Genomic DNA, 57,671 nt, shown 5'->3' with positions numbered 1-57,671 from the left:
ACAACAACGACAGCCGCCAGCGGGTCGACCCCGGCCCGGACGGGGAGCACCGTCCGGTGACGAACAAGCAGCGCTACACCGTCATCGGCCGTGACCGGCACGGCCAGCTGCTCGCCCAGGACGAGCACGGCGCGATCGCGCACCTGACGGACGACTACGTTGACGAGCACGTGACGTTGGCCTACGCGCTGACGAACTACGCGGCGCAGGGTGTGACCGTCGACGTCGGTCGCGCGGTCACCGGCCGGGATAGCACCCGTGAGTCGCTGTATCCGGCTATCACCCGCGGCCGGTTGATGAACCTGATCTACCTGGTGACCCAGCAGGCCCCGGACGAGCACGACCAGCGCCGCATCGAGGACACCCCCGCGCAGCGCCTGGCCGACCTGCTCACCCACAGCGAGGTGGCCGAGGCCGCCCTGACCGTGCGCGACAGCGCCGAGCACGACCTGCGCTCGTTCGCCACGATCGGTGCGCTGATGAACCAGGTCAGCATGCGCGCCGCCGGCGACCGCAACGACGACATCCTCGCCGGGCTGCTCACCCCGGAGCAGCACGAGCGGCTGCGCAACGAGTCCGTCTACGGGCGCATGCTCAACAAGGTCTACGCCGCCGAGCTCGACGGGCACGACCCCCGCGCCCTGTTGGTCGAGGCGGTCGGGATGCGCAGCTTCACCGACGCCGATGCGCTGTCGAAGGTGCTGCACTGGCGCCTCGGCCAGCTGCTCGAGGACCGCGAACCCGAACGGGCCGAAGGTACTGCGGAGGCCGGGGCGGACTGGACCACCGTGGCCGACACGCTCGCACCCGGGGAAGTCCGGGACTACCTTCACGCGCTCGGCGACGTCGCGCAGGAGCGCCAGCAGAACCTCGGCCAGGAGATCGCGGCCCAGCCCCCGCAGTGGGCCCTCGACCGGCTGCCCGAGGTCCCCGACCCAGTCGAAGCGCCGCAGGAGCGCGCTGACTGGGAGCGGCGTGCCGGGCTGGTGGCCGCCTACCGCGAGTACCGCGGCATCCCTGACCACCAGGCGTCCCTCGGCCAGGCGCCCCCGCCCGAGCAGCCCTTCGCCTACAGCCTGTGGCGTCAAGCCACCGAGGCCCTCGACCCGGACCCGACCGCGCTGGCCTGGCAGCAGAAGGACACCACCGAGCTCTACCGGGCCCGGGAAGCCTGGGCGCTGGAGCTGTACCGGGCCGACGAGTACGGGCCCCGGGCTGTGGGCGAGGACCTGGCCGCGACCCGGCGTCTCGCCGCGGAGATCCGCGACGACGCCCTGCTGACCCGCGCCGAAGCCGACGCACCCGAGCCCACCGGTGACCGCGATGACCTACTGGCCACCGCCCAGCGCCACCAGGAGCTCGCCGCGACCTACACCGAACAGGCCGACGCCCTCGCACAGGAGTACGAAGCCCGCCAGCAGTGGTGGGAACAGACCGCCCCGCTGCGTGAAGCCGACCAGGCCGCCGCCGTCGAACTCGACCGCCGTAACCTGCCCGCCTGGCGCGATACCACCTTGCCCGCCGAGCAGCGCGGCGAGCAGCTCGAACTACCCGACACCACCGAACCCGCCACCACCCCGGCCGCGGCGGAGCACACAGCCGAGCCGATCACCGCTGACCAGCACAACGACCAGGACCAGGCCGCGGCGCCGGCTCCGGTCGACACCGAGATCGCAGCCGATACCGGCGACTCGACGAGCAGGGCGAAGGAGGCCGTCGAGACGTTGCGGGAGACCGCCCGTGAGAGCGAGCTGAAGCGGGTCCGCTCTGCGCCCGTGCAGGCCCGTGAGCAGCAGCAGCGCGCCGTCCACGGCGCCTACAGCGTCCGGGCACAGCGGGACCAGCTCGACATCGAAGCCGAACGCAACATCCCCGGGCAGCAGCACCACGCGCAGCACGCCCGCGGCCTCGACCACGGCTACGACATCGACTACGGCCACGACGACTACGGCTACGACATCGACGACGACTACTAGCCCGCCCAGACAGGGCCCCCGGCACGGGGCAGGGATCGCCGACGCGCGCACGACGGCGCAGGAGTGGGTGGGGCGTTAACCCGTCACCATGCGGGCCCAGTAGGCCGCGCCGGCCGCACGTAGCTCGTCCTGGTCGGGAACGAGCCCAGCCTCCCGCTGAGCGCGACGCCGCGCCTCCTGCTCGGCAGCCAGCCGCAACGCCCGTGCGTCGGCCAGCACCCGGGTGCCGGTGACGTGCCACGGCCCCGGGCACACACCGCGATCGTTCTCCCCGATGTACTCATGCCACGGCGGGTCGACGATCTCGTAGATCGAGGAGGTGTCGCGCGGGAAGCCCCAGGACACCTCCAACTCCTGCTCCGCCAAGGCCCGCAGCTGGTTCATGTGGAAGCCCTGCGCGGAGGAGTACACGCCTTCGCACAAGTACTCGGGCGAGACCGGGGCCCGCTCCCCCGTCGCCAGAATGGTTGCCGTGGCGCCGACGTAGACGTGGCAGTGCCAACGGGCCTGCTCGAAACCCGGCGTGACAGCCTCGACCACCCCGGCCAGCTCCAACCGAGCAGGCGACAGGATCGAGGTCCGCTCCGGATCCCCGGCCCAACCGCACGACTCCTGGACCTCGCGCAGCAACCGGTTCAGCAGCCCGCTGTAGGCCCGACCCCAGGCGTCGACCTCGTCACCCAGTTCGGCCTCGGCCATGCCGTCGAGCATCACCGACAACGACACCGGCGCTCGAAACAGCACCTCGTGCGCATCCAGCGGCGGGGCCGCGCCCGGGTCGGTGACATCGAACAGCGGGGCCGGCTCGACCCGGGTGGACCCGTACCGGCCAACACGTGCCATCCCGGCCACGACACCCACCTCCTACGCTGGTCACCGGCGCTGCTGCACCCGTCAGTGTAGAGGCCGGTGCCGACAGAGCAGCCGCATTGCGGGGCAGCATTCAGCGCTTGCGGCGTGTCCCTCGACCGAAGGTCGCCGCGACAGCAGCCGCGACGAGGGAGCTGCGTGAGCTCGCGTTAGTTTCCTCCACCAGCCGATCGATGACGGCGAGCTCGTCGGCCGTCGCCCGGAAGGAAAACGGCACCGTGCGCTCCGATGGCGTCGTCGCACGCTGGCGTGTTCGGCTCGGCCGCGCGGAGAACAGACTGTTCGGCGGGCGATCCAGGCGCTGTTGGCGCCGGATCAACTCCGGGAGCTGATGTTGAGCGCGGTCGATCGCATCGAAGACCAGGTCGGCGTTGGTACGGCGGTCGCGCTTGCGCGCCGCGTCGAGCGCATCCCGCAGACCTGGCGCGAGATACACGATCGACTGCGAAGTCGCGGGGGCCGGTCCCTGCTCGTGGGGGGCCTGGTCGCCCTGTTCTTCCTCGCGTGCGGGCTCGGGTTCGGCCTGCACCGACGGCTCTTCAGCGGCGGGTGCAGGTGGCAGGGACTCTGGGGGCGTCTGGGCGGCCGCGCTCGGCCCGCCCTGGGGCTCCTCCGCCGGGTCGGCGGTTGGTGGTTGGGGCTGTCGATGTGGGCGCTGGCCCGGACGGACGAGCCCCCGCGCGGACGCCCCGAAGGCGTCGGTCAGGTTCTGGCTCACTACTGCGCCCCCTTCGCGGCCTCGGGCTCGGCCGTCTCCTGCTCCTCGGTCTCGCGCAAGACCGCCAGTACCTCAAGTGCCAGGTCGCGGTAGTCGCCAGCCACCGAGGCTGCGGTCGCTGAAATGCGCGGGCCGTGGCGCTTGCCTTCCCGCAGCGCCTTCCACCACGCCGGCTGGGCTGCGAGATCCTCCTCCAGCTCGTGCGCGAGGCGCCCCAACCGCCGACCGTTCTGTGCGGTCTTCTCGCTGAATCTGATGAAGGCTGAGAACAGCGGGGACTGTCCGCCGAAGGCTTGGGCGATGTGCTCGCGTACCTCGTCGTGAATGCTCGTGGACCGAACGCCCGTGCCGAACAGCACGGCGCCCAGCAGGCTCAGGCTGGGGTTGTACTGCTTGGCGACTGCGAATCGCCGCGCCACGTTCGCCATACCGTCGAGTCCGGCTTCGTCGCTGCGGGTCGGGATGAGGATCCAGCGCGCGGCGTAGAGGCACAGGTCGACAAGGGTGGTGGCCTCGGGCGGCGAGTCGACGATGACGAAGTCGTAGCTGGGAGCGAGTGGCGCCAGCGCGTTCCCCAGCGCGAGGTTGGCATCGAGCCCCTCACGGCCCATCCGGCCGACCATGTGCGAGACGAGGTCGTCGAGCTCGATGCCGCCGGGCGCGACGTCGAGACCCGCCCGGATACCGGGCACAGGCTCTAGGACACCGCGGCCAGTGATTGCATCGAAGAGGTTGCGGCCATGGTCGTCGCTGGCAGTGTCGCGGTAGCCCAGATCGCGGGCGACGTTCGCCTGCCGGTTCAGGTCCACCAGCAGACAAGCGAACCCGGCCGCGGCCAGCTGGCCGGCGAGGTTAACGGCCAAGGTGGTCTTACCGACTCCACCCTTGTCGTTGACAAGGGCGATCGTTCGAGACAGCGCGGCTGTCCGCTCCACTTCCTCAGCGTGCTTGGCCATTGACTCCCCCGAGCTCACTACGGATCTTTCCACCTCTGCGGTCTCACCCTCCTCCCGCCGCCCGTCATGTGAACGGAGGGAAGCCCCTCCCCCCAGGCAGTTGGTGCGGCGTCATGTCATCCCTGCTGGATTACGCTGACGCTCCATCTCCTCCACGGTGGCTGCCTGGCGGCGTAGCGGGAGGCCATCTTCACGAGCAATGTAGCGGTCTCGCAAGCACCGACACGCTCGCCCTGCGGTCCAGCCGAGAAAACGCAGGTGGCTGCGCTCCCCTGCCCATGCCGGCACGCAGCCAGAGACACGATCGCTTGAAGCGTCGTTGCGACGTGGACATGATCATGCACACGGCCGCCCAGGCCTGCATGCCTCCGCGCGCGACAGCTGTGGTAGCGGCGACGTTGTCATCGTCCCTGCGGGGTAGGCGTCGCCCTCCACATCGGTCTCCCCTGCTTGCAGGCGCGCTCGCGTACAAGCGCACCCACATGAATGTTGAGGAACGAACAGTCATGATCACTGCTTGTGCGGCTATGACTGTCGCAGTTGCCAGCGCGTCCGCCATCACGATTAGTCATACAGCATGGATGTCATAGTTAAGTACTGTGATCAATGCTGTCGCTCCCGCTATCACAATTACTATCAGTTTAAGTGGTGCTGACCTGCTCATACTCTGACTTCACATGGTCATAGTGAGGCTTCACGGCACAAGAAGGCTGTCGCTACAGAGCTTGTTTGTTGGTCCTAGCTTGGCGCGGGTGCAGGTAAGGGAAGCAAGTGTCGTCTACGAGCCGCGGAGGACGTGGACTTGGACCGACGCAGGAGAGGGTCGTGGCTTGTCACTCCGTTCGACGACGCTCCAACTCCGCGAGCCGAGTAGCGGCATCGGTGGTCGGCCGTCGTGCCCGAGCGGGGTGCCGGCGTCGATCTCAGCCTGCTTCACCAACAACCTCGCAGCGTCCGGGTTGCTCTCAACTGCTTGCCGGTGCGAGCGCGACCGGTCGGGTTGCCGAACAGCGAGCTCGCGGAACCGCGTCCGGACATCCAGATCCGGGCGTCGCCCGTGTGTCACCACCTCCGGCACCTGCGCGGGACCGGTGCGGCGCTCGACCCGGCTGACCTGCGGTGTGCCGGGGCCCGGCGGCAGAAGCTACTTCATCATCGGCCGGCCGGTGGAGTTCCGGACGGACCCACGAAGACGGCAGGGCTGACGCGGGTACGGGGCCGCCGCGCGCGCCCAGATCCACAGTTCTGATGACCGTAGTGCTAGCCCGTAACGAGTAGTGCGCTACGGCGACTGGCAGGGCATGACGTATACCTCTGCCAAGTCTGTTCCCGCGCTGGGCATTGCCGCCTGGACCGTGGGTCTGCTCGCGATCCTCACCACCCTCTACTGGCGGACCGGACTCGGGATCGTCCCGGTCGTGGCGCTGGTGCTCTCGATCGGTCTGACCGTGGCCGCCCGCTCGGGCGCCCCGAGCAGCCACCGCACCGCGGCCACGATCACGACCAGCATCGCCGCGGTGCTCAACGCCGGGTTCATCGTGCTGTCGATCGTCGCCCCGGTCGGCGGCTGAATCTATCCCACCGTCGGTCCTGCTCCCGCTCACTCAACTCGGGTGCACGCGTCGGGCGCCTACGCTGAAAGGAGTACGTCTCGTGCAGCCGATCAAACCGGCCGCGATCACCCTGTGGGTCCTCGGTGGCCTGCTCGTGCTCGGCGGACTGATTCGGGGCTTGGCCCCGATCTCGCTAGACGACTACACCAGCTGCGGCCGCGGGTTCACCCCCGGACCGGGGAACACCCTGTTCGACGTGACCGAGGACTGTGCCGCGATCAGCACGGGGCCGCTGCTGGCGACCTGGGCCTTGCTCAGCCTCGGCCTACTGATCATCGCGCTGGCCCTGCACGCTGCGGCGGGGGCCGGGCGGACCTTTTCTGGGTAAGCGAGCTCCGCCCGACGGGCAGGGCCGAGGCCACCAGCAGCATCGGCCCCGCCGCCGGCGTGGTGCTCGACGACGAACCCGTCGATCCGTTCGTGCATCGCCGCGGCCCGCGACGTTGATCCCAAATGCCCGAGTAGCGCACCGTGGTGCCCCAGGTGCCTTGCACGGCTGGCCGAGGGGTGGCTCCAGCACGTCTGGGGCACCGCGGCGGCCCGCGGCACGGCCCGCCGCGGCCCCGCCGGGATGTCTCGGTGAAATCTCAACGCGACCAGCACCGTCGAGCGGGCACGTTGCGCCGAGCACCCCGCACGACCCCGGTTGCCGAGCCCGAGCGCGCCACCGCGGCGGCCGCGACCACGGCCCGAGCCGGCCGCGAGCAGCGGCGCCCCGATCAGCTCGTCCCGAGACCGGCGAGTCTCAAGGGAACGGTCGAGAAGACCTCGCGGTGGTGATGTCGTGATGGTCATCGGGCGGTGGCCTCGGCGGTGTGGGTCTGGATGCGGTAGCCACGGTCGTCGATGGGGATCGACCCGTGTCTGCGGAGGACCTCCACGTCGTGGCTGATCTCGGGGCTGTCCGGGCGTCGGGATACGTCGAGTACGTCGGCGATGAAGCAGGGCAGGCCGCGATGCAGGACCAAGACCTTGCCGGGGGCGAGCTTGCGGATGTCTCCGACCCGCATCACCGGGCTGGTTTCGGTGCTGATGCTCTGTCGGTCGGGGGCGAACAGCCCTTCGAGTTGGACTTGGCGGCGTTGCCGCTCGTGGGTCGCGCACAGCTCGGAGATCCACCCCAGGGTGCGGTCGTCCTTGATACCCCCCCACACGCTGAGGCTGGTGGTGTTGTCGAGAACCTCGCGGTATCCGACGGAGCCGAAGATGCGCTCGAGCTGGGCCAATGATTGGGCCGCCCAGTGGATGACCACGCCGCGGCCAGCGGCGTCGCTGATCACCTGGGCGAGGCCGGGGACGGGAGTGCCGTTGGCGAGCTCGTCGAACACGATGGTCACCGGCGGGTCGACCCGCCGTGTCGGGAAGTCCAGCGCCATCTCCTGCGCCGTGCGCATCCAGTGCTCGGCCAGCGCTGTGAGCACCGGGACGGCCTCGGCCGCCTGCTGCTGGTCGGCGATCAGGAACAGCGACCCGCCTTGGCCGATGAACCGGCGCACATCCAGGCCGCGACCGCGCGGCGGGCTGAGCATCTCCCGCAGCCGCGGGTCGGTCCAGGCCCCGACCACGCGGCGCACCGACATCCACACCGCCGAGGCGGTGCGCGGGTCGAGAGCCATCTCCGCGGCGAGGTTCGCGGCGAGTTCCTTGCGTCCAGCGTCGTGGAGGATCTTCACCGGGCGCGGGTCGGCCGGTAGCCGCCGAGCAGGGCGCGCGCCGTCGGTGCTCGGAGTGGGGGGTTCGGTGGACCAGGCGCGGATGTCGTCAACGTTCCCGCCGGACACGGCGGCCGCGACCAGGTAGGCGGTCAGCACGACGACGGCGCGTTCACGGAACACGCGATCGTTGCCGACGCCGCCGGAGCCGCCGGCCTCGACCCGCACGGCGGCCGCCTCGACCAGGGTGAACGCGCGCCGGTTGGCTTCCTGCTGGTCTTCACAGCCCTCGATCAGCGACCAGCGCAGCGGAGACGGCCACGGCAGCCGCCCGGTGGCGTCGTAGACGACCACCGGGCCGGCGGTGGGTCGCCGCGAGCGGGCCAGCGCCGCGAACTCGACGAGGTCGAGCTTCGTGGTCGAGCACAGCAGCGCGCCGGGGGCATCGAGGACCTTGTGCACCAGATCCATGCGCGACTTACCGGACTGGGTCGGGGCCAGGGTGCCGGTCAGGTTGGTAAACGACAGGCACAGCGAGGTGTCGCGATACCGGTAGAACGGGATCCCGACCTCGGTACCGGCTGCGCTGCGGCGCTCGGACGAACTCAGGCTCGGCCGCGTCCGCTCGGCGCTGCGCCGTGCCGCAGGCAGCGACAGCTCACGGGCCAGCTGCGCTCGGGTGGCGTGCCCGGCCGGGGCCGGGCGCCACCTGCGCCACCACCACCGCGCGACCAGCGCCCCGACCACGATCAGCGTCACCACGACCACGATCAGGCAGCCCACGAACACCGCGGACTGCTCAGTGAGCTGCGCGGCGGCCGACCCGGCCGGGAGCGGGGCACCGAGCCACGAGCGGGCCAGCAGCACGGCGTCGCCGACGCCGAGCACTGTCACCGACCCGGTCGTGAGCAGCCCCGTCAGCACCGCGGCAGCCTCGATCACCACGCCCGTGCCCACTACCAGCCCCAGAGCGGTCAGCGGCAGCGCCAGATCCGCGGATATCGAGCGGGCATCACGGGGGCGGGTCACCGGGTGCTCCTCGTCTCGCGCGTCGCCGCCGCGGCCGACGAGATGTCCTGCTGCCAGGGACCAGTGATGGCGAACAGGACACCCGGTTTCTGGATCCCGGCGAACAGCACCGTCCCGTCGGGGGAGAAGGTGGGGCCGGTGAACTCCGAGCCCATCTGGCTGCGCGCGAGCGGGTAGGCGTCGCCGTCTGCGGTGACGCCGGCCAGGTGGTTGTCGCCGTCGCCGTCGGTGGACACGATCAGGCCGCCATAGGGGGCGGCGACGATGTTGTCCGGGGCCTCGACGGTTTCGCCGTCGGCCTCGGTCGCGAACGTGGTGGTCAACCGCAGCGTGAACTCGGCGGGGTCGTAGAACCAGATCTGGCCGCGGTGCGAGTCGGCGTAGCTGCTGACCAGGTAGGCGCCACCGTCGCTCCACCAAGCGCCCTCCAATTTCTGGGCGCGAGTGATGCCCTCGGCCGAGCGCAGGGGCCCGTTCTCGGCGGCGCGGTCCTCGACCGGCACCCACTCGACCGTGTAGACGGTGTCGACCTGCTCGGCTTGCTCGAGATCATCGACCAGTGATCCATCGTCGTCGGTACACGACATCGCGGCGAGCTCACCGTCGGTGTCGTCGAGCTGTTTCAGTTCCCCGCTACGGCCACGGAACGCCGAGGGCGGCAGCCACCGGTACACCGTGCCGTTCGGTCCTTCGGCGTCCTCGGTGAGGTAAATGACCAGGGTGTCGGGGTCGATGCAGAGGGCTTCGTGGCGGAACCGGCCCAGTGTGGTGATCGGTTGCGGGTCCTGGTTGGCATCGAGATCGTGCGGGTCGACCTCGAACACCCAGCCCTGGTTGTCGTCCTCGGTCTCCTCGCAGGTCAGCCAGGTTTCCCAGGGAGTGATGCCGCCGGCGCAGTTGGTGGAGGTTCCGGCGATCCCGACGGTCTCCCAGAGCAGCTCGCCCTCGCGGGTGGTTTTGATGATTGTGGCTCCGCCGCCGGCGTCGTCGCGGTAGACGAGTCCCTTCGCGTGGGGGACGGCGCCGTCGTCGTCGGGGCCGCCACGGACCTCGTGATTGAGCACGATCAGGACGTCGCCGTCGTCGGCGGCGAAGGCTGCGGCGCCGTCGTGGATGCCGGGGCTCGGGTCGCCTTCGTAAGTGCTGGTCTGGCCGGCTTCGGTGACCACCCGGTAGGAGAAGCCCTCGGGCAGGGCGAGCATCCCGTCCAGATCGTCGAGCAACGGCCCGTAACCGGTGACATCCTGCGTGGGCGCCGCGACCGCGACCGGGGCGGACAGCAGGCCCTGCATCGACCCGAACAGGCTCACCCCGAGTCCGAGCTGCCCGGAGCGGCGTAGCAGCGTCCGACGGTTGATACCCACGGCGATATCCCTCCCTGAACGTGGTTCTACGTTGATCGCGCGGCGACGCGCGGTCACATGGCCAGCGTCGACTCCGACGGCGCCCCGACCTGCGGGCGGTAGGTGGTGATATGCCAGTCGGCGGCGTCGATCGCGGTGTCCGGGTCGGGGTATGCCCCGCACTCCCGCACCGCGGCGAGGACCAGCAGTTCGGTGGGCGCCACGCGCCGGTAGGCGTAGACGCGGTCGTAGTAGCCCCCGTGCGGGGGGTAGCTGCGGATCCCGCCTTGGCCGGTGGGTCGCCCGATCTCGTCCTGCACCGCGCGGGGCAGGATCTCGATCGCGGCGTCGGTCAACCGCACCTCGCCGTGCCCGCACACCGGATCAGTGCTCTGTGGGCGGCGCCAGCGTTGCCCGGTCGGGGGCGGCCCGCTGAGCGGGTGGGCCGCCACGCGCACTCGTCCGCCACCACCGGGCTGCACACCCAGCCGCGGGCGGGCATCGGCGCCCATGCCAAGAGGGATGAGGGCTTCGCGGGCGCGGACGGTGAGCAGCGTGGCCTGGTCGATCCACCAGGCGTCGGTGTCGCGCCAGAAGCGACCGCCCGCATCACGTCGGGTGGTCGGGGCGTAGGCATACGCCGCCATCGGCGCGGTGTCGGCCCACCCGGCCGCGGCGAGTGCTCGGCGGGCTGGTTCGGGCAGCGCCGTCCAGCCAACGGGCCGATCGTGCTGCCAATTGATCCGCGACGGCGTGGGCGAGACGGTCGCCGGCGGGGTGGCCGGGGTGGCGGGTGCGGGCGGGGTCGAGGTGCGGCGGGCGAGGAATCCCATCAGCGCGTCTCCTTCACAGCACGGCGGGCACGGGTGTGCAGCACGGCCCAGACCACGGCGCGCACGCTCCAGCAGGCCAGTCCGACCGTCGCCAGCGCGCCGACCACGGTCGCCTCGACCGGCATGGTCTGCCGCGAGGCGGCAGCGATGTAGGCGACGGCGACGGTGGCCAGCACCGTCACCACAAGACCGACACGGCTGGCCGGCAGCGGCGCGAGCCGCCACACCGTGAGCAGCAACCGACCAACCCGGCGGCGGTGGTCGACCCGCCCGGCCGGCCACCCCGCCGGAAACGGCGCACGCGGCGGCCGGACATACCGGCCGGCCGCCCACGACGGCGAGGCCGCAGGACGCGGCGGCGCCGGCGATGGTGGCGCGGGTGGCTGCGGCGGAAGGTCGGTCGCGTCGTCGGTGACCGGCGTGTAGTCGTCGTAGGGCATCGGTTCGCCGACCGGGGCGTAGTCGTCATACGCCCCAGCTGCGGGCGCGGCCGCGGCCGCAGCGCTGCGGTCCTCGCCAGGCGCGGCGTCGGCACGGGCCGCGTCATAGTCGGCCCGGAGGTCCGGGTCGGCCAGCACCGCATACGCCGCTGCGACCTGGGCAAACCGGTGGCTCGCGTCGGGCGCGGGATTGAGGTCGGGGTGCAGCCGCCGGGCCAGCACCCGATAGGCCCGCCGCAGCTGCTCGGGGGTGGCGCCGCGGCCGACACCGAGGTCGGCATAGAGGTCGCGCTCGGGTACGAGCATGGTCACCGGTTAGCACCTCCCCCCGACAAAGTGGGCGGCCGTCGGTGTCGTGGTGGTCACGGCGCGGCCTGGGCGAGCGCGGCGTCCGGTGCGGGCTGCCCGGCGGGCCCGGCGATGTGGCGGACGTGGGTGATCTCGTCGGTCCAGTCCGCCAGGGGCTGCAGGACGACACCGGTGGACGAGTCGTAGGCGTTGACGACCAGGCCTTGGCCGACGTACATGCCGACGTGGCGCGGGTTGCTCGGGGAGCCGAGGGAGCCGGGGATGAACACCAGATCGCCGGGGGCGATGTTCGCCGGGCTGGCCGGGGTCCCGGCGTTCTTCTGGTTCACCGTCCCGGCGGGAATCGGGACACCGGCGGAGGCCCAGGCGGCGAGCATGAGCCCGGAGCAGTCGAACCCGTCCGGGCCCTTCGCGCCCCAGACATACGGCTTCCCGAGCTGGGCCAGGGCGTAGGTGACCGCGGCCCGCTGAGCGGGGTCCGCGGGCGGGGTGAACCCCGGCGGCAGCTGCTTGGGGTCGATGCCCGACGGGGCCAGCGGGACCCCGGCGCCGCCCTGGTCGGGGCAGGCATACACCGAGGACGCGAGCTGGACGTTCGCGCCGCCGGTGGGGGCCGGGACGGGGTTGTCCGGGCCGACCCAGAACTGGTCGACCAGCGCCGCGGCGGGTTCTTCCTGGGGGGCGTAGCGGTCGGGGAACGCGGAGCGCTGCACGGCCTGGGCGGCCTGGCCCGGTGCCATGGTGGCCCAGCCCGGCAGCTCGACGAGCCGGTCGAGGAAGGTGTCGGTGGCCGCGACGGGGTTGAGGATCTGGGCTGGTGATCCCCAGCCCTGGGAGGGGCGCTGCTGGTAGAGGCCGAGTGAGTCGCGGTCGCCGTGACCGACGTTGACCAGCTGCGCTTCGACGATCGTGGTGGAGATCGCGATGACCGCGGCCCGGCGGGGCAGGCTGCGCTGCACGACGCGGTTGACGATGGTGGCGGCGTTCTCGGTCTGCTCGGCGTTCCAGTCGGCTCCACCGATCGACTGCGATCCGCCGCCGATCCCGCCGTCACCGCCGCAGCCCCCGCCGGGCAGGGCCCCGCCGGTGACGGCGGTGAACATCGCGATCCCCATGCTGGTCACCGCGGCCAGGAACGTCATCACCACCGCCGCTACGGCGAGCGCGATGGTGCCCTTCTTCTGGTCCACGACTCAGGTCACCGGTGCGTAGCCACGCCGTTGCGTCGCCCCGGATCCTGGGCGGCGGCATCGTCGGATGCGGGCAGGGCCGAGGTCGGAACCGCCTGCAGCCTGCGGCCGGCGCCGGCGGGACGGTCAGGATTACTGAACTCGAGTGCTTTCTCGCGAAGGCCGGCGTTGGTGTCGAAGATCGACCGCTCGGTCGCCGAGAGCACCGTCTGGATCTTCATGCCGGGCGAGTTCTCCATCTTCCACAGCGCCCGGCCCGGGCCCTCCATCGCCCAGCCGGTGATCACCGCCTGCTCGCGTTCGGACAGCCCGAGTTCCTCGGCGAGCTCGTCGCCGACCCGCGTGGACTGGCCGAGCAGAATCCGGGACGAGCACAGCGCCAGGAGGTCCTTGGCGATCGAGACCTCCTGCGAGCCGGCGGCGCCGACCGAGAGCAGGTCGGAGGGCTTGTGCATGACCAGCAGCTGGATCTTGCGTTCGGCGCGCGAGAGCCGAAGGTCGGAGTCGACGGCCTGGACCGCGCGCAGCCCGAGGCGCATCTGGCGCCAGACCTCGTCGCGCACGACGATGCGCACGTCGCCGTCGTCCTGGAGGTCGGTGATCATCGACGACCAGGAGCCGAGGCAGGTCAGGGCGACCGCGATCGCCTGATCGCCCCTGCTCCGGAGCAGGGACAGGTCCATCGACTGGACCGGCGCGTCCCAGTCGAGGTCGAAGTTGGTGGGTTCGTCGAACAGCCCGGCCAGTGGGCCGACGACCAGGTTGGACAGGGCGTCGGTGATCTGGCGGGTGTGGTCGACGAACTGGCGGTGCGAGGCGAAGCGGGTGGCCTGCCACAGGTCGTCGTCGGGGTCGGCGAGCTGGGCCACGACCTGCGGGATCGTGATCGGACGCAGCTGCGAGTAGCCGTCCGCGGCGCCCACCAAGCGTCGTAGGACCGTGGAGATGACCAGCTCGTCGGTGACGGTCGGCTCGTAGCCCTGGGCCTCGGCCAGCGCGGTAAGCAGCCGCGTCCAGCGGGCCAGGATCCCGGTGAGCTCCTCGTTCTGGCGCTCGGCGCTCCAGGTGTTCCAGCGGCCCCGTAGCGGGCCGAGGTCGAGGGCGTTGAGCCGGTGCGGGCTCCCGCGCCCGAGCGCGATCGGGGTGATCCCGAGCGAGCGCAGCAGCGGCGTGTACTCGCCCTTCACGTCGCCACTGATCAAGGAGCGGACCCCGAACAGCATCATCCGCAGCATCAGCGCCACGACCGTCGAGGACTTGCCGCGGCCGGGTTCGCCGAACACGACCAGGTTGGGGTTGGTGACCATCCCGCGCAGCACCCACTCGGTGGGATGGACGTAGAACGCGCCACCGGACTGGGTGTCATAGCCGAGGCGGGCCCCGATCGCCGGGACACCGTTCGCCGCGAGCAGCGGGAACAGCCCGCCCACCTCGGCGGTGGTGGCCTTGTAGACCGGGGCCCGACGGCCGGCGTCCACCGCGGCCCACCCACGTCCGGGTTCACGCGGGCCCTGGCGAGGTGCGGTGGCCTGATTGACCCGCTGCCTTCCCCGGCCACGTGGGGCCTCGTCTGTGGGATCGGGATTCGGGCCGGGAGTGTTGGTGGGGATGCCGTCGAGGTCGGTGAACTGAGACAGCAGCTCGCCGGTGCTGCGCGGTACGACCCGGCGGCGGCGCTTACCGAAGATGCTCATGAGTCGAAGGCCCTCTTCTCCCGCGGCAGCCCGATCCCGACCGGGAGAGCGGCGGCGACAAATGCGGAGTCCTGCGCGAGCTCGAGGCGCAGCAGGTGGAACCGGCCCGAGGCGTCGTTCTCCAGCCGGGCGGCGTGGTCCTCGACGTTCCAGTCGGCCGGGACGGTGATCGCCGAGGCGACGGTGAACCGCACGACGGCGTGCCCGGCGGCGACGGCGGCCTCCTGCTCGCGGGCGCCGCGCTGGCGCCGCGAGTCCACCGCGGTGGTGTTGAAGCCGCGCTGGGCCTTCGCGTCGACCAGGACGTTGTTGCGGAACCGGTCGGACTTGACCACCCGGGCGCCGGCGGCGGCGGAGAGGATCTCGTAGTGGATCTGCAGGGTCCGCCGCTCCCCGGCAGTCCGCACGGCGAGCAGCGGGCCCAGTGAGCCGAAGATCGTGCCCGACTCGGGCGGCTGCACGGCGTAGGCGACCGAGGAGTAGCCGTCGTGGTGATACGCGCGCGCGGCCGGTGTCGGGGCAAGCGCGGGCCCGGCCTGCGAGATCGGGAGCCCGACGGTGCCGTCGGGGTCCGGGCTGGTCAGGTGCCGGAACGACAGCCCGGCCGCGGCGGCGGGATTGAACCCGGTCTTGACCGCCTCGGCGACCCCGGTCGAGGACAGCCAGGTCACCGACTGCACCCCGAGCCCCCGCAGCCCGTCCGCGACGCCCTCAAGGAGCCGGTACAGGGCAAACGCCCGGCCGGCGATGCCACCACCGGCGGCCTTGGCCGGGCGCCGCAGTGCCTCCTCGGTGCCGGACACGGTCACGAACAGCTCCGTGCGCACGCTGACCGAGGCGACGTCGCGGTCGATCTCGGCGGTGACCTGGCGGGCCAGGGCGGGTGCGTCGGGGCGTTGGTGGCGGTCGCGCCAGACGGCGTACTCGGTGCCGTCATCCGGGACGGTGCGCACCAGCAGCGAGACCCGGTCGACGACCTCGCGGTGGCCGAGTCCGACCAGCATCGAGCCGAGGCGGGTGGCGAGGCGCTCGCACTCGTCGTCGGAGAGCATCCCGACCCCGGAGTGGGTCAGCTTCGCCGTGGCACCCCACCGTCCTTCGGTGGTGTCGTGGATCAGGCAGATCCGCGAGCCGTGGAACTCCGGGCCGTCGGGGAACTCCAGGCGGGCCAGGACGCCGGGCAGGTCGGGTTCGCCTGCGTCGCCGGCCAGGCCTGCGGCGGCGCGGGACTGCCAGGGAGACCAGCGCATCAGTACTCCTGTCTGGAACATGACCAGGTCGGCCAGCCACCTAAACGCCGGTCGGCCGTGGATCGGGACGAGGATCAGCACGGCGACGATCGCGGCGAACACCGCCCAGCTCAGCGCGGCCGACCACTGGTTGCGCGACATCGCGATCAGGGCCGGGGCGCAGACCCCGATCAGCAGGAACGCCTGGACCGGGGTCATCCCGGCGATCCAGCCGATGCCTTCGGTGTGGTTGAGCCCCCGATACACCCGCGGGCCGGGGGACTGGCTGGTGGTCATCAGGTGTCACCGCTCGTGGTAGTCGTCGTGCCGCCGACGACGGTGCTGCTCATCGGCGGCCGTCCTCTCGGTCGGTGTCGGGATGGGCCGGGGGATCGGGCTCGGGCGCCGGACCAGGTGACGGCGTAGTCGGGGTGTCGGGGGCCGGCGTGGTGGAGGCCCCGTCCGTGCCGGCGTTCGCCGGAGGGGGCTCAGGAGGGCGGGTTTCCGGCCCGGGGTCGGTGCCCGCTCCGGGGTCCGGATGGCCGGCCTCGGGAGGCCCGGGGCCCGGTGGCGGTTCGGGACCGGACCCGCCGCCGCTCTGGGTGTCGCCTGGCTCGACGGGCCCGCTGTCGCTGCTGGGGGGCTGACCGGACCAGTCCGAGGTCGCGGTCGCCCCGCCGTAGGCGCCGCTGGCGGCCGAGCCGATCTGCCCGCTGCCGGCCCCGGCCGCGGGTGCCGGGCCGGGGTGTCCGATGCCGGTCTGGGCCATCTGCGACGAGCCGTATCCCCCCGCGGCCTGTCCGGCCGCCTTGGTGGCCAGGTAGCCGCCGACCGCCGCGGCGGCGACGGCGCCACCGGCGACCCCGGCACCGGCCGCTGCACCGCCCGCGGCCGCACCGCCACCTGCCGAACCGCCTCCAGCGGCGCCACCAGCGGAGCCGCCTGCCCCGGCGCCACCAGCACCCGCGCCGCCGGACGTTGCGCCGGTCGCGGCGGTGCTGCCGCCGAGCTCGCCCCCGGCGGCGCTACCGCCGCCGGAGCTGCCGCTGCCGATGTCGTAGGCCTTCTGCGTCGCCCGCGCGTTGTTGATCATCTCGCTGGTGCCGTTGTCCCCACCCGGCTCACCGCCACTGCGAGACCCGCCGCCGGAGCGCACCGCCATCCCGGCACCGGTGCCCGGGTCGACGAAGGCCAGCAGCCGGTAGAGCACCATCGGGCAGAACAGGCTGATCAGCAGCACCGCCGTGCCGGCCAGCAGCCCGGCCACCCCGTCGGTGCGGGACATGATGTTCACCCCGATCACCACGACCAGTGCCAGCGCGGGCTTGAGCAGCACCGCCGCCAGCAGCCAGCGCACGACCCGCCAGAACATCGACGCCGTGGAGTCGGAGATCAGACATGCCGCCGCGATCGGGATGGTCGCGATCAGCACCATGATCGCCGCGGCGCGAAAGATCATCGCCAGGGCGAAGCCGAGCGCGGCCGGGATGACCCCAAACAGGGCGGCGATACCCAGGATCATCGACCGGACACCCTCCTCGATATCCTCGCCGAGGTCCGGGTTGTCGCCGAAGCGGTCGGCGACCGCGGGGTTGTCCAGGATCGCAGTAAAACTGCCCTGCTCGCCCAGGTTGCTCAAGAACAGCGTGGTCAACCCGTCGGCGCCGGTGAGCAGGGCAGCGACCGCGCCGGTGGTCACCGCCAGGGCGATGCCGAACTGGGCCGGACCGGCGACCGCGCGGAACATGCCCCCTCCGCCGCGCACCGCGACGGTGGCCAGCTGGTAGAAGAACAGGCCCAGCGCGATGAGCGCGGCCAGCCAGATCATGGTCGACCACAACGAACCCAGATCCACCGCGCTCTGCGCGCCCTCCGGCGGTGCCGGTGGGGGAGTGGCGCCAGGGATGGCGTCCGGGTTGTCGGCGTCGTTGCCGGTCAGGTCGCCCGGCGTGACTTGCGAGACCTTGTCGGCGAGGTCGAATCCGCCTTTGAGCAGCCAGATCGCTGAATCCCACACCGCTTGCATCGCGGAGCTGAACGCCGACTCCGCGATGGATCCGGCGAAGTCGCCGACCAGGCCGCCGCCGCCACCGCCATCTCCACCGCCTCCGGCCCCGCCGGGTGGGGCGGGGTCCTGAGCAGGCAGGTACCAGCTGGTCGTGATGAGGCCGGTCATCGGATGATGTCCCGGTAGCCGACTGCGACGGCTTCGTCGCTGCCCGGCCAGGTAGCCGGGGCGACCCATGCGCGCGGCCCCGATGCGACCAGCCATTGATCGCCGACGCGGCGCATCGGCAGGCAGTTGCCCACCCCACCGGTGGCCACCCGGCCCTTGTAGTCGGTGACCAGCTCGCCGAGCACACACGCCACGACGTAGCTGCCGTCGTCGGTGCTGCCCTTGACCAGCGCCGAGGTGGGATCCCAGGTGATGGTCGCCCGGGTCGCGCCGGTCCGGGGCATGTTCGCAGCCCGCCGGAAGGCGACCAGGTCCTGCGAGGCCGGGGTCTGGGCGGCGGGTGCTGCGCCCGGCTCGGCCATCGAGTTGTAGGCCTGTGCCCAGACCTGCGGATCGGCACCGGCGAACCCGACCCGGGTCAGCTCGACCACCTGAGCGATCGCGCCCTGCTCGGTGTCCGGGAACCCAGTCGGCACCAGCACCCCGGACACCTGCTCGGGCTCGGGCAGCGTGATCGGGGCACCCGCGCTGCGCGTCGACAACGTGTGCGGCAACGCGGCCTGGTCAGGAACCTCGAGCATAGGCGCACGCGCCAGGGCAGCCTCAGCCTCCGGCCCGCTCCCACCCCCGGTACTGCCGGCGGCCCCAGGACCGGACGGGGCCGGCGGGCTCTGGTAGGTCGAACTGGGTTCGTCATCGCCGAACATGCCGGTCAGCGACACGACCACGCCGACCAACAGCGCCAGCACCAGTACCACCGCCCCGGTGAGGATCAGCAGCGCGCGCCGCCGCCCGTCGAGGCCGCCGCCAGCAGGCGCCCGGTCTGTGTTCATCGAGGGCGCCATCAGGCCGTGGACGCCGCGAACTGGCTGACCAGGGTGTAGCCGAGGCCAAACAACAGGGCCAGGGCGAGGCTGCCGACGATCAGCCGCGCACCGAGACGGCCGGAGCCGTGGTGATCCCACAGCCGGCCCGCGGTCGCGGCGACGATCCCGCCGAAGAACAGCCCGAGGATGCAGACCCCGGCGATCCAGCGCAGGTAGCCGACGACACGCTGGATCGCGGGCGCCCCGGGCGGGGCCTCGGCTCCCGGGTTCGGGATGTCCTGAGCGGGCAGCAGGTGAATCTGGGTGAGCAGCGTGTCGGCGAGCAGGTGGGGGATGGACATCAGGGGTGCCTCCGCGGGCGGATGGGGGTTCGGCAGGTGGCGGGGTGGTCAGCGGCGTCGTGGGGAGCTGATCTGGCCCCATGAGGCGAGCAGCGGGCGGAGGGCGTCGATGGCGCGGTCGGGGCTGGGATCGTCGGTGACTCCGGCGATCTCCCAGCTGCGTTCGTGGGGGACGAACAACGCCTCGTCGATCAGCGCGGCGACCCGCGGTCCGGCCGCGCCGGCGACGCCGGCGGGCCACTTGCGGGCGCCGTTGACCACCAGCTGATAGATCGGGGTGGCCACCCCGCGCTGCACCCACGGCTCCAACCGGGCGAGGAGCTGCTCGGCCTGGCGCAGCGACGGCCGGGTCGCGCGCACGACCAGGATCGGGCGCTGGGACGGCAGCCCCCGGCGCAGCCAGCCCCCGGCCCCGTAGACGGGGGTGGCGGCGGCACGCCAGCCGCCGTGACCGAGATCGACCACGGTAGTGTGCAGCGGGTCCGGTGCCGGATCCGGGAGCCAGTCCGGCGGGATCGGCACCATCCCCGGAGTGATCGCCGGCAGCCCGGTCTCCAGGCGCGCCACCAGCGCGTTCTCTCGCCAGCTGTAGCGCACCGAGACCTGGGGGTTGACCGGGCGGACCCACGGCCCTTCCTGCGACGGGGCACACGCCAGGCCGGAGCGGGCGGGGTCGTCGGCGTCGACGAGCAGCGCACACCGTTGGTCGAGCTGCAGAGCATCGGTGATTGCTGCGGCGACACAGGACGCGCCGGCGCCTGCGGAGCCGGCCAGCACTGGGACCAGGGCGCCGAACGCCGCCCACGACACCGGGCGGGTGTCGGGAAACTCGGTACGCGCACGCTCCTGCGCCGCCTCGGCAGCGGCACCGAGCTCGGCGGCAGTGTCAGCGGCGGCGGGGCCGTGCCCACCGGCGGCCGCGGCCGCGGAGGCGACATCCACGATGGCCTCGTTATCGACCGAGCCCAAATGAGGGGCGCGCGAGCGCGCCGCGGCGCCGAGCCGATGGTTGAGCTCGAACGGGCTGCGCGGCACACGGGCCGGGCCAGCTCGGTTCTGTTCGGCGGTGGTCATCAGCTGCCTCCTCGTGGGGCGATCTGGGCAGACATCGGGTCGGTACTCGGACTGGGGGCCGGCGCAGTGGCGGCCAGCGCGGCGGTGTCGGCGGCGTCGTAGATCTGCTTGGCCGCCGGGCCGAAGCGGGGGGAGACCAGGTGGGTGTCGTCGCCGCCGGAGACCACGCCGACGACCTGACCCCGGCCGCTGTCGGCGTCGGGCCCGGCCAGCCAGGGCCCACCCGAGGCGCCCTGGGTCATGTCGCAGTCCAGGGATCGGATCTCGCTCGGCTTCGGGCTCTCGGGGCGGGTGAACGCCTCCACGGCGCCGGTGCCGACGCAGCCGCGCAGGGACTGGCCGTCGTAGCTGCCCAGCGCGGGATAGCCCAGCGCGGCGACCTCCACCTGGGGCGGGGTGGAGAACGAGATGCCCTGGGCGCCGAGGACCTGTTCGGGCAGCACACCGTCGCGGGGCAGCACCGACACGAACGCCATGTCGACGTCGGCGGCGACGTCCTCGATCGGGGAGTTCGCCTCGGTCCAGGCCGGCGGGACGTAGGCGGTGTCGACCTGCCAGCGTCCGTAGGGCTCTTCACCGGCGGCGTAGCCGGGGATGAACGTCGCCCCGTCGACGCGCCAGGCGCCGTCGAGCCACACGCAGTGCGCGGCGGTGGCCAGCAGGCGGCGGGACTGGGAGGCGACCACGGAGGCCGAGCACTGGTGGCGGCCGCCGTCGACGACCAGCACCCCGACCGACGAGGCCGACAGACCACCCACGACGGGCCCGGCCTGCCCGCGCACCGGCGGTGGAGCCATCGGGGACCTCGGGTCGGCCGACCCCCACGGCACGACCGACCCGAGCCCCACCACCCGACCCCCTTGCGGGGCGCCGGAGGACCACAGCACGACCGCCAGGGCCACGGTCATCACCGCGGCCACCGACACCGTGCTCCACCTGCGGATACGCATCGGATCAGCTGATGCCCAACTTTTTCGAGCAGGCCGGCCAGGCGTTCCAGCCCTGCTCGGCCTGGACCTTCTCGGCTACGGCGATCTGCTCTTCCTTGCTCGCCTCAGCCGCCGACCCGTGCCCTCCGTAGGCAGCCCAGGTGGACGGCGAGAACTGCAGGCCGCCCTCGTACCCGTTGCCGGTGTCGGTCGCCCAGTTCCCACCGGCCTCGCAGTCGGCGAGCTTGTCCCAGGTCGCGACGTCGGTCCCGGAAGCCGGGCCGCCCGCCGCGGCCGGGGCCGCTTGCGCCCCCTCGGGCTCGCGCGGCTCCTCGCCGCCGCCCTCAGCCGGCTCCGGGCCGCCCTGCCCCGGGCCCTGGTCGTCCGGGGCGGAGTCGCCGCCCGAGGACGAGTCCTCCCGCTGGTCCCCGGAATCACCCGGCTCGCCGCCGGAGGGTTCCTCCTGGCCACCGGCGCCACCGCTCTCGCCCGCACCGGCGTCGGTCGATCCGCTGTCGCGGCTGATGTCGGAGTCGCTACCAGTACCGGAGCTGTCGGCAGCGCCGGAGCCCTCCTCGGGCGCGCTCGACTCCTCCGAGGACGAGTCCGTCCCGGAGGCCGAGTCACGATCGGAGGCCGTGCTGTCCGCGGACCCGCCGCCGGAGCCGCTGTCGGCGGGTCCGGTGCTCTCGGCGCTGGAGCTGGTGTCGCCACCGTTGGTGTCGATCGCGGCGAGCTTCTCCGAGAGCTGCTCGGCCACCGGGTCGACGTCGGCGGCCTCCTTGACCTGCTCCGCGAGCTTCTCAGCACCGGCCTCCCAGCCCTCACCCGAGCTGGGCGAGGAGCTGCTGGACCCGGTGCCCGCGTCGCGGCTGGTGGACGTGCTGGTCTCGGCCTGATCTGAGCTGGACCCAGCCGAAGCGGGCGAGTCGGTGTTGCCCGGGGCGGGGGAGCCGCTGCCGCCGGAATCACGGCTGATCGAGTCCGAGCTGGGCGAGCCGCTGTCGGAGCTGCCGGTGCTCGACGGGCTGTCCGCCGAGGCTGGCGAGCTGCCCGATGAGGCTGCGGATCCCGTGTCGCCGGAGCCGGCGTCACCGGGTTTGAGGTCGTCGAGCTTGTCCAGATCGGCCGGGTCCGCGCCGAGCTTCTCGAGCTGGTCGCGATCCATCACCTGCAGCACCGAGTCCTGCACGCTGCCCGCTTCGGCGTCCTGGCTGGCGCCCAGGGTCTGCATGAGCTCGCCGACCAGGTCCATCGCGGCGCGCGCCTTCTCCATATCCTCCGCCGAGCCGGTACCACTCGACGAGCTCGAGGAGCTGGAACCGCTGCTCGACGTGTCATCGGAGCCCGACGAGTCCGGGGCCGATCCACTGCCGGATTCGCCCTCACCCGAGCCGGAGCCCGCATCCGCCGAGTCCGCAGCGGACTCGGCTTCGTCGGCGCCGGGCGAGCTGCTGCCCGAATCGCGCGACCCCGACGAACCCCCCTCGTCCGGGGCACCGTCCTCGCCCTCTCCCGCGGAAGGGGAGTCGCTACCCGAGTCGCGGTCCGGCCCAGACGAGGAGCCGCTACCGGCGCCGGAGCTGTCATCGCCACCGGCGCTGGAGGAGTCCTCGCCTCCGGAGCTGGGGGAGCCCTTGTCACCGTCGGTCGACGATTCATCGCCGCCGGGGTCGGAGGATTCACCGCCCGCACCGCTGTCCTCGCCGCCGGCGCCGGAGCTGTCATCGCCTCCGCCGCGGGAGGAGTCCTCGCCTCCGGAGCTGGGGGAGCCCTTGTCACCGCCGGTCGACGACTCGCCGCCGCCGGGGTCGGAGGACTCGCCACCCGCACTGCTGCCTTCGCCGCCCGAAGGCTCGCCACTACTGGGCTTCGACTCATCGCCGCCCTCGGGTGGGTCTTCCGCGGGCGCTGCCGGCGCCGGAGCGGCCACCGCCGGAGCGGCGGTGGCCTCGGCCTGGTCCGTGCAGGTTTCCGGCGGCGGCGGCTCGGCCTGCCGGTCCTTGTTCACCGCAGCCGGTCCACCCCCGGAGCCGGAACTGCTCACCGCCGGAGGTGGAGCGACCGCGCTCTGGGCGGCCTGGCCTGCGGATTCCACCGCGCCGGCCGCGCCGTCCGCGGCGCCACCAAGGGACTGGCCGATCCCCTCCAGCGGTCCACCGTCGGTGTCGGGTGGCGGGGGCTGTTTGGGCAGCAGATCGGCCGGGGTCGGGCCGTAGCCGGCCTTGGCCAGCCGGACCGCGACCTGCTGCAGCTGCGGGTCAGTGGTGCCGTTGAGCTGGTCGGAGACGTCCACGGCCTTCTGCCGCCACCCCGGCTCGTGGGTGGCCGGGGTGAACCCCAACCCCGAGATCTCGCGGGCCAGGCCCTGCGCGCGGGGGTCGGTGCTCACCGCCAGATCGGTCAGCAGCGCACGGGTCTGCGAGCGAGTCTCGCGCGCAGCGTCGAGCTGGCGCATCGCCTTGCCCGTGTTGCAGGACTCGGTCGTCAACCCCAGCTCGGCCGGCAGTGGGCTGATCGAGAACGCGGTCAGCCCGAGCATCGCACTGGCGGTCAGTATGGCCACCGTCGAGCGGCGCAGCACCGGACCGTGCGAGCGACGGGGGACATGAGCGGCCCAGGAGGGCCGGCGTGTTCGTGAACGAGGCATTACAGGGACTCCGACGTGATCGAGGGGGACTCACTGGAAACCGGAAAGGGACCGATCGAGCTGTGGGCGGCTGTCACCGGACTGCGGCCATACGCCCGCCCTTGCTGTTCTCTTCCTCGGTGATCGAGGTGCTGGAATCGGAGTCGGTGGACCCCTCACTGCCCTCGGAATCGGTCGACGACCCCTCGCCCTCACCGAGGGACCACTGTTTGACCGAGTCGTAGTGGACCTCGGCCTCGCCCCCGCCGCCGCCGTTGTCGGGGAACCAGTCGAGCTGCAGGCACAGGTGCATCGGGCCCGGCGGGAGGATCGAGGTGTCAGTGGTCTTCCACCACTCCTCACCGTCGAGGAAGGTGGTGATCCCCTCCGGGGTCCACTCGACGGCATAGTTGTGCCATTCGGTGGCGTCGACCTCGACCTCACCGTGCACCTGGCTGTTGTCCTCGCCGTAGTGCAGAAACATCTCGACCTTCTGCCGGCTCGAATCCATGATCTCGGCGAAATCGACCTCACCGCCGACCGGGAAGTTCTCCGCGGTCGGCCACAACAACGCGAGCGCGTTGTAGGCCTCATCGCCCTTCGGGGCCTTCATCCGGACTTCCCACCGGCCGTACTGCTGGGCGTTGCCCCACGCCATCCCACCGGTGGTGCCATCGGCGGTGCCGTTGATCGTCAGGATGCCGTCGGACACCGACGCCGCGTCCGGGGAGCGGACACCGTTGCCGGCGTGACCGGCGCCGTCGTAGAGGTTCCAGCCATCGAGACCAGCGGACTCGAAATCATCGACGACATCGGGTTCACCCCAGCCGAACGCCTCGGCCGCCGTCGCACCCTGCTGGGCCGAACCCGAGCTCGACCCGCCGCCAGAGCCCGACCCAGAGTCGCCGCCAGAACCCGAGCCGCTACCGCTACCGGACCCGGAACTTGAATCGCTACCGGAACCGGAGCCCTGGTCGTCCCCGGACCCACCGGACCCGGTGTCGGTGCAGGACTCCGGCACGAAATCGGGGTCGTCGGCCCCGACCTCGAGCAAGGCGTCGCGCAGCTCCTGTGCGCGCGCGGAGTCGTCCCCGTCCAGCTCGGCGAGCACGTGGGTAGCGGTGATCCGCCACCCACACTCCACCTCCTCGTCGGCCGGCGCGGTCGGAGACACCGCCGCCGCCGTCAGCGACGCCGACAGCGACAGCGCGGTCCCGAACCGCGCCCAGAACCTGGAGCGCATTACCAGGCCACGTCGGTGCGACGTTCACCCGCAGCGCGCCCGAGCGAGGTCGGGCAGCCATAGAAGCCCTCGGCCACGGTTGCGGCGATCTCGCGCGCGGCGGCGCGGGTTGCCGGCTTGAGCGCGTCGAGGTCGATCTGCCCACCGGCCTGCAGGTGCGGGTCCGGGGGCAGCGTGAGGACCGCACGACAGCGCTCCTGGAAGTGATCCAGAATCGGCTGCTTGTCGATGAAGGTGCTGTCCCGATCCTGAGACAGCACGACGACGGCCTTCTTCGCCAGGTCCGACCACTGGCGCGAGGCCAGCCAGTTCAGCGTCTTCGCTGCCCGTGAGGCGGCGTCCTGGGTCAGAGACCCCACGATGACCAGCGAGTCACACCGGGCCAGACCGCCCTGCATCGCCGAATGTGTAATTCCAGTACCACTGTCAGTCACCAGAACTTGGCAGAATCTGGACAATACGGACACAATGGCCTCGTAATCCTTCTGCGAGAACGCCTCACTCGACTCGGGTTCCTGCTCGGAGGTCACCACCTGCAGGCGATTGACCAGGTGCACGTAGCGGGACAGGTCGCTGAAACTGCGGATCTGGTCGAGGTTGTTCAGCAGCTTGCGCACGGTCAGCTGCGCGGCTTCGGTCTCGCCGACCAGGCGGTCGCCCAACGTCCCGGCGTCGGGGTTGGCGTCCACGGCCACGACCCGCTCACCACGCCCTTCGGCCAGGAACAACGCCAGCAGCGCCGACACCGTCGTCTTGCCGACCCCGCCCTTCAACGAGCTGACCATCACCGAATGCGAGCCATCCATCGGCGTGCGGATCTTGCGCTGTTGCCCGATCAACAGCTCTTCGGTCCGTGACAGGCCGGGGTTGAGGCCCGTGGCCCGGTACAGCGCGGCCCGCCAGCCCTGCTTCGGGGCCGTGGCCCGCGACCTGACGGCGTTGACGAACGGTTCGGGATGCCCGCCCGGAAAGTGCCCAGCCGCGCCGTAGTGCTCGGCCGGCCGCTCCGGCGCCGGGGCAGGCGGCGGAGTCGGTGCCGGCCTGGGCGGCGCGGATGCGCTCGGCGCGGAGACGCGGGCCGGTGCGGGCGTGTCCGCACGGACCGATGCCTCGCCGCGGGAGGCGCTGACCGGGCTCGACTCGGGGACCGGCCGAGTCTCGGTGGGGGCAGTCTCCTGCCGCTCGTCGCTCTCGGGGCCAGTGCCCGATGGCGGTGGGGGAGTGGACATCCACGCGAGGCTTGCGCTGTCCGGGGTCCAGGGGGTGTGGTTGTTGGACTCGGGCCGGGTGTGGTTGGTCGACGTCATGAGCGGCTACCTCGCGGGGGTCAGGCGGACGGGTCGGGGACCAGGTGGGGGTCGACGACCAGGCGGCCGTCGTCGGGGGCGCGGGTGATCGGCACGGTCATCCGGACCCAGCTCGAGCCGCCGGCCACCCAGCGCGGGTCGGCGCCCGGGGGAGCGCTCGACGGGCCCAGCAACCCCGGTGGCTCGACCGTCTCGACCGGATCCGGGACGGACTGGCTAGACGATGAGCAGGCGCGCGCGTACGGCGTGATCCGCACAATGACCTCGACGAAGACCACGACATCCGAGCGCCGGTAGATCCGGTTCGGCTGTGGTGAATCGGCGCGCTGCCGGCCCTCGCCCGACCACCCCCAGGTACATGCCTGGGGATCGGCGAGCAGAGGGCGCAACACCTCAGCACGGCGAGTCGGCTGGTCCTCGTCGTAGGACTGGAAATCCGCCGCGAACCGGCCGGCAAACGCGGTCGCCTCCAGATCCGAGATCGGCTCCAACGACCGCACCGACCGGGAGAACGAGTCCTCGGCCGCCGCATACCTGGTTACCGAGGCGCGGCCCGGCTCGGGCCGCCCAGCCGGCCCGACCCGACGCCGACCGTTGAGAGGAGGCTGCTGCGGCAACGCCACATTGAGCGGGACCTGCGGGGCCGCCAGCTCGGGCTCCCGGTCGAGAGCGCGCATCGCCGGCGGAGGCGTGGCCGGCGAGCTGTGGTCGTGCGCTCCAGCACGAAGGTTCGGGGTGATGTGGGTGTAGAGCTCCTGCTCGACGCTGCCGCCATCCGGGGCAGCGTCGGCCTCGGCCGGCGGGGTCGGCTCCGGTGCAGCGGTCGAGTCGTGCGTCGGCTGTGGTCGGCGCGGCGACTGTGGGTGACGCGACGGGGGAAGCCCCTGCCGGGAGGCCTCAGTCGTCTCAGGGGCACGAGAGTCCTCCCCGGTGGCGGGTCCCGTGCCGAGGCCCGGCGCCGTGCGCCACTGCGGCCCCGCCCGGGTCTTTGCCTTGGGCATCGTTACCGCCCCGGCTCTCGGTTGAGGTCGGTGTGCGCGGCCCCTGTCAACCGCTCCGAGTGGTACACGCCATGCCTTGGCACCACTTGAGCTCCCTTCCACGACCGCCGACGCTCCGGAACCCGCCGGTCGCCGGGGCTGTCCCACAGGCGGCACACAGTCGCCGGAGCACCGCCCCGTGATGGCGGTTCGAGAGGAGACCCGTCCCAGCCGGGGGAAAGTTCCCGACCGCAGGAACTTTTTTCGAGGAACCGTGTGGCCGCAGGGGTAGGCCATCACCGCGAGACTGGGACGGCCCCGTCGGGCGGCGAGGCGGGACGAGATCGAGAGCTGTCGGTGGCGGGCGGTAGCGTCGTTCTCCTGCCTGCCGCTCGGAACGGACCGACCCGCCAGCGACGGCACAGCCATGGCCCGCGCCGACGAGAAGGGCAACTCTGTGGACTGGCTGGATGAGAGCCGCTTCGCCGACATCCACACGTTTGTCTATTCCGGGATGCGCTTCGAGCCGGAGACCGGCGTCGCGGAATTCGACTTCGCACACGAGGGTAATGACCAGCGGTTGCATTTCATCGAGAACGTCGAGTTCCCGCTGCCTGATAGCGGTGTCAGCGCCGCGGGGCTGGCGACGTTCCATCGGGTCTTGGAGCTGCTCTACATAGCGGTCGGCACCTTCTACTACAAAGTGATGGCACCGCCGCAGGTGTCGATCACTGCTGTGCCGCTCGCCCCGGCGGCAGCGGACTGGGCTTGGCAGCTCTATCGCGACGGCCTCGCAGAGTATGCGCACCGCCACGCCTTGGAGTACGTTCTGGATCTCCCGGTGCACACCCGGTACCGAGTCCCGGCCGGCGTAGTGCACGATCTCGGGGCCAGCGGTCGCGCGCCGCTGGTCGGGTTCAGCGGCGGCAAAGACTCGATCGTGGCGCTGGAAGTCCTCAAATCCGGCGGCTTCGCCCCGGCCACATTTACGACCGATCGCCGAATCAAGCCACAACTCGAACTATTGATGCGGAAAGCGCAGGCCAGACTGCTGCGGGTGCGGCCCCGGTCGGACCCGCAACTGAAAGAATTGATGCGGCACACAGCGCTGCTGCGCGGTCATACCCCGCTCACCGCGATGACATCGCTGGTCGGAACCGCGGTCGCCGCACTCCACGGACTCGGGCCCGCGGTACTAGCCAACGAACGCTCGGCCGACGAGCCGAACCTGGTCTGGCGCGGCCGCGACGTGAACCATCAGTGGGCGAAATCCGCGGCGGCAGAACAGGCGCTCGACCGGGCGCTGCGTGAGCACGCGGGCATCGCCTCGGGCTGCTTCTCGCTACTACGTGGGATGGGCGAGCTGGAAATCTCCCGGTGGTTCGCCGCGCTCGAGGGCTACGACGAGCTGTTCAGCAGCTGCAACGTCGTGGTCCGGTCCACCGACCCGCACCGCACGCAGCGCTGGTGCCGGGACTGCGCCAAGTGCCGGTGGGTGTTCTTGGCGTTGGCGTCGGTCATGCCCCGGTCGCGGCTGGTCCGGATCTTCGAGCGAGACCTCCTCGACGATCGGGCGCAGGTCGAGGGATACCGCGCGCTGCTCGGGTTGGACGGACACAAACCGCTCGACTGCGTGGGCGAGATCGTGGAGGCCCGTGTCGCGCTCCGGCAGCTGGCCGAGGACCCGCAGTGGCGGGACACGGCCGTGCTCTGCGAGCTCGCGAGCCAGATCCCGCCCGTGGGACCCGACCAGACCGAGCGGGCGTGGCGGGTCGACCGGGTTGGGTCGGTGCCGGCGGCCTACCAGGCCGCGCTCGATCGTTGGTCCCCGAGCACTGCGGGGTCAGCGCACGGCGGGTCGTAGGACTCGTCCGGGGAGACGTAGGCGTCCCAGGCCTGCGGGGTCAGCGTGTCGGGGGTGGCGGCGCAGAGCTGGCGGATCGCCGCATGGACGTCGAGGTTTCGCAACAGCACGGTCTGGTCGCGCGCACCGCTGGCCAGCAGCGAACCGGTCGGTGCGAACTCGGCGGAATAGACGTTGTCGGTGTGCCCGGTGAGCGGATTCCCGATCGCGGCCGGCCGGGTCGGGCGCGCGACGTTCCACAAGGCCACGGTGCTGTCGTGGCTGGCGGCGGCCAGGGTGGCGCCGTCAGGGCTCCACGACGCCTCACCGAGCACGTTGCTCTGCTCGGTCAGCGGCGGGCCCAGCGCTCTCGCGGAGGCGGGGTCGCTGGTGTCCCAGATGCGGACCGTGTGGTCGTAGCCGGCGCTGGCCAGCCGCATGCTGTCCGGGCTGAAGGCTAGCCCGTAGATGTTGTCGGTGTGCCCGACCAGTGGGGCGCCAGCGGCGTGTGCGCGGGCGGGGTCGCTGGTGTCCCAGAGCCGGACTTGGTGGTCGTGTCCCGCCGTGGCCAGGGTGCGCCCGTCCGGGCTGAAGGCGAGGGAGGCGACGATCTCGTCGGGTGTGCCGGGCAACGAGACGTTCAGCGGCGTGGGCCGCGTCGGGTCGGTGAGCTCGAACAGCCGGGTGACGCCGTCCGCGCCGCCCACGGCGAGGGTGCGCCCGTCGGGGCTGATCGCCTGGCCGCCGACCTCCACGGGCAGTACGAGGTCGGGTCCCAGCTGGGTGGGCTGGCGCGGGTCGCGCATGCTCCAGAGCCGGATGGTGCGCCCGGCGCTGCTGACCAGCACGTTGTCGTCGCGCCCGGCGAAATCGACATTGAACCCGCGTGCGCGTAGAGCACCGCCCTGTGACAACGGGGGACCCATCCGAGCTGGCGAGCTCGGATCGGTGGTGTCCCACAGATAGATCGAGTTGTTGTCCAGGTTGCCGACCGCGAGCATCCCGCCGTTGTCGCGGAACGCCAGATCGACCGCGGTGCCTGAGCTGGCGGTCAGCCGGGTCTCCGGTAGCGACCACACCCGGATGATCCCGTCGCCGCTACCGGCGATCAGCTTGTTCCCGTCCGGGCTGAACTGGACCGATCCGATGCCGCGGCCGCTGTCGGTGCGCAGGGGCTGGCCCAGTGGGATTGGGTCGGTGGGGTCAGCGATGTTCCACAAGGTCACGCTGCTGTCTGACGACGCTGCGGCCAGGATGGTGCCGTCCGGGCTGATCGCCGTGGCGAGAATGGACGACGCACGGTCGACGGGCGGTTGTGCGATCGGCTGGGGCCGGGCCGGATCCGAGGTGTCCCACAGCCGGAGGGCTCCGGCCACGCCGCCGGCGGCGAGGATCTTCCCGTCGGGGCTGACCGCGACGGCCTGGGTCCGGGGTGTGCCGCCGTCCAGCGGTGGCAGCGCGACCGGACGGGCGGGGTCGGCGATGTTCCACCGGGCGACCGTGCCCTCGTCGCCCGCGGCCGTCAGCGTGGTGCCGTCCGGGCTGACCACCAGCCCGCTGCCATAGGCCTGGGTGCTCGCGCCCGGGAGCCGTGCGCCGAGGTCGACCGGTTGGGTGGGGTCGGTGATGTTCCAGAGTCGCGCGACGCCGTCCTCGTCCATCGCGATCAGCAGCCTGCCGTCCGGGCTGACGGTGAGCGCGCTGATCTCCGCTGGTCCGCTGGGTAACTCTGGGGTCAGCGCGGTGGGGCGGGCCGGGTCGGCGACGCTCCATGCCTGCAGCACGCTCTGTCTCGACTTCGCGTTGTCCACACTGCTGATCACGATCGGGCGGGCGGGAACCACCGCGAGACCGGTTACCGGTCCGGTCACCGGGAGTGTGCTGGTGGGGTGATGTGTCCCGGCCCGATCGGCGCCCCACACCCGGATGGTGTCGTCGTCGCTGCCGCTGACCACCGCGGAGCCCGCGATCACCGCGCGCGCCACGCCGCGGTGACCGCGCAGCGGGTGTGCCAGTGGCTGGTTCTGGGTGTCGAGCAGCGTGGTGTAGAGCGCCGGGTCGGGTTGGCGCTGATAGGCGGTGAGGTAGAGCTGTGCGGCCAGCGAGGGGTCGGTCGGTTGCAGGGCCTTCGCCTGAGCCTTGACTTCGGCGAGGATGGCGCGCTGCTGCGACTGGTACCTGGTCACCGCCTGATGGCCGGCGAAGACGGCCAATGCGACAATCACCGTGACCACCGAGACCGCCGCCACGCGTAGCCGCCACCGGCGGCGGGCGAAGCGGTGCTCCTGCGCATCCGCCGCGGCGAGGAACTCACGCGTGATGCGGGTGCCGCTCACCGCCCCGGACGCCGGACCAGTAGTAACGCGGTGGGCGTCGGTGAGCAGGGTGCCCCGATGCAGCTGCTCGTCGGGCCGGCCGGCCTCGTCCCAGAGTCGGGCCGATCGTTCGATCGCTTGTCGACGCACGTGGTCGGTGCGCTCGGAGTCGATCGCGTCGCGTAGAAGCGGCCATTCTCGCCACAACGCTTCATGCGTGATCTGCACGGTGGTCTCACCGACGGTGACCAGCCGCGCCGCGGCCAGAACGTCCAACGCGTGGGCGGTCGGGCCGCCCGCGGGCGGAACCACTTCGTGCCGGCTCAGCCTCTGGTGGGTGTCCTGGCCGGGGTGATCCCCGACCCGGACCATCCGCACGAGCAGCGCCAGGGCGGTCTCGCCGACCCCAGCCGCCTGGAGCCGTTCCCACGCCTGGGTGGCGGTGTGCGCGACCGCGCCGTCGAGGCCGCCGACCCGGTCGTAGGCGCGCACGGTCATCGGCCCGGACTGGTTCATCAGGCGCAGCACGTGGGAGATCAGAGGCAGCTTGCCCTCGATCATCCCGCCGTTGCTCACCCCGGCATCGGCGAGCAACCGGTTGACGAGGTCGTTGCCGACAGTGATACCCGCTCGCCGGGCCGGCTCCTTGATCGCTTCGGTCAAGGCCTCGCCGGTGAGTGGATCCAAGTTGAATGGAGCGTCGAGCACTGGCTTCAGTGACGGCATCTTCCGGAGGTCCGGGTAGAACTCGTTGCGGCAGGCGAGCACGACGATCGCGGCCGCGTGCCCCGCTCCGGCGGCGGCGTCCGTGGCCCGAGGTGTTGCCATGTCGAGCAGAGCGGTCACGAACTGGTGCCGAACCTCCTGGTCGGCCTGGAAGATCTCCTCGAACTGGTCAACCACCAGGATCATCTGTCGCTCGGGAGTCGGCCGTACGGCTGCACCCTCAGCGCCGGCCGGAGCGACGTCGCCGTCGTGGAGAGCCTCAGCTAGAGCCAGCAGTGGTTCCGGCCCGGGGGTAATCACCTCGGCTGGCCACTCGGCGACTGTGGTGTCTGGGCTGAGCCCGTGCTGGGCGAGTGCAGGAAGCAAGCCGGCCGCCAGCAGGCTGCTCTTCCCGATCCCGGATTGCCCCAGAACGAGCAGGATCCCGCCGGTCGACGACTGGTACAGCCCCTCGAGCCGAGCACGTACCGCCTCAATGTCGCGGTCGCGGCCGAAAAATCGTTCAGCATCGTCGCGGGCGAACGGTTCCAGGCCTTGGTAGATGAGTTGTGTCGCGTGCCCGTCAGCGCCGTTCCCGCGGCCGGACTCGCGCAGCGCGCGGTCGTAGGCATCGCGCCACCACGCGGGGCGCAGCAGGGTCTCCCGTACCTGGCGCGATGGGTTCCTGCTGCGCTCCCGGACTCCGAGCACCATCAACTCCAGTGGGCGGAAGCCGGTGGGCAGTGTGGCGCCGCTCAGCCAGCGACTGATGGTCGGGCGCGACGGCGCCTCCGCGCCGCCGATCTGCGCCGCCCACTCAGCCAGTGCGCGCGCCGACGCGGGCCGCGACCCCGGCACCCGCCGCAGCGCGTCCAGGTACCCCACGAACCACTCCGGTGCAGCCACCTACGCCCCCACGAGTTTCTCACTGAGCAACGATTTCGCCCCTACTGACCTGGGCAGATCGCTCCATTCTCGACACGGTCTGCCCACGCTGGGTCGCCGCTGGCGTATCGCGTCGAGGTACCTCACAAGCCACTCCGATGTAGCCACACCTACAACCCCACGGGGTGCTCACTGATCACCGAATCGGCCCGTCCTGACCTGGGCAGAGTGCTCCACTTCTGACACGTCGGCCCACGCTGTGTCTCTTTCGAGCAACGCTGAGTCACGTCTGAGGGGATCATCGTATAAGCCGAGGTGGCAACTGAATGTCCGACTGCGCGAACCTGACCGCGGCGGCTCAGAACATCGATCTCCCCGAAGGGGGGGTCCCGGTCACTCGATACGGACTCGCACCGGCCACGGTCCGGGACATCAGGGGCACGTCCACCATCGCCGGCGGCGGAGCCAACCGTGCGACCGGCGGACAGGTCCGAGCGCTCGACTCGCCGCCAGATGTCGAACTGTTGCGCGCCCATCTGAATGGTGACCCGCAGTCGTTCAACGAGCTGATTCGGCGCCACCGCACGCTGCTGCGCGTCGTCGCCCTACGGGTCCTCGAAAATCACTACGACGCCGATGACGCTGTGCAGGACGGCCTCCTGCGTGCCTTCCGTAGCGCCCACACCTACGTCGGGCGTAGTTCGGTCGGAGCCTGGCTTCGCACGATCATCGAGAACACCGCTCGCACCGCCGCCCGCAACCGGCAACGCGACCAGCGCCGCGTCACCGACATCTCCACCAGCCGCCTGGCCGACGCCGAACAGGCCGGTGCCGACCCTGCGGAGGTGGTCACAGACCGGGCTCTCATCGCTGCGGCGCTGGCCGAGATCCCTGACCCGTGGCGCCGCACCTTTGAGTTGGTCAAGGTCAACGGGCTGTCCTACGCGGAAGCCGCTGAGGTCCTCGATGTCCCCGTCGGGACCGTCCGCAGCCGCATCAACCGGGCCAACGCCGCCCGGGCACAGCTCCGGGCGCAGGCACGCCAAGATGGCGGGAACCTTTTAGGCTCCTCCGTGAGTCTCCTCTACTGACCAGCGCATCGGAGCGGCTGTGACCACACCGCCCGAGGACCCCAACTCCCCGGCACCGTTCAGCTGGGAGGACCTGGCGGACCTGCGCGCCGGGATACTCACCGCCGAAGAAGAGGAACGGCTACGCATCCTGATGGACCATAACCCTGACCTCGCTCAGCGCATGCTGGCCGACCTCGCCGCAGTCGAGACAGAGTTCCCAGACCCGCCCAACGCGCACGACCCGCTCCAAGTACCGCCCCACGTGGCCGCCCGGTGGCAATCGGCGATCGCGCGGGAAGCCGAACGCCGCGCTTACGAATACTCCACCGACCCAGACGCCAAATTGGACAGTTCTGGCACTACGGGACCAGAGCCGAACGACCACTATGCCGAACCGCCTGACCAGGAGGTGTGAAAAGGCGTCCGCGGCGTGATCGACCGGTCGCCGCAGGTGAGGCGGTGGACGTTCCCCGACCAGCTGTCGCCACGACCTGTCCGGCGCCCCGGAACCGGCGCTGCCCGAACTCGTCGAACGCCTCGCACACGAACGCCTCCGCCACGGCGAACGAGCATGACCCGCACCCGGCCCCCGCGTGGGGCCACGGCCACCCCGACACGCGCGCGGCTGTCATCGGCGGGCGCCGAGTCTCGTACGCTTCGCGGCATGTCGTCCCCCGAGGTGGAGCGCCGGCTCAGGCAGCAGGGCGCCGATGTTGACTCCCTGTACGAGATCAGCGGCCGCATCGAGGGCAAGGTCGACGCGCTGGACGAGCGCGTTGGCGCGCTGGACGAGCGGGTAGGCACGCTGGCCGTACGGATGGATGAGCGGTTCGCCGCGACCGACGCGAAGCTCGACGCGATCTTGGAGCGGCTCAACCGCGACTGAGCGGACCGCTCTCTCCCGGAACCTCGTGAGGTGACCCTCATGATCGGGGTCGTGGGTCGCGGTGCCAGTCGTGAGCCGCGCGGACAGGGGCGCGTAGGACCGCGGGACGCGGCCTGCCACTCGGCTGCGGCACGGTCGACCCGCACGACCACGAGCGTGGTCCGCATCCAGCAGGACGCCGGCCGATCCCGATGATCGTAGTGATCCGCGCGGTGCGGGCCGTCGACACGACTGGCACTGGTCAGTGGGACCGGTGGCGCCCGGCGCGGATGGGCACGACCGTCGCGCCCACGTCGGACGCGGGCGCGGCGGCGTCGGCGCGCAGCCCGTGCTCGGTCAGGTGGGCCGGCAGCTCGCCGCGGTGTTGGCGGATCAGGACCTCGTCCTCGGTGATGCCGAGCCCGGTGGCGGCCTCGGCGGGGGTGAGTGCGGTGGTGCTAGCGGGGGCGGAGCCCGGGCCAGGAGTGATCGGATCGGACGGCATCAACGCGGTCTCCTCGGATGTGACTGGGTCGGCGCGGTCTCTTACCGGATGGACACGACAGTGACTCCGGTCTCGAGCGCGGTCCAGGCGGTGTCGGCGGTGACCGCGGGCCCGCCGAGGCGGGCGGCCAGGGCCAGGCAGCAGCGGTCGCCCAGGGACAGCCCGGCGGTGCGGGTGGCCGGCCACAGCTTCGCCGCGGCGATCGCGTCGGCGGCATCGACGGGTTCGGTGCGGATCCCGAGGGTGCGCAGCTGGCCGACGGTGCGGTCGGCGTCGACGCCGCGCTGGGCCAGTTTCTGGTGGACCTCGCAGAGGTTGACCGCGGAGATCACGGCGGCGTCGAGGTAGCCCTGCACGATGTCGGCGCCGGGTTCGTCGCGGAGCCAGGCCAACACCGCCGACGCGTCGAGCACCGCCGGAGCGCCGTCGGGGCGAGCCGGGGAGACCGGGGGCTCGGCGCCGGGTCCGGCCGGGGAGTCGTCCGGGGTGTTCACGAGCTGCGGTCCTCGGTAGCGGCCTCGGCGCGGCGCTCGGCGATCAGCTCGTCGGCGGCCGAGGTGTCCGGGTCGCCCTGCCAGGACGCGGCGACCTCCCGACGGATCCGCGCGACCAGCTGGTCCCGGGACTCCATCACCACACGCCCGTCCTCCACCGACAACAGCAGTGCCGAGCCCTCACTCAGCCCGAGGTCGCGTCGCACCTGGGCGGGGATGAGCACTCGCCCGTCCCGATTGACGATGACCTCGGATCGATCGGGGTTACCCATCGTTTCCGACATCTCAACAGAGTACCCGACACTAGGCCCTGATGTGTCGTTGCCCGCCGTGTGTTGTCGACGTGAACGCTACACCACACAGAGGTGCGCACAACCTGTGGGCGTGAGGCGAACTGATGGCGATAGCCACACGCAAACCCATAGTTGGCATAATGGTAAATATGCCAACCTCAGATAGAGGCCGATCGAGCGCCGCACCGGTGCACGGTGAAATCATCGTCGCAGCCCTTGACGACGACCGCACCGCTGTGGATCAGGTACGGCCGCGGCGGCGCGAGACCATCGCTGGCGCCTGGCTGCTGTCGGTCCGCTCGCCGCGCACCCGCGACGCTTACCGTGTCGACCTGCAACAGTTCTTTCGGTGGGCCGACACGTTCGGTATCGACGCGCTGCGCCCTGCCCGGGTCCACGCCGACGGCTACCGCGAATGGCTGCAGACCACCGCGCGCGGCCACCACGACACCCGCTACGCCGACGCCACCGTGGCCCGCAAACTCACCGCCGTGTCCTCGTTCCTGCGCTACGGCGCCCGGCACTTCCCCGCCGACGTGCCCGCCAACCCCTTCGGCGACGTGGCCCGGCCCGAACTCGACGACGACTCGCAGACCGTCGGCCTGGACCTCGACGAGGCCGGCGAGCTCCTGGCCGCCGCCGCACGCATAGGTTCGCGGGAGCGGGCGCTGATCGAGGTCTTCCTCGGCACTGCCCTGCGGGTGTCCGAGCTCGCCGCGGCCGCGGTCACCGACCTCGGCGAAGAACGCGGCACGATGACCCTGCAAGTGCGGCGCAAGGGCGGGCGGCGCGCCCGCATCGCCGTCCCCGACGAAGCCGCGGTCGCGCTGCGCGACTACCTCGGCAAGCGAACCAGTGGGCCGCTGTTCCAGTACCGGGCCGCCTGGCCCAGCCGCCAGGTGATCGCCCACGCGATTGACCGGATCGCTCGCGCGGCCGGGCTCGGCGCCAAGGGGGTCAGCCCGCACTCGTTGCGGCACACCGCCGCCACCATCGCCCTCGACGAGGGCCGCGACCTTCGAGATGTGCAGGACATGCTCGCGCACAAAGATCCCCGCACCTCCCGACGCTACGACCGCGCCCGCGGACGCCTCGACCGCGCCGCTGGCCGCACCGTCACCGCCGCTCTGCACCGGACACGACCGGAACCCGCGCGCGGTACCGAACCCGGGATCGCACCGGAAGACGAAATGTAACGAGAGCCCGCATGGGCGCTTGGCGGCGCGGGTGCACGGCGGTACCGCTCACCGCCACCGAGCACAACGCGCCCGGACCTCCGGACAGTTGCGCACCGCAGGTCCGGCACTGAGGTGAGGCCCAGTAAACCTACGCAACACAGTCCTGCTTCTGTCGCGTAGCGCGACGCGCTCGCTACCCGAGATTCGATGCAATGATCCTGTCCTGTCTCACCGAAGTTGATGCCCCTGTCACAATCGGGGCATCGGCGGTGAGGCGGAGGTTGGCTGGTGACCGAGACCAGGTTGCGGACGCTTCGCGGAGGACACCGCCGAACGACCGCTGGGCATCAGGAGTCACCGGTGCCCTGCTAGTCCAACCGGGCCAGAGCCGCCAGGTCATGGCCGTGACCGGCGAACTGCGCCACCTCCGTTCTGATCGTGTTCTGGAACCCGGCGACCAAGCCGTCTCGAATGAGCTGGGTCTGGATGGCCTCGGTGACGCCCGTGCGTGGGCCAGCTGGCACGTCGAGCGTCGAGGTGGTGTGGGCCAGGATCGTTCGGTCGTCGAGCTGTCGCCTGGCCCCAACCGGGAGCCTCTACCGAACCCGGGGCGGTTCAACGCGTCACGGGTGCGAGGCCGGCGTAGGCGGCCAGGTGTCCGGCGGTGGGGAACGCGCTGCCATCGCCGACGATGGTGAGGATCTTGATGGCGGTCCTGGCCCCGAGTCCGGGCATCGAGGTCAGGACCAGCCCAAGAGGGTGGGCCTCCAGGCGAGCTTCGAGCTCGACAGCAAGGTCGTTGCGTTCGGCGTGGACGTCGCGCAGTTGGGCGGCGCCGCCGGCGATCACGAACCTCAGCGCTGCCGCGAGCGACGCGTTCCAGCAACACCCCGACTACGCGATCATCACCAGCTTCGACGGCCTCGGTGACCTCACCGGCGCCCGCGTGTTGGCCGAGATCGGCGACGACCCGACCCGCTTCGCCGACGCCCGAGCGCTCAAGGCCTTCGCAGGATCCGCCCCCGTCACCCGCGCTTCGGGCGGAAGCATCTCCGTCACCCGCCGCATCGTGAAGAACAACCGGCTCGCCGCAGTCGGCTTCGTCTGGGCCTTCGCCGCCATCCCCAGACCCGGTCCCGCCAAGCGGCACTACGACCGGCGACGAGCTCGGGGTGACCGGCACGCCGCAGCGCTGCGCAACCTTTACAACCGCCAACTCGGTCAGCTCTACCACTGCCTGCAGACCCGTCAGACCTACGACCCGATCAAGGCGTTCCCCGAGTCAGCGACCCACTTCCTGGAACACGCGGCTTGACTCCTTAACAAGATCGGAGGTCTATCAGCGGTCGTTGGCGCCCTCCGGCCGCGGTGACAACACCCCCCCAGATCATCGAGCGACAGGGGCAACAAGTCATGCCGTGGCCGGTGGCCTGCAAGCCCTCACCGGGCTTGATCAAGAAGGTAACGGGGGCGGGTTCAGCCCGATCCAAAGCTGCTCGAGGTACGTGGCGGATCGACAGCGAACCCCGCGACGGTGCTCACCACTTAGGCCGCGGAGGCGTACCGCGCGAGGTCGTCGAGCACCCGGTTCGCCGCGAGCGGGCCGATCCCGAGATACCAGAGGTCGTCGCTGACGGGGTGCGCATCGCCGCGGCTGACCGCGCCGAGGCGCTGCCACAGAGGACCGGCGGCGAGCTCGGCCTGCTTGCTTGCGCCGTCCTGCCCATAGCCTGCGTAGAACAGCAGATCACCGTCGGCGGAGGAGAGCTGTTCCGGGCTGACCTGAACGAACGTTTCCTCCGTGCGCGCGATCTGGGGCCGTGCGAATCCGACGTCGTTCAAGATCGTCCCGATGAACGAGCCCTCGCCGTAGACCCGGACACCGTTCGCCATGAACCGCACCATGCTGACCTCGACGCTCCCTGGGGTGCCGAATCTCGGCCCCAGCGCTTGGGCCTTCGCCTCGTACTCACCGAGGACGCGTTCGGCCTCGTCCGACTTGCCCAGGGCAGCGCCCGCCAGTCGGAAGTTCTCCTTCCAGGCCTTGCCGACAGTTTCGGCGAAGACCGTGGGAGCGATCCCCCTGAGCTGCTCGTAGATGTCCTTGTGGCGAACGCTGTTGGACAAAATCAGGTCGGGCTTCAGGGCGGCGATGGCCTCCAGGTTCGGGTTCTGGATCGTGCCGACCTCCTCGATGTTCTTCGCCTGGTCCGCCAGGTAGGACTGCGGACCGGTCGCCCCGTCCGCGTGCACCGTGCCGACCGGTGTGACACCGAGTGCGAGGGCGGAGTCGAGCTCACCGGTGTCGAGGACGACGACGCGCTGAGGGTCCTGCGGCACCTCGGCCGTACCCATCGCGTGCTGGATCTCACGAGTTGGACCTTCGGCCTCTCCGCCTGAGCCGGCACAGCCAGCGACTCCGAGACCCAATACGGCGATGATCGCGGCGAGTAACCGCCCTGCATGTGACACGTTGCCTCCTGACGGCTCGTCTTAACGAAGGCTAATCAATACAGCAGTGATGCGATCATGCGCCAGGCTCAATATGTGCACTTCCGCTCGGGGTGGCGTCACTCTTGGATGTCCTACCTGTCCGAACTGCGTGTCTCGCTCCGGGGCGACGCGGGAGTCCTCTGTCACGCTCCGTCGCAACTGTGGACTCTGAGGGATGGTCAAGTTAGGTTTGCCTCGCTTAAGTGAAGGCAACACCTGTTACGCGCCGACGGAGGTAGTGTGCCGCCGACCCATCCCTCGATCGAGCCGATCCTGGGCAGTGTCCTCGACTGTGTCGGGGTGACGCCGCTGGTCTCGCTCGATCGAATGTTTCCCGATGCCGACATCCAGGTTCTCGCCAAGCTCGAGCTGATGAACCCGGGCGGCAGCATGAAGGACCGCACCGCCCGACACATCGTCGTCGGCGGCCTGGAGGATGGGTCGATCTCGCCGGGCGGCCGTCTGGTGGAGTCCAGCTCCGGCAACTTCGGAGTCGCCGTCGCGATGGCGGCCCGGGTGCACGGGTTGCAGTTCACCTGCGTTGTGGACCCGATGGCTTCTGCCGCGAACATCGCCATCATGCGGTCACTCGGCGCCGCCGTGGAGCGGATCGAGACACCGGCCGAGACCGGCGGATACCTGGCCGCCCGGCTAGCTCGGGTCCAGCAGATCCTCGCCGATGAGCCGGACGCCTTCTGGATTAATCAGTACGCCAACGACCGCAACTGGCTGGCGCATTACCACGGGACCGGCGCCGAGATCGCCGATGCGCTGCTACTCCCGCCGACAGTTCTGATCGCCCCGGTCAGCACCACCGGAAGCATCCTCGGCTGCGCCCGCCGGCTCCGCGAGCACGCTCCCGATCTGCGGGTGGTGGCCGTCGACGCGGTCGGATCGGTGATCTTCTCGGGCGACCGCGCATCCCCGCCCGGCTCCCGAGAGCTGCCCGGCGCGGGCTCCAGCCGCGTCCCCGAGCTGCACAGCCCGAACGAGATCGACGACGTGGTCCACGTCGACGATGCGACGGCCGCCGAGGCATGCCGGGAGCTCCTGCTCACCGAGGCCATATTCGCCGGTGGTTCGACCGGATCGGTGGTGGCCGCGGTCCGACGGATCCTGCCGACCCTGGAACAGCCGGCTCGGGTGGTGGCGTTGTTCCCCGACCGCGGTGACCGCTATCTCGACCGGATCTACGACGACGAGTGGCTGGACCGGGCGCGGGAACGCGCCGGGCGTCCGGCCGACACGTACGGTGGAGCCCCGGCGATGACCGCGGTCGGAGCCACCTGATGGTCGACGACACATCCCCCGGGCGACGGGTGACCGCTGACCTGCTCGAAGCGGCAGCGATCGAGGGCCTGTGGAGGCTCGGCGAACGTGAGCTCGGCCCTCCGCCGCCCGGGCTACCGCCTGCGGCGCCCGCACCGGGCACCGGGTGGGTGCGGATCGATCTGCCGGGCGGCGGGTGGCTGGCCTGGTCCGCCACTGACGGAACGCCGGTTACCCGTACCCGGTATGCGGGCGGCCCGGTTTGGTACCGGGAGACAGCTGAGCACCGCTCGGCGTACCCGGTCGGTCCGGACCGCGTGCTCGACCTGCTCGAGCCCGAGGGCTCCCGGCCGCACCGGGACGCGGTGCTGTCCGACCTGTGCACTGCTGTCCGGCACGCACATGTCGTGCGGGTCGGCTGGAACCGGCGTACCGACCGCGTACCGCGTCCGAGCAACCGGGACGGCGGTGGGGGCGCGATGCTGGCCGGAGAGCGGCTGGCCGCCACCCGGGGCCGGCCGTTCCATCCCACGGCACGAGCGGTCGGCGGGTGGACCGGCGAGGAGCTGGCCTCCTTCGGCCCGATGGCGGCCGAGCCGGTGCCGCTCGACTGGGTGGGCGTACGGCGCGACCACGTGCGCCAAGGTCCGGGCCCGCACGCCGGCCGGATCGCCGAGCTGGTGCTCGACCAGACCGGCGTCGCCAGTGTCACGGCGGCGCTGGCCGAGCGGTGTGGGAGCGGATACCTGGCGCTGCCGATACACCCGTTCGACGGCGAGCACGTGCTGCCGAAGGAGTTCGACGAGGAAATCCGGGCCGGGATCGTGGTGCCGCTTGGCCGCGCCGGGGAGGGACGCCCCACGGCGTCGCTACGCACGCTGGCCCTGCCCGGGTGCGTTCCCCGGCATCTGAAGCTGCCGCTGGGGGTGACCACACTCGGCGCGGCCCGGTTGCTGCCCCCGCGCCATCTCGACCACGGCGACCGGGCCGCCCGGGTGCTCTCTACCGTGCTGCACGCCGACCCCTGGTTGGCCTCGCGGGTTGCGATCGCGGACGAGGGGGACTGGGCCGGTTTCGCGGTGCCCGACGGTTCGGATGAGTTCGCCGACCGCCCGGGGCGGCTGGCCGCCCAGGTTCGGCACTACCCCGGATTGGGCGAGTGCCCACTACCGCTGGCCGCGCTCGCGGCAGCGGAGTGGGACGTACTGGGTCCGCTGCTCGGCGTCGACGATCGGGTGGGTGCCGAGAGGTTCTTGTCGGGGCTCACCGCCGACGTGCTCGCGGTCGGGTTCGGCTTCCTCGGGCACGGCGTGCTGCCGGAGATGCACGGCCAGAACGTGGTGGTCGCCTTCGACATCGGGGCCGACCGGCCGGCACGGGCGCGGCGTCTCGTCCTGCGCGACCACGACACGCTGCGTGTGCACCCGGACTGGGCCATCCCGGCCGGGACCCCCGACCCGGGCTACCGGATCGCCCCGGGCGCGGCCCAGTCCCTGGTGCTGGAGCGGCCCGAGCAGCTCGTCGGGTACCTGCAGACGCTGGTGGTGCAGGTGGCGCTTCGCGGAGTCGCGAGGGCCGTGGGCGAGCGGTTCGGGCTGCCCGAGGACGCGTGGTGGGGGCTGCTGCGCGAGCTGGTACCGGTCGTGCTGGACGCCGCGGACCTGCCGGCACCGATCCGGGACACGGTGAGCGAGCTCCTGCTGGCTGAGCCGACCTGGCCAGCCCGGGCGGTTCTCGGGCCACTGCTGGACCGCGGCCCATCTGGCGGCGTGAGCATGCCCGCGGGCACGGTGCCCGTGCCGAACCCGCTGCGCGCGGTGCGGCGGGCGTCGTGACACGCGGGTCGTCCGCCGTCCACAGCCCCTCGCCGAGTCCGCCGAGACGGACCTCCACCGCCCACCGGGTGATCTGGTTCGGCCAGTTCAGCGCCGTGGCCGGGCTGACCGTCGTGGTCCCGCTGCTGCCGTTCCAGCTGGCCGAGCTGGGCGCCGCGCCCGAGACGGTGCCGTGGTGGACCGCGGCGTGCCTGGCCGCGCCGGCGATCACCCAGATCGTGTCCGGCCCGCTGTGGGGCGCGCTCGGCGACCGCTGGGGGCGTAGGCAGATGGTGGTCCGGGCACACCTGGGTCTGGCAGCCGCGGTCGGGTTGATGGCGCTGGCTGACACTCCCGGCGAGTTCCTGCTCTCCCGGCTCGCACAGGGTGCGTTCGGCGGGGTGCTCGCGGCCACGGCGGCCTACGCCACCACGCTGAGCGAGCCGGACCGGCGCGGCCGGACGCTGGGGAACCTGTTCGCCGCGACCGCGGCCGGTTCCCTGATCGGACCGCTGATCGGCGGCGCCACAGCCGGGCTTCTCGGCTACGAGGTGGTGTTCACCGCCATCGCCGGGTTGCTCGTGTTGGCCGGGCTGCTCGCGCTGGTGCTGTTGCACGAGCCACCGTCGGAGCCGACCTCCGACGGTGACAGCAGGGGGCGGTTGGCCGAAGCGCGCTCCGGCCTGGCAACCCTGCTCCGGACCCCGGCCACGCTCCGGGTTCTGGGCGCGGGTCTGGCCGCGCAGGCGGGTGTGTTCGGACTGGTGGTCGTGTTCGCCCCGAAGGTGGCCTCGGTCGTCGACTCCTCGGTCGTGGCGACCACCTGGGTCGGAGTCCTGCAGGCGCTGACCTGGGCCGCGTCGCTGCCCGGTGCCCGGTTCTGGGGAGCCCGCAGCGATCGTCCCGGACCGCGAGGGCAGCGCGGTGCCGTGCGGGTCCTGCTGCCGGCCACTGCGGTCCTCGCGGTGACGGTCGTGCTGCAGGCGCTGCCCGCAGATCCCGCCCTGCTGGTGCCGCTACGGCTCGTGCAGGGGTTCTGCATCGCGGCTGTCATACCGGCCGTGCTGCATGTGGTGACCTCTACCGTCGCCGCGCACACCCGGGGCGCCGCGCTCGGGGTCGGCACCGCCGTGCTCGACCTCGGGCAGGTCCTCGGGCCTGCTGCCGCCGCGCTCGCGGCCACGCTGATCGGCAGCACCGCCGCGTTCGGCGTGATCGGCGCGATGTTCCTGGTTGCCGCGGGCCTCGCGGCAACCGCCCGCCGGACCGGTGCGGAGGTGACCGGATGACGACCGCCCCGTCGAACCCGCTGCAACCCCATGAACGGGCCGAGGTGACGTTCGTCGCAGCGGAGGCGGCCGCCCGCGAGCGACTGCTGCGTTGCCTGCTGCGCGAGAGCGGCACCGTGGTGACCGAACCGGGCCCGCTGCGGCTGCCGGTCCCGGGCCGGACACTGATCACCCAGGTGGCGGCACCCTCGCCCTCCGGGCACCACCGTTTCACCGGGCCGGTGTGCGACGAGCGAGGCAGCCCCGTCGCACACGACGACGTGGTCGTCGCCGTGTTGCGCGCGGCCGACGCCGGCGGCAGTGATCTGGCCGGGGTCGCCGGGCTGGCGCGGGAGGTCGACGACAGCGCGGCCCGCACCGCCCGTTACCTCGCCGGCGCCCGGGGCCGGTGGAGTGGACGCCCCTCCGAGCTCTCGGTCTTGCGCGGCCACCCCTTCCACCCCACGCCGAAGAGCGCGGTCGGTTTCACCGACGCGGACCTGGCCGCCTATGCACCGGAGCTGGCCGCGAAGTTCCGGCTCGAGCATGTCGCCGTGCACCCGCGGCTGTGTGCTGAGCGCCGGGTCGCGCCCGGGGACTGGGGGGTGGCTCCGGCTCCCGAGGACGGCTGGCCCGTGCTGCCGATGCACCCGTGGCAGGCCCGGTGGTTGGCCGCGGATCCGCATGGGGCTGCGCTGCTGGCCGAAGGGCGACTGAGACGGCTCGGTCCGCGTGACCCGGTGGTGACACCGACATCCTCGGTGCGCACGGTGGCCGCCCCCGGCGCACCTGCGGTGTGGAAACTCCCTCTCAGCGTGCGGATCACCCACTTCGTCCGAACCAATCCGGCCGAGCACGTCCGGCGCGCCCTGGATGCCAGCGCGCTGGTGGCCCGGGTCGAGCCGGCACGCGACCTCGATGGATTCGAAGTCCTGATCGAGACCGGTTTCCGTGGTGTCGACCCGGCCGCGGCCGGCGTCGAACTCGCGGACGGGCTGGCGGTGCTGTTCCGCGAGCCGCCTCCTACCGACCTGGCGGTCGTCGCGGGGCTCCTCGAGGAGGGACCGGCCGGGGAGGAACCGGCGTTGGCCGGACTTCTGCAGGCCGCCGGCGGGGGGCCGGCGCAGTGGCTGTGCCGGCACCTGACCGTCGCGACGATCCCGCTGCTGCGGGTGTTCGACCGGCACGGCATCGGGTTCGAGGCACACGTGCAGAACTCCCTGCTCGCTACCCACGACGGCTGGCCCGTCCGATTCGCGGTCCGCGACATGGAAGGCACCCACGTAACCCGGGACGGTACGGCCGCCGCGCTGCTGGAACCCGACTCGCCGCTGCTCTACGAGCGTGCGGAGGCCTGGCAACGGCTGCGCTACCACGTGATCACCAACCATCTCGCCCATCTCGTGGCCACCCTCGGCTGGCTCGGCCCGGAGTCCGAGCACGAACTATGGGCGGTCGTGGCCAGGGAACTCGCTGCTACCGGTACCCCTTCGGCCATGGCCTTGACCCGGGACCCGACGCTGCCGGCGAAAGCGAATCTGGCCAGCCGACTCGGCGGTCGCGGTGAGCGCCCGGACTACGTCCAGATCCCCAACCCGATCCAGGAGGCCGCCCGATGACCCTCGCCCCGCCGCCGGCCAACGCCGTCGCGGATGCCCTGCGTGCCGCCACCGCGGACGCCGTGCGCCAGCGGGTGCTCGCGCAGCTGGTGGCCTCGTTGATCGCCGAGGACGCGTTGCGAGCCGAGCGGGACGGGACGTCGTACACGGTGCACGGCACGGCGATCTATACCTTCACCGCGCGCGAGCACGGCTTCGGACGGGTCCGGCTGCACGGCCCCGTGCTCCGGGACGGCGAGCCGGCCCGCTCCCCGGCGCAGTTCCTGGACGAGGTGGGCGCGCTGCTCGACGCCGACGCCGACCGGCTTCCCGGCTTCGCCCGGGAGCTGGAGGAGACCGTCCTCAAGGACGCGCTCGGTCAGTACGCTCGCCCGCCTGGCCCGATCGACCCGGAGGCCGGGCACGACGCGCTGGAGGCGCTGGCCGGTGACGGGCACCGCTACCACCCGGCGTACAAGTCCCGGCTCGGGTTCGATGTCGAGGACCAGTTCGCCTACGGTCCGGAGTTCGCCCCCACCGTGCACCCGGTGTGGCTGGCCGTGGACGCCTCGATCGCGTCGGTCACACCGTCGGCGACCGCGCCGGTGGGCAGTGACCCGGCGGCATTGTGGTCGGCTCAGCTCGACGGGACAGGTTTGGTCCCGCCCCCCGGCACGGTGCCGATCCCGGTTCATCCCTGGCAGTGGCGGACGGTCGTCGCTCGCGCGTTCGCCCCGGAGCTCGCCTCGGGCGCGATCCGGGTCCTCGGCCGGGACGGCCACGACTACCGGCCACAGGCCTCGATCCGCACGCTGGCCTGCCTGGACGCGCCGACGCTGCCGTCCCCGAAGCTCTCCCTGTCGATCACCAACACGTCCACGGCGCGGGGGCTGGCGCCCTACACGGTGCGCAACGCTGCCCGGATCTCGGACTGGCTGGCCGGGCTGGTCGCCGACGATCCGCTGCTGCACGACGAGGCCCGCGTGATCGTCCTGCGCGAGGTGCTGGGGGTCTCGGTGGGCGAGGGTGCGGGCCCTCTGGAGCGGGACCGAGAAGGCGCCCTCTCCGTGATCTGGCGGGAGAGCCTGCACACCCACCTGGAGCCCGGCGAGCACGCCGTTCCATTCCCCGGGCTGGCCGCCCGATCCCGGGAGGGCGTGCCACTGATCGACCCGTGGATCCGAAAACGCGGGGCCCGTACCTGGGTGCGCGAGCTTGCCGACGCTGCGGTGGTGCCGCTGGTGCATCTGCTGGTTCGGCATGGTGTCGCCCTGGAATCGCACGCGCAGAACATGCTACTGGTACATATCGGCGGTCGGCCCGTCCGAGTAGCTCTGAAGGACTTCCACGACGGTGTGCGCTTCTGCCGGGCCGAGCTGGCCGACCCGGGTGTCTGCCCTTCGCTGGAGGCGCCGCCCGCCCACCACGGCAACGCGAACTCGTTCATCGAGACCGACGATCTCGACGCGGTCACCGGCTTCCTCCTGGACGCCCTGTGCTTCGTAAACCTCACCGACGCCGCGCACTTGCTGGAGGAGCAGTACGGCCTGGCCGAGGAGGCGTTCTGGGTGGAGGTGGTCAGCGCGATCCGGGCCCACGCCGCGCGGGATGGTGAGTTCGCCGACGGGCTCGCCCGCTTCGATGTGTTCGCCCCGACCCTGGAGGTGGAGAAACTGACCTCAAGGCGGTTGCACCCGGACACTGGACTGCGGGTTCGCACCGTGCCGAACGAGTGGGCGGTGGCCGGTCGTGCGTGAGGCACTGCGCGCCCGCCGGGCGGTGTACGGACTCTTCGCGGCGCTGCCCTCGCCGTCACTGGTCGAGATGGTCGGTGCGGCCGGCTACGACTTCGCGATCCTCGACGCCGAGCACGCGCTGGTCGACGCCCAGACGTTGCAGCACATGATCCGGGCCGCGGAGGCATTCGGGATCGCGCCGCTCGTACGCGTGCCCGAGAGAGATACCGGGATGATCCTGCGGGTACTCGACGCCGGTGCGCACGGCGTCGTCGTCCCACACGTGCGCCGCCCGCAGGACGTCGAGGACGCGGTCGCGGCCGCCCGTTACGCCCCGGAAGGGATGCGGTCTCTGGGCAGCGGCCGCAACGTCGGCTACGGCCGTAACGAACTGCGCGAGTACGTGACCGCGGCGAACGCCCGGACGCTGGTCGTGCCGATGATCGAGGACGCCGAGGCCGTCGAGCGGATCGACGAGATCGTCGCGGTGCCGGGGACGGACATGGTGCTGGAGGGCGCCGCGGACCTGTCGCAGTCGCTCGGAGTTACCTGGCAGACCCGGCACCCCGACGTGCTGGCCGCGGTGTCGAAGGTGGCCGCGGCCTGCACGCGGGCCGGGGTGCCGTTCTGCGCGATCCCGCGGGTGCCTTCCGACCACGCGGCCTGGTACGCCGCCGGGGTCCGCGCGTTCGTCCTCGGCGAGGAACGTGGCGTCGCGGCCCGAGCGCTGCGGGCCCACCTGGCCGCACACCGCGACAACGGATCGGAGGTTGACCGTGCGTGACGTCTCCTCCTGGGTGCACCAGCGAACCAGGGACGGCGAGCCGGTCTGCTTCTACGCCCACGACCTCGCCGCTCTGCGCGCACACGTGCGGTCGGTCGTCGAGGCCCTGCCGGAGCCCTGCCGGATGTTCTACGCGGCCAAGGCCAACACAGGGGCTCCGCTGCTGGCGGCACTCGGGTCGGAGGTGGCCGGGTTCGAGGTGGCCTCCGGCGGCGAACTGGCCAAGGTTCGTGCCGCCGCGCCCGGCTCGCCCGTGGTCATGGGCGGACCGATTCCCACGCCGTCCGAAATCGACGCCGGGCTGGCGGCCGGGGTACTGCGCTTTCATGTCGAGAGCCTGCTCGGACTGCACCGGATCTCCCGGGCGGCCACCGCGGCCGGGGTCACCGCACAGGTGCTGCTGCGGGTGAACCTGGCCGGGCCGTTCCCCGCCGCGACGCTTGCGATGGCCGGCCGACCCACCCAGTTCGGGATCGACGAGGCCGACCTGCCCGACGTCATACGGGCCGCGCTCACCCTGCCCGGGATCCACCTGGCCGGGTTTCATCTGCACTCGCTGTCGAACAACCTCTCTGCCGAGACGCACCTGACAATGCTCGAGCTCTACCGAGACACCGTCCTGGCCTGGGAGCAGCGGTTCGGGCTGCGTGTCACGACGGTCGACGTCGGCGGCGGCGTCGGGGTCGACTACGGCGACCTGGATCGGCCCTTCGACTGGGCCACGTTCACCGCGAGGCTGCGCGACTGGGTGGACACGCTGCCCGACCACTGGGAGGAGATCGACTTCGAGTGCGGGCGGTTCCTGGTCGCGGAGTGCGCCGCCTACGCAGTCGAGGTGCTCGACGTCAAGCACACGCACGGACGCGCGTACGCCCTAGTCCGCGGAGGCACCCACCAGTTCCGGTTACCGTCGTCCTGGCAGCACAGCCACCCGTTCGACGTGGTGCCGGTCGAGCACTGGGATCCGACGCTACCTCGGCCGGAGGCGGCAGCGGAGGAGGTGACCGTGTGCGGGGAGCTCTGCACCCCGAAGGACGTCCTCGCGGTCGAGTATGTCACCCGCATCCGGGCGGGTGACGTACTCGTATTCCGAGCGGCCGGGGCGTACGGATGGGAGATCTCGCACCACGACTTCCTCAGCCACCCGCACCCCGAACAGCTGTGGATCGGGTGAATCGCGGTCGCCGACCGGTTCTACAGACGGAGCAGGGTCCCGATGCCGTCCCGCTCGGCGACGTCGCGCACCGCGGCCGCCATCCCGACGTCCAGTACCCCCATACCGAACGGGTTGCTGAGCACGATGTCGGTGTCCGCTCGGCGACCCGTGCGCGTGCCGGTGACGATGTCGGAGAGTGCGGCGTCCACCCGCCGGCCCGCGTCCGGGGTTCCGGCGACGTGCTGGCCGTCCGGGCCGGTCACGTCACCGGAGCGGTAGAGCCGCCCGAGGACGCGCCGGTCGTCGGCCGCGACGAGCTCCCAGTCGTCGACCACCAGGAGGTCGGCCTGTGTCACGACGTCGGGAAGCACGTCGTCCAGCGACACATGGGCGACCAGCGCACCCGGGGCGAGCCAGTCGTGGCCGATGTAGCCGGTGGTGGTCGTCGTCGTGCACAGCACCAGGCCCGCACCCTGCACCGCTGTGCGCGCATCCTCCACCGGACGGACCGTCAGTGTGGCCGCCGGGTCGGACCACTCGTCGGCCAGTGCCCGGGCCCGGTTCGGATCCAGGTCGTACACCACGACCTCGGCACCGGGCAGCTCCGCGGCGAGCAGCCGCAGGTGCGCAGCGGCCAGCGCGCCGCACCCGAGCAACCCGATCCGATCGGTCCCCGGAGCCGCCAGCATGCGGGTCGAGAGCACCGTGTACGCCGCGGTCCGGGTCGCCGAGAGCCACGCCGCCTCCATCATCGCCGTCGGCCGGGCGGTGTCCGGGTCGAACAGGAACGTCAGCCCCTGGGCTCGCGGGAGTCCACGGCCGGGGTTCTCCAGGCTCGAGTTGATCAGCTTGAGGCCGATCGCAGGGCTTTCGCCCCAGACCGCTCCGGGGAGGGCCAGACTTCGGGCGAAGGCCCCGCCCTCGGTGTGCCACGGCAAGTAGGCCTCATCAGGCAGGGTCGTGGCACCACGGGCGTGGTGAAGCAGGGTGTCGTGCACCACGGCAACAGGGTCGATCCCCGTCGCGGCGTGACGGACTTCGTCATGTCCCAACACTCGAAGGGGAGGCTCGCCGATCATGTCTCGGCACCTTGCCAGCGCGCAGTCGCTATAGGAAGGCTAACCTAAAAAGTGACGTCGGGGTCACTCGTGCGGGCTGCTCGAGTTGATCACGCAGTACCTCCGCTGCCGGGCGGTCCGATGAGACGGCCCCGTCCGCAGTGCCCACCACGTAGTCCCGACGGCGTCAGCTGGTCGCCGACGGGCCGAGGTGGACGAGGGCAGTGGCGCCCACTTGCTGAACCCTTCGGAGTTCACCGTGACCCGGAAGATCGTCAACTCTGCATCGTCGGGCGAGTTGCTACGCGTCTGCACTCCATGATCGACAAGATGGCGCCGCTTGAGCACGAACAGAACTACGACGTTGACCAGTCAGCCTGCCCCGACCTCGAGAGAATCCAGCCTCCACTGGGTACGGGGTGCTTCAAATTTTTTGAGACCGGCTGGAGCTACACCTCAGAGGAGAGGACTGTACCTGTGCTGGAGAGGAGATCAGGTGTTCTGGCGTTCCGTGACACCATCGTTTCGCTGCGATGAGGAGCGCCGGTTCAGAGATTGGGGTGGCCGAGCACGTCGAACTCGTTGGACCGCTCTGTCGATCGGCGAACGCGTTGAACAGGTCCGTGTGAGCTCAGGTTCGCCAGAACCACCTCGACACGATCGAGAATGACCCTTCGGCAGGTGTCGTCGACCCGGCGCGGTTCGATGGTTACCGTGCCCAGTAGTCCGCTGGCTGATCCGAACCACTCCTCGGACCATACGACTAGGAGTCCGCGCTCACCGTCCGGTAGATCGTCGCGGACGGTGCGATGGTCAATGCCGAATGTATTCAGTACCAGATCGTCCACCAGAGCGTTGCGGATCTGCTCATGAATAGTCGCATCTAGGCTGTTCACGCCGTCCCTTTCGTCGTCTGTAAGCGGTTGCCTCAGGATGACGCTAGGCAGCGGTTTGGTAGCGCCACAACATACGATGGTCAACAGTCGGTAGAACATTTTGTGCGGTCTGATGCGGCGTGTAGAAGGTGCTGACGACCCCGATCCGGTGGTGGCGCGGGCCAGCGCCACCACCGTGCGTGGTTCGAGGTGCCAGTTCGGGCCGTCGGCGACCGAGGTGCCGCCGATCGAGCGCCCGTCGGCGAATAGACCGCATCGAGCAAGCTACGCTCGGCGGTGCGGGCGACCCTCTCGTAGTAGCTGCTGTCGCCGAGTCGCTCGACCGTCGGACCGGGTGAGCCCCAGGCCGCGCTGTGATGTCCGCAGCCGCGGATGAACAGGTTGCGGTGAGCCATGGCTGCCGGCTCCTGGTCAGCCTTTCACCAGGCCGCCGTCGACGATCAGGTTCTGCCCGGTCACTGCCCGTGCCCAGGGGGAGGCGAAGAAGAGCACGGCGTCGGCGAGTTCGGCGGGGGTGGTGACGTGACCGAGCGGTGTGCCTTCGGCGATGGTGTCGAAGACCGCTTCGGGAGTGGCGGCGCTGGCGTCGGTGGTGCGCAGCAGACCGCCGGAGACCATGTTGACGGTGACGCCGGACGGCCCGAGGTCGTGGGCGAAGGTGCGGGTCAGCGCGAGCAGGGCGGCCTTGGCCGCGGTGTAGTCGTGGTAGGGCACGACCGGGTGCTGCACCAGGTTGCTGCCGATGTTGACGATGCGACCGAACCCGCGTCCGGTCATTCCCGGCATCGCCGCCTGGATCAAGAACAGCGGACCGTACACCGACCCGGTGAACTGGGAGGTGAGTCGGGCTGGGTCGAGTTCGTGGGCCTTCGGTCGTGCGTCGCTGGCGAAGGCGAAATCGACCAGGGCGTTGTTGACCACCGTGGTGATGGGCTCGCCGAAATGCTCGGAGGCGGTGTTGACGCCCTGTCGTACCTGGTCCGGGGCGGTGACGTCGAGCGGTACTGCGAATCCGCGGCCGGGGTACTCGGCGGCGAGCACTTCGGCGGTGTCACGGCTGCGGTAATAGCCGATCGCGACGCGGGCTCCCTGGTCGAGGAAGGCTCGGCTGATGGCGGCGCCGAGGCCGCGGCCCCCTCCGCTGACCACGACCACCTGGTCGGTCAGCGCGACCGCGGTCGGTTCCCCGGCGGCGGTGATCGGGTCGTGCGGTGCAGTGTCGGTCATGCGTCGTGCCTCCCGTGCTGGGCGAGGGCATACCGCACGGTGCACGCGGACGAGCCGGCGTTGCGCCGTGGCGCCCGCTCGGACACCACCGGATCCGGTTCCTCGGCCACCCGGCCAGTCTGCGGGATCGACGCGCTCGGCGTCACGGTCATCGTCATCGCGGGCAGTCTCCCTTCCCCACCCTCGGGGACATTGATCAGGTCCAGATCGGTGACTCACCGAAGGCTGACAGAGGGCCGAGGTAGCCGCATCGCCACTCGCGGCGATGCCCTACGACCTGCGCCATGCGTGCGTGTCCACCTGCGCAGCAGGAGGCTCGACCTGGCCATCGCCACGGCACGCTCGAGGTGGAGGAGCTGCGCCGGTTCCTCGATACCGCGGTGCCCGACGGCTTCCGGCCGGAGCGGCCCGGATCCGGTGCCGTGTGAGGATGGCCCTCCCGGGGTAGCCGGTCGCGGTGGACCCCTCGTTGACGTTCGTCGGGACCGCGACCACGGTGCTGCGGCTGGGTCGCTTCCGGTTTCTGACCGACCCCAACTTCCTGCACCGCGGGCAGCGCGCCCGGCTCGGCTGAGGCCTGTCCTCGCGCCGGCGTGCTGACGCCGCCGTCGACATCGATGGCCTGCTGCCGCTTGACGCTGTGTTGCTGTCGCATCTGCACGGCGACCACTTCGAGGCGTTCGCGTTCCTGTCGGATGGTTCCCAGCGCCTCAACCGCAAGATCCGCGATCTCGCCGACGCCATCGTCGCCGCCGGTGATCTGCCGAGACCGGCCGCTCACTGAGCCGGTGCCCGGCGGGCGGACGCAGCGGCTGATTTCCCAACCGCTGCGACCTTGACCTACCCCGTGCCCGGGACCCCAGGTGCATTCCGGTTACGAACGGCTGCTCGACAGGCCCGCGAATGGGTCCGGACCAGTGCCCGCTGGGCCGGCACCGGATTGATCAGCGGGCCCGAGCCTGCACTACAAGCGTGCTCGTAGAACCCGTACAACACGCTGAGCTGGTGATTGATCGTGCGGACCGTGTTGTGGCGGCCGGGCACCGTCATGCCGGTGGCCGGGTTGACCGAGCCGGGCGCCGGGGTTCCTGGGCGTGGACGGAGTCGCTGCGGCTTCGGTGTCTGGCGCAGGTACTCGACGAACTCGGGCACGTCGCTGCGCTCGGCCAGTTTCAGGCCACGACCGGGCACGCAGGAGCGGAACCAAACCAGCGGCGCCGGGCAAGCCACCGATGGGTCGCCTACCGACGGCCAGGTCGCTGAAAGTTCACGGAGGTCCGAGTCACACCCGGATTGATACCCAACAGTAACCTTTACGCTCCGCCGGATGGGTTCAACCTTGCTCAAGATCGTTACTGAGCGTGCGCGGATTGTCGGAGTCGCGGGTGCTACTGGTGCGTTGGCCGGAGTCTTCGCCTACTGGCGGCGGTCGGTCGACCGCCGTCGAGCCCAAGCGGGAAATGTCGCCCTTCGGAGCGCTTCGGTCGACAGTGGTGGAGACAAGGCGGCGCTGTATGTGACGAATCATGGCAACGAACCGGTCCGGGTGACGGCGCTCGACGGGTCGATCGATCTTCATGCGACGCGTTCGTGGCGACGGGCCTGGCTGCGCCCTCACGTGTCGCTGCGACTCACGCACCCGGTCCGTGTCGGGCGGACCCTGTGGCCTGGCGGGAGCGACGTCGTGACCGCTATCCCGTTCGGTGAAACCCCCGCCCTCCACATCTCTGACTCGGCCGGGCGGCAGTGGCTGCGATCCTCGTCGGGCGACCTCTGCCAGGTCGACCGCATGCATGTGCACCGGGACGGGCAGAACGAGGCCTGGACGGACCGACCCGTGTTCACTCGTCCCTGCGCCGCTGGATGAAAGCGGGGTTGGGTCCGGGAAGTACGATCCGGAGTTCAGCTTGGGGATCGCGACGTCCAGGGTGCCGGTGCGGGTGTCGAAGTCGCGGTGCCGGTAGCCGCCCAAGCTGGTTCACCCGCCCCGGGTCGTGCGGCGGTAGTCGCGCTGCTGGACCGGCCTCGACGCATTTGGCGCCTTCCCGGTTGCGGGCCTGCTCCCCGCGCGACGCCGCAACGGGGAGGTTGTCCCCGCCCGACCCGTGTGCTCCCGTGCTGGTCGACAGCGGCGGGTCTGGCCGCGGCCACATTGGTGCTGGCCACGACCCGGACATGCCCACGAGCTCACCGGCGTGCAGATCGGGCGGTATGTGTTGTAGCCCGTAGTCAGGTGCGGGGGCCGATCAGAGGCGGCTGACGTTCTGCTCGTTGAATTGGAGGCCGTCTGTCGACCCCCTGCCCGAGGGTGCGGGCCTCGACACGGTCGTGGTAGGCGGTGGGAGCCGGTGCAGCGGTCGGCAGCGGCACCGCCCCCGAGGTAGAGACCACAACTCCGCAGAGTCCTGCAAGCACATGCGGGACCGCAGCCATCCCCGCCGTGGTGCGGTATCGGGCGGGCGTGCCGGCCTGCGCTGGGGCTACTTCGTGCGGGGTCGCTACAAGACTGGTTGTCCCGCGAGCCTTCCCGGAACGTATCGGCCGAACACCCGGGCCAGCGGCGGGCAGTCCGGGCACTGTCCCGGCGACCCCACACACATCCGGCCCCTCCCTTGCGATCTTGAGTGGCTGTGAGTGCTGGTCCTGCAGCTGACCGGCGTGATATCGCCGCGCATATCTGCTAAGTGTCGTGACCCATCACGTTGTCGACAGGGCGAGTCGGCTGGCTGGTGGTCGGCCGCCGAGTGCGGAGTGGGCTCGTTCAGTGTTGTAGTGCCGGGTCCATTCGTCGAGTGCGGCGAGGCGGTCGGCGTTGCTGGTCCAGGGGCGGGCGTAGGCGAACTCGGTGAGCAGGGTGCGGTTGAGCCGCTCGGCCTTGCCGTTCGTCCAGGGGCATCCAGGACGGGTGAACCGGCGACGGATTCCGAGGCCGGCGCAGACCGCGGTCCAGGTCCCGCCGTGCCGGTAGGCCATGGCGTTGTCAGTCAGGACTCGTTCGATGCGGATCCCGTGCTGGTGAAACCAGGTCGCGGCGCGGTGCAGGAACTGTGCGCAGGTGGGGTCGCGTTCGTCGGGCAGGGCCTCGATGTAGGCCACCCGGGAGTGGTCATCGACGGCGACATGGAGGAAGTCGTAGCCGGTCGGGGTCTTCTTGTGCCGGTGAGCGACCGTGGCACCGCGGCCGAGCAGGCGCCACCCGCCGCCGTCGGGGATCCGTCCGAGTTTCTTCACGTCGATGTGGAGTAGCTCGCCGGGCCGCGAGCGCTCGTAGCGGCGCCCACCTCGCCGACGGCGGACCGCGACCCCGGTGATCGGGTCGGTCGCCGACAACGCGGGGACGTTGTGCCGGGCCAGGATCCGGCCCACGGTCGAGGCCACGAGCCCGAGCTCCCCGGCCAGGAACACCGGCCCCCGGTGACGAGTGCGTCGCAACGCCAGCACCTGGGTCTCCACCGTCGTACTGGTGCGGGTCGGGCTGCGACGAGGTCGCGAGGATCGATCGGCCAACCCGGCCCAGCCCTCGCCGCGGTGGCGGCGGATCCACTTGTAGACCGTGGCCCGCGAGATCCCGAGTTGCTCGGCGATGCGAGCGGCCGGCCACCCAGCCAGGAACCGTTCGACCAGCAGGCGGCGGGCATACGGGGTCAGACGGGCATTACGGTGCGCCATCGAGGGCCTCCGGTGTTGCGGGCGAGTGCGTCAGACACACCCACCCGCACCGGAGGCTCTCCCCGATCAAGGCGACACGCCGCCGTCAACAACCTCCGGGGTCACAACAGCTAAGCGGGCGGGCACCCCGGGGGCATGACCGATCCGCACGACAGCACGGGCCACGCGCCCGGGCGCGGTCCCTCAGACGACCGGCAGGCCGACGCCGGGGGCCAGGCGGTGTCCCGGCCGGTCGCGCTGGTCACCGGGGCCAGCCGCGGTCTGGGTTTCCTGCTCGCCCGCGAGCTCGGTGACCGCGGATACGACGTGGTGATCTGCGCCCGCAGCGGGGACAGTATGGCGGCGGCTCGCGACGACCTGACCCGGCGGGGCACCGACGTCCTGGCCGTCGAGGCCGACGTCGGCGACGCCGCGGACGCGCAGCGGCTCGTCGAAGAGACCGAGCGCCGTTTCGGCCAGCTCGACCTGCTGGTGACCAACGCCGGCGTGATCCAGGTCGGGCCCGCGACCCAGATGCGGGCCGAGGACTACGCGCAGGCGATGGACGTCATGTTCTGGGGGGTCCTGCACACGGTGAACGCCGCGCTGCCACTGCTGCAGCGCCGGCGCGGCCGGGTGCTCGCGGTGACCTCCATCGGCGGGAAGCTGCCGACCCCGCACCTGCTGCCCTACGCCGCAGCCAAGCACGCCGCCGTCGGCTACGCCGAGGGGCTGCGGGTGGAGGCCGCCCGGCTCGGCATCGGGGTCACCGTGGCCGTCCCTGGGCTGATGCGGACCGGATCGACGCGCAACGCCCTGTTCACCGGCGACTGGGCGGCGGAGCGCCGCTGGTTCACTCTCGCCGCGAGCACACCCCTGCTGTCAATGGACGCCGAGCGAGCCGCCCGTCGGCTGATCGCGGCCACATTGCGCGGCCGGCCGGAGGTGAGCCTCACGCCGGCGGCAAAGATCGGAGTGCGGGCACACGCGCTGGCGCCCGGGCTCACGCTACGCGCCGCGGCCACGGTCGAGCGGCTGCTGCCCCGACCGTCCGCAGCGATCGGGGACGAGCGGTCCGGACCCCCGCTGCCCGGGCACACGACCGGCCGACAGCCGGGCTGGTTTCACCGCCTCACCCGCCTCGACCGCGACGCCGCCCACCGCTGGCACGAACTCGACGACCCCGCCTGACCCACGGCGCGGTCCTGCG

Annotated in this window: 46 protein-coding genes and 3 pseudogenes (1 of these 49 cut by a window edge); 19 read left to right on the top strand and 30 right to left on the bottom strand. The window is 71.2% G+C overall.

Features of this window, described 5'->3' with window-relative positions:
• Window positions 1-1,976 carry the 3' end of a MobF family relaxase gene (mobF, locus tag ACLFMI_RS14795; protein WP_410948420.1) on the top strand. It extends 2,689 nt beyond the left edge of the window, so only the last 1,976 of its 4,665 coding nucleotides appear in the window; its start codon lies beyond the left edge, outside the window; its stop codon occupies window positions 1,974-1,976.
• A 75-nt stretch (window positions 1,977-2,051) separates the two neighbouring features.
• On the opposite strand, the gene ACLFMI_RS14790 is transcribed toward mobF, so the two are convergent.
• From ACLFMI_RS14790 to ACLFMI_RS14780, 3 genes are all read right to left on the bottom strand, one after another.
• Window positions 2,052-2,828, bottom strand: a complete 777-nt coding sequence (locus tag ACLFMI_RS14790) for a hypothetical protein (protein WP_410948419.1) — start codon at window positions 2,826-2,828, stop codon at window positions 2,052-2,054.
• A 91-nt stretch (window positions 2,829-2,919) separates the two neighbouring features.
• Window positions 2,920-3,375 (bottom strand): hypothetical protein, encoded by a 456-nt coding sequence (locus tag ACLFMI_RS14785; RefSeq protein ID WP_410948418.1) that lies wholly within the window; start codon window positions 3,373-3,375, stop codon window positions 2,920-2,922.
• A gap of 188 nt (window positions 3,376-3,563) precedes the next feature.
• Window positions 3,564-4,520: a ParA family protein gene (locus tag ACLFMI_RS14780; RefSeq protein WP_410948417.1), complete on the bottom strand. Its 957-nt coding sequence runs from the start codon at window positions 4,518-4,520 to the stop codon at window positions 3,564-3,566.
• Window positions 4,521-5,821: 1,301 nt separating this feature from the next.
• Between ACLFMI_RS14780 and ACLFMI_RS14775 the strand changes: the two genes are divergently transcribed.
• Complete coding sequence (locus ACLFMI_RS14775; RefSeq protein WP_410948416.1) at window positions 5,822-6,091, top strand: hypothetical protein; 270 nt, start codon at window positions 5,822-5,824, stop codon at window positions 6,089-6,091.
• A gap of 82 nt (window positions 6,092-6,173) precedes the next feature.
• Complete coding sequence (locus tag ACLFMI_RS14770; RefSeq protein ID WP_410948415.1) at window positions 6,174-6,461, top strand: hypothetical protein; 288 nt, start codon at window positions 6,174-6,176, stop codon at window positions 6,459-6,461.
• 463 nt (window positions 6,462-6,924) lie between these two features.
• On the opposite strand, the gene ACLFMI_RS14765 is transcribed toward ACLFMI_RS14770, so the two are convergent.
• The 16 genes from ACLFMI_RS14765 to ACLFMI_RS14690 all read right to left on the bottom strand — a co-directional run bounded on the left by ACLFMI_RS14765 (window position 6,925) and on the right by ACLFMI_RS14690 (window position 27,055).
• Window positions 6,925-8,814: a type IV secretory system conjugative DNA transfer family protein gene (locus ACLFMI_RS14765; RefSeq protein WP_410948414.1), complete on the bottom strand. Its 1,890-nt coding sequence runs from the start codon at window positions 8,812-8,814 to the stop codon at window positions 6,925-6,927.
• Window positions 8,811-10,178: an alkaline phosphatase PhoX gene (locus ACLFMI_RS14760; RefSeq protein ID WP_410948413.1), complete on the bottom strand. Its 1,368-nt coding sequence runs from the start codon at window positions 10,176-10,178 to the stop codon at window positions 8,811-8,813. The genes ACLFMI_RS14765 and ACLFMI_RS14760 overlap by 4 nt, the downstream gene beginning before the upstream one ends.
• Window positions 10,179-10,231: 53 nt before the next feature.
• Window positions 10,232-10,990 carry a hypothetical protein gene (locus tag ACLFMI_RS14755; protein WP_410948412.1) on the bottom strand — a complete coding sequence of 253 codons (759 nt, stop codon included), beginning with the start codon at window positions 10,988-10,990 and terminating at the stop codon, window positions 10,232-10,234.
• Complete coding sequence (locus tag ACLFMI_RS14750) at window positions 10,990-11,736, bottom strand: J domain-containing protein (RefSeq protein WP_410948500.1); 747 nt, start codon at window positions 11,734-11,736, stop codon at window positions 10,990-10,992. The genes ACLFMI_RS14755 and ACLFMI_RS14750 overlap by 1 nt, the downstream gene beginning before the upstream one ends.
• 56 nt (window positions 11,737-11,792) lie before the next feature.
• On the bottom strand, window positions 11,793-12,929 hold the full coding sequence (locus ACLFMI_RS14745) for a C40 family peptidase (RefSeq protein WP_410948411.1): 1,137 nt from the start codon (window positions 12,927-12,929) through the stop codon (window positions 11,793-11,795).
• 8 nt (window positions 12,930-12,937) lie between these two features.
• Window positions 12,938-14,623, bottom strand: a complete 1,686-nt coding sequence (locus tag ACLFMI_RS14740; protein ID WP_410948410.1) for an ATP-binding protein — start codon at window positions 14,621-14,623, stop codon at window positions 12,938-12,940.
• On the bottom strand, window positions 14,620-16,149 hold the full coding sequence (locus tag ACLFMI_RS14735) for an SCO6880 family protein (protein WP_410948409.1): 1,530 nt from the start codon (window positions 16,147-16,149) through the stop codon (window positions 14,620-14,622). Before ACLFMI_RS14735 ends, ACLFMI_RS14740 begins: the two co-directional genes overlap by 4 nt.
• Before the next feature lie 49 nt (window positions 16,150-16,198).
• Window positions 16,199-18,028: a hypothetical protein gene (locus ACLFMI_RS14730; protein ID WP_410948408.1), complete on the bottom strand. Its 1,830-nt coding sequence runs from the start codon at window positions 18,026-18,028 to the stop codon at window positions 16,199-16,201.
• Window positions 18,025-18,861: a hypothetical protein gene (locus ACLFMI_RS14725; protein WP_410948407.1), complete on the bottom strand. Its 837-nt coding sequence runs from the start codon at window positions 18,859-18,861 to the stop codon at window positions 18,025-18,027. The genes ACLFMI_RS14730 and ACLFMI_RS14725 overlap by 4 nt, the downstream gene beginning before the upstream one ends.
• A gap of 11 nt (window positions 18,862-18,872) precedes the next feature.
• A complete protein-coding gene (locus tag ACLFMI_RS14720; protein ID WP_410948406.1) occupies window positions 18,873-19,196 on the bottom strand; it encodes a hypothetical protein in 324 nt (107 codons plus the stop codon).
• Window positions 19,197-19,244: 48 nt separating this feature from the next.
• Window positions 19,245-20,270 carry a hypothetical protein gene (locus ACLFMI_RS14715; protein WP_410948405.1) on the bottom strand — a complete coding sequence of 342 codons (1,026 nt, stop codon included), beginning with the start codon at window positions 20,268-20,270 and terminating at the stop codon, window positions 19,245-19,247.
• The gene (locus ACLFMI_RS14710; protein ID WP_410948404.1) at window positions 20,270-21,220 is read right to left on the bottom strand and encodes a trypsin-like serine peptidase; all 951 of its coding nucleotides are present in this window, start codon (window positions 21,218-21,220) and stop codon (window positions 20,270-20,272) included. Before ACLFMI_RS14710 ends, ACLFMI_RS14715 begins: the two co-directional genes overlap by 1 nt.
• A gap of 4 nt (window positions 21,221-21,224) precedes the next feature.
• A complete protein-coding gene (locus tag ACLFMI_RS14705; protein WP_410948403.1) occupies window positions 21,225-23,741 on the bottom strand; it encodes a transglycosylase family protein in 2,517 nt (838 codons plus the stop codon).
• Between the two features lie 181 nt (window positions 23,742-23,922).
• Complete coding sequence (locus ACLFMI_RS14700; protein ID WP_410948402.1) at window positions 23,923-25,071, bottom strand: glycoside hydrolase family 16 protein; 1,149 nt, start codon at window positions 25,069-25,071, stop codon at window positions 23,923-23,925.
• Window positions 25,071-26,378, bottom strand: a complete 1,308-nt coding sequence (locus ACLFMI_RS14695) for a MinD/ParA family ATP-binding protein (protein ID WP_410948401.1) — start codon at window positions 26,376-26,378, stop codon at window positions 25,071-25,073. Before ACLFMI_RS14695 ends, ACLFMI_RS14700 begins: the two co-directional genes overlap by 1 nt.
• A 20-nt stretch (window positions 26,379-26,398) precedes the next feature.
• On the bottom strand, window positions 26,399-27,055 hold the full coding sequence (locus ACLFMI_RS14690) for a hypothetical protein (RefSeq protein WP_410948400.1): 657 nt from the start codon (window positions 27,053-27,055) through the stop codon (window positions 26,399-26,401).
• 730 nt (window positions 27,056-27,785) lie between these two features.
• On the opposite strand from ACLFMI_RS14690, the gene ACLFMI_RS14685 reads away from it, so the two are divergent.
• Window positions 27,786-29,222 (top strand): hypothetical protein, encoded by a 1,437-nt coding sequence (locus tag ACLFMI_RS14685; protein ID WP_410948399.1) that lies wholly within the window; start codon window positions 27,786-27,788, stop codon window positions 29,220-29,222.
• Here ACLFMI_RS14685 and ACLFMI_RS14680 read toward each other — a convergent pair.
• Window positions 29,159-33,106, bottom strand: coding sequence for an NACHT and WD repeat domain-containing protein (locus ACLFMI_RS14680; protein WP_410948398.1), 3,948 nt, complete (start codon window positions 33,104-33,106; stop codon window positions 29,159-29,161). The genes ACLFMI_RS14685 and ACLFMI_RS14680 overlap by 64 nt on opposite strands.
• A gap of 326 nt (window positions 33,107-33,432) precedes the next feature.
• Between ACLFMI_RS14680 and ACLFMI_RS14675 the strand changes: the two genes are divergently transcribed.
• The 3 genes from ACLFMI_RS14675 (at window position 33,433) to ACLFMI_RS14665 (ending at window position 35,065) form a co-directional block, all read left to right on the top strand.
• Window positions 33,433-34,197: an RNA polymerase sigma factor gene (locus ACLFMI_RS14675; protein ID WP_410948397.1), complete on the top strand. Its 765-nt coding sequence runs from the start codon at window positions 33,433-33,435 to the stop codon at window positions 34,195-34,197.
• A 19-nt stretch (window positions 34,198-34,216) separates the two neighbouring features.
• Window positions 34,217-34,594, top strand: coding sequence for a hypothetical protein (locus ACLFMI_RS14670; protein WP_410948396.1), 378 nt, complete (start codon window positions 34,217-34,219; stop codon window positions 34,592-34,594).
• 249 nt (window positions 34,595-34,843) lie between these two features.
• Window positions 34,844-35,065, top strand: coding sequence for a hypothetical protein (locus ACLFMI_RS14665; protein WP_410948395.1), 222 nt, complete (start codon window positions 34,844-34,846; stop codon window positions 35,063-35,065).
• A 241-nt stretch (window positions 35,066-35,306) separates the two neighbouring features.
• Here ACLFMI_RS14665 and ACLFMI_RS14660 read toward each other — a convergent pair whose 3' ends face one another.
• From ACLFMI_RS14660 to ACLFMI_RS14650, 3 genes are read right to left on the bottom strand one after another with little or no spacing between them, the layout of a single operon-like run.
• Window positions 35,307-35,549: a hypothetical protein gene (locus ACLFMI_RS14660; protein WP_410948394.1), complete on the bottom strand. Its 243-nt coding sequence runs from the start codon at window positions 35,547-35,549 to the stop codon at window positions 35,307-35,309.
• Between the two features lie 41 nt (window positions 35,550-35,590).
• On the bottom strand, window positions 35,591-36,043 hold the full coding sequence (locus tag ACLFMI_RS14655; RefSeq protein WP_410948393.1) for a type II toxin-antitoxin system VapC family toxin: 453 nt from the start codon (window positions 36,041-36,043) through the stop codon (window positions 35,591-35,593).
• On the bottom strand, window positions 36,040-36,315 hold the full coding sequence (locus ACLFMI_RS14650; RefSeq protein WP_410948499.1) for an AbrB/MazE/SpoVT family DNA-binding domain-containing protein: 276 nt from the start codon (window positions 36,313-36,315) through the stop codon (window positions 36,040-36,042). The genes ACLFMI_RS14655 and ACLFMI_RS14650 overlap by 4 nt, the downstream gene beginning before the upstream one ends.
• A 209-nt stretch (window positions 36,316-36,524) precedes the next feature.
• Between ACLFMI_RS14650 and ACLFMI_RS14645 the strand changes: the two genes are divergently transcribed.
• The gene (locus ACLFMI_RS14645; RefSeq protein WP_410948392.1) at window positions 36,525-37,532 is read left to right on the top strand and encodes a tyrosine-type recombinase/integrase; all 1,008 of its coding nucleotides are present in this window, start codon (window positions 36,525-36,527) and stop codon (window positions 37,530-37,532) included.
• 600 nt (window positions 37,533-38,132) lie between these two features.
• On the opposite strand, the pseudogene ACLFMI_RS14640 reads toward ACLFMI_RS14645, so the two are convergent.
• Window positions 38,133-38,285, bottom strand: a pseudogene (locus ACLFMI_RS14640) (transposase); the annotation flags it as partial.
• A gap of 70 nt (window positions 38,286-38,355) precedes the next feature.
• Between ACLFMI_RS14640 and ACLFMI_RS14635 the strand changes: the two are divergent.
• A pseudogene (locus tag ACLFMI_RS14635) lies at window positions 38,356-38,829 on the top strand (transposase); the annotation flags it as partial.
• A gap of 230 nt (window positions 38,830-39,059) precedes the next feature.
• On the opposite strand, the gene ACLFMI_RS14630 reads toward ACLFMI_RS14635, so the two are convergent.
• Complete coding sequence (locus tag ACLFMI_RS14630; RefSeq protein ID WP_410948391.1) at window positions 39,060-39,869, bottom strand: ABC transporter substrate-binding protein; 810 nt, start codon at window positions 39,867-39,869, stop codon at window positions 39,060-39,062.
• A 378-nt stretch (window positions 39,870-40,247) separates the two neighbouring features.
• Here ACLFMI_RS14630 and sbnA point away from each other — a divergent pair, with 378 nt between their 5' ends.
• The 7 genes from sbnA (at window position 40,248) to ACLFMI_RS14595 (ending at window position 49,650) form a co-directional block, all read left to right on the top strand.
• Window positions 40,248-41,297: a 2,3-diaminopropionate biosynthesis protein SbnA gene (gene sbnA, locus ACLFMI_RS14625; protein ID WP_410948390.1), complete on the top strand. Its 1,050-nt coding sequence runs from the start codon at window positions 40,248-40,250 to the stop codon at window positions 41,295-41,297.
• A gap of 296 nt (window positions 41,298-41,593) precedes the next feature.
• Entirely contained in the window at window positions 41,594-43,111 is a 1,518-nt protein-coding gene (locus tag ACLFMI_RS14620) for an IucA/IucC family siderophore biosynthesis protein (RefSeq protein WP_410948389.1), read from the top strand.
• A gap of 68 nt (window positions 43,112-43,179) precedes the next feature.
• Window positions 43,180-44,379: an MFS transporter gene (locus ACLFMI_RS14615; RefSeq protein ID WP_410948388.1), complete on the top strand. Its 1,200-nt coding sequence runs from the start codon at window positions 43,180-43,182 to the stop codon at window positions 44,377-44,379.
• Window positions 44,376-45,977, top strand: a complete 1,602-nt coding sequence (locus tag ACLFMI_RS14610; protein WP_410948387.1) for an IucA/IucC family protein — start codon at window positions 44,376-44,378, stop codon at window positions 45,975-45,977. Before ACLFMI_RS14615 ends, ACLFMI_RS14610 begins: the two co-directional genes overlap by 4 nt.
• Window positions 45,974-47,713: an IucA/IucC family protein gene (locus tag ACLFMI_RS14605; RefSeq protein WP_410948386.1), complete on the top strand. Its 1,740-nt coding sequence runs from the start codon at window positions 45,974-45,976 to the stop codon at window positions 47,711-47,713. The genes ACLFMI_RS14610 and ACLFMI_RS14605 overlap by 4 nt, the downstream gene beginning before the upstream one ends.
• The gene (locus ACLFMI_RS14600; protein ID WP_410948385.1) at window positions 47,706-48,476 is read left to right on the top strand and encodes an HpcH/HpaI aldolase family protein; all 771 of its coding nucleotides are present in this window, start codon (window positions 47,706-47,708) and stop codon (window positions 48,474-48,476) included. The genes ACLFMI_RS14605 and ACLFMI_RS14600 overlap by 8 nt, the downstream gene beginning before the upstream one ends.
• Complete coding sequence (locus tag ACLFMI_RS14595) at window positions 48,469-49,650, top strand: type III PLP-dependent enzyme (RefSeq protein WP_410948384.1); 1,182 nt, start codon at window positions 48,469-48,471, stop codon at window positions 49,648-49,650. Before ACLFMI_RS14600 ends, ACLFMI_RS14595 begins: the two co-directional genes overlap by 8 nt.
• A 20-nt stretch (window positions 49,651-49,670) precedes the next feature.
• Here ACLFMI_RS14595 and ACLFMI_RS14590 read toward each other — a convergent pair whose 3' ends face one another.
• Window positions 49,671-50,570, bottom strand: coding sequence for an ornithine cyclodeaminase (locus tag ACLFMI_RS14590; protein ID WP_410948383.1), 900 nt, complete (start codon window positions 50,568-50,570; stop codon window positions 49,671-49,673).
• A gap of 438 nt (window positions 50,571-51,008) precedes the next feature.
• Here ACLFMI_RS14590 and ACLFMI_RS14585 point away from each other — a divergent pair, with 438 nt between their 5' ends.
• Window positions 51,009-51,227 carry a hypothetical protein gene (locus ACLFMI_RS14585; protein ID WP_410948382.1) on the top strand — a complete coding sequence of 73 codons (219 nt, stop codon included), beginning with the start codon at window positions 51,009-51,011 and terminating at the stop codon, window positions 51,225-51,227.
• An 11-nt stretch (window positions 51,228-51,238) separates the two neighbouring features.
• Here the strand turns inward: ACLFMI_RS14585 and ACLFMI_RS14580 are convergent, their stop codons facing one another.
• Together ACLFMI_RS14580 and ACLFMI_RS14575 are read right to left on the bottom strand one after the other, a co-directional pair.
• Complete coding sequence (locus tag ACLFMI_RS14580; protein ID WP_410948381.1) at window positions 51,239-51,760, bottom strand: hypothetical protein; 522 nt, start codon at window positions 51,758-51,760, stop codon at window positions 51,239-51,241.
• 237 nt (window positions 51,761-51,997) lie between these two features.
• Window positions 51,998-52,858 (bottom strand): 3-oxoacyl-ACP reductase, encoded by an 861-nt coding sequence (locus tag ACLFMI_RS14575; protein ID WP_410948380.1) that lies wholly within the window; start codon window positions 52,856-52,858, stop codon window positions 51,998-52,000.
• Window positions 52,859-53,456: 598 nt separating this feature from the next.
• Between ACLFMI_RS14575 and ACLFMI_RS14570 the strand changes: the two genes are divergently transcribed.
• Window positions 53,457-53,597, top strand: coding sequence for a hypothetical protein (locus ACLFMI_RS14570; protein WP_410948379.1), 141 nt, complete (start codon window positions 53,457-53,459; stop codon window positions 53,595-53,597).
• 1,095 nt (window positions 53,598-54,692) lie between these two features.
• On the opposite strand, the pseudogene ACLFMI_RS14565 reads toward ACLFMI_RS14570, so the two are convergent.
• Window positions 54,693-54,791: pseudogene (locus tag ACLFMI_RS14565) on the bottom strand (transposase); the annotation flags it as partial.
• A 719-nt stretch (window positions 54,792-55,510) separates the two neighbouring features.
• Entirely contained in the window at window positions 55,511-56,482 is a 972-nt protein-coding gene (locus tag ACLFMI_RS14560) for an IS481 family transposase (protein WP_410948378.1), read from the bottom strand.
• A gap of 135 nt (window positions 56,483-56,617) precedes the next feature.
• Between ACLFMI_RS14560 and ACLFMI_RS14555 the strand changes: the two genes are divergently transcribed.
• A complete protein-coding gene (locus ACLFMI_RS14555; protein ID WP_410948377.1) occupies window positions 56,618-57,652 on the top strand; it encodes an SDR family NAD(P)-dependent oxidoreductase in 1,035 nt (344 codons plus the stop codon).
• The last annotated feature ends 19 nt before the right edge of the window (window positions 57,653-57,671 follow it).

The organism is Pseudonocardia nantongensis (genome assembly GCF_046546495.1).
GTDB classification, from domain to species: Bacteria; Actinomycetota; Actinomycetes; order Mycobacteriales; family Pseudonocardiaceae; genus Pseudonocardia; species Pseudonocardia nantongensis.
This window is presented reverse-complemented; position numbering and strand designations above follow the sequence as displayed.

Excerpts from the sequence above, each read along its gene's own strand:
- ACLFMI_RS14780 (WP_410948417.1), bottom strand. The coding sequence starts at position 4,520 with ATGGCCAAGCACGCTGAGGAAGTGGAGCGGACAGCCGCGCTGTCTCGA.
- ACLFMI_RS14775 (WP_410948416.1), top strand. The coding sequence starts at position 5,822 with ATGACGTATACCTCTGCCAAGTCTGTTCCCGCGCTGGGCATTGCCGCC.
- ACLFMI_RS14755 (WP_410948412.1), bottom strand. The coding sequence starts at position 10,990 with ATGGGATTCCTCGCCCGCCGCACCTCGACCCCGCCCGCACCCGCCACC.
- ACLFMI_RS14750 (WP_410948500.1), bottom strand. The coding sequence starts at position 11,736 with ATGCTCGTACCCGAGCGCGACCTCTATGCCGACCTCGGTGTCGGCCGC.
- ACLFMI_RS14740 (WP_410948410.1), bottom strand. The coding sequence starts at position 14,623 with ATGAGCATCTTCGGTAAGCGCCGCCGCCGGGTCGTACCGCGCAGCACC.
- ACLFMI_RS14735 (WP_410948409.1), bottom strand. The coding sequence starts at position 16,149 with ATGACCACCAGCCAGTCCCCCGGCCCGCGGGTGTATCGGGGGCTCAAC.
- ACLFMI_RS14730 (WP_410948408.1), bottom strand. The coding sequence starts at position 18,028 with ATGACCGGCCTCATCACGACCAGCTGGTACCTGCCTGCTCAGGACCCC.
- ACLFMI_RS14725 (WP_410948407.1), bottom strand. The coding sequence starts at position 18,861 with ATGAACACAGACCGGGCGCCTGCTGGCGGCGGCCTCGACGGGCGGCGG.
- ACLFMI_RS14720 (WP_410948406.1), bottom strand. The coding sequence starts at position 19,196 with ATGTCCATCCCCCACCTGCTCGCCGACACGCTGCTCACCCAGATTCAC.
- ACLFMI_RS14715 (WP_410948405.1), bottom strand. The coding sequence starts at position 20,270 with ATGACCACCGCCGAACAGAACCGAGCTGGCCCGGCCCGTGTGCCGCGC.
- ACLFMI_RS14710 (WP_410948404.1), bottom strand. The coding sequence starts at position 21,220 with ATGCGTATCCGCAGGTGGAGCACGGTGTCGGTGGCCGCGGTGATGACC.
- ACLFMI_RS14705 (WP_410948403.1), bottom strand. The coding sequence starts at position 23,741 with ATGCTCGGGCTGACCGCGTTCTCGATCAGCCCACTGCCGGCCGAGCTG.
- ACLFMI_RS14700 (WP_410948402.1), bottom strand. The coding sequence starts at position 25,071 with ATGCGCTCCAGGTTCTGGGCGCGGTTCGGGACCGCGCTGTCGCTGTCG.
- ACLFMI_RS14695 (WP_410948401.1), bottom strand. The coding sequence starts at position 26,378 with ATGACGTCGACCAACCACACCCGGCCCGAGTCCAACAACCACACCCCC.
- ACLFMI_RS14690 (WP_410948400.1), bottom strand. The coding sequence starts at position 27,055 with ATGCGCGCTCTCGACCGGGAGCCCGAGCTGGCGGCCCCGCAGGTCCCG.
- ACLFMI_RS14685 (WP_410948399.1), top strand. The coding sequence starts at position 27,786 with ATGGCCCGCGCCGACGAGAAGGGCAACTCTGTGGACTGGCTGGATGAG.
- ACLFMI_RS14675 (WP_410948397.1), top strand. The coding sequence starts at position 33,433 with ATGTCCGACTGCGCGAACCTGACCGCGGCGGCTCAGAACATCGATCTC.
- ACLFMI_RS14665 (WP_410948395.1), top strand. The coding sequence starts at position 34,844 with ATGTCGTCCCCCGAGGTGGAGCGCCGGCTCAGGCAGCAGGGCGCCGAT.
- ACLFMI_RS14660 (WP_410948394.1), bottom strand. The coding sequence starts at position 35,549 with ATGCCGTCCGATCCGATCACTCCTGGCCCGGGCTCCGCCCCCGCTAGC.
- ACLFMI_RS14650 (WP_410948499.1), bottom strand. The coding sequence starts at position 36,315 with ATGGGTAACCCCGATCGATCCGAGGTCATCGTCAATCGGGACGGGCGA.
- ACLFMI_RS14630 (WP_410948391.1), bottom strand. The coding sequence starts at position 39,869 with ATGGGTACGGCCGAGGTGCCGCAGGACCCTCAGCGCGTCGTCGTCCTC.
- ACLFMI_RS14610 (WP_410948387.1), top strand. The coding sequence starts at position 44,376 with ATGACGACCGCCCCGTCGAACCCGCTGCAACCCCATGAACGGGCCGAG.
- ACLFMI_RS14605 (WP_410948386.1), top strand. The coding sequence starts at position 45,974 with ATGACCCTCGCCCCGCCGCCGGCCAACGCCGTCGCGGATGCCCTGCGT.
- ACLFMI_RS14585 (WP_410948382.1), top strand. The coding sequence starts at position 51,009 with ATGATCGACAAGATGGCGCCGCTTGAGCACGAACAGAACTACGACGTT.
- ACLFMI_RS14560 (WP_410948378.1), bottom strand. The coding sequence starts at position 56,482 with ATGGCGCACCGTAATGCCCGTCTGACCCCGTATGCCCGCCGCCTGCTG.
- ACLFMI_RS14555 (WP_410948377.1), top strand. The coding sequence starts at position 56,618 with ATGACCGATCCGCACGACAGCACGGGCCACGCGCCCGGGCGCGGTCCC.